Here is a 57,671-nt window from a genome sequence, read left to right as displayed (position 1 = left end):
CACGGTTAAAATGGATATCTGTGCCGAGCTACCATTTTGAGGTTGTGAAAGACGCCGAAAAACAGCCCAATGCTGGCAAGGGTCATTCACTTTACGCATATTTCCCCAAGGAAGTGGAATACCGTTACCACGATAGACAGCTTTAAGTTTTCCTTCGCCATAAGCATCAAAATAGTGCCAGTGCGGATAGGGTGATACCACGGTCATACGGCGCATCGCAACGGAAGGTGAAACGCCGGCTTTTTGATGCACACTGATCTCATACCCATTGCGATCCAATAATTGTCGAAACGGGACTTTCGGGCACAGTAACGCGCCAGCAAAAAAGCTCGATTCAAAGTCTCGCCACGCTTGCAGAATGTCTTGTGAGTTCAGTTCAGAAGAAGGCGAAGTATCCACCATTTCATCCCAGCCTTGAGTGTGACCAATAGATAACACGCTCTTCAGGCCGTCTTTGTTGTGCAGCACATTGTGGCCAATGTAGACCGCAAGATCGTATTTCAGCCGTGTGGGGTAGTCGCGCAAAATTTCGTTGAGATAAATACGACCTGGTGGTTCAAAAAAAGAGGTCACTAACTGTTTGGCACTCATGCCGAGTTCATCGGTGACATCATGCGGAGTGCGTTTTACCCAGCGAATGTCCAACCCAAGGCTCTTTGCAATATCCATTAAATCGGTGACCGACAAGTTGAGACGTTTCAACCCAACTTCTTCTGCGGCACGCTCGAGATCTGGGAAGTGGTTTTGTAAGCTTTCTTGGTGGGCTCGGATCAAAAGATGAGCAAACTGACGACCAGTGATCCCTGTTTGCGAGAGCATCTCAGGAATCGCGATCTGTAGAATATCGTTAGAAAAGAGGAAGCTCGGTTCGAGAGCCATACCGCTGATGCCGCCTCGGTTACCTTTCTCTGGCGTGATATCCACCTGCTCAGGTTCATCATCCAAAAACCAAATAGGATCTTTCTGAAAAACTTCAGCGATCACTTCTAACATCTCTACACTCGGTACGCGTTTACCGCGTTCAATCATAGAAAGATAAGAAACAGAGGGCGCGTATTCTGGGCTTACACGAATGCAGCGAGCTGAAAGATCCTCCATCGTTAAGTGATTCCTTTTCCGAAGGTTTCTGACTTTTGTTCCCAAAAAATGGGATTGGCGAACTAAACTTTTAGACACACTCATTTTGTAAAATTCACATTGTAAAATTTTTGTTGTGAAATTGTAGTCAACAATCCGCTAGTCTACCAAGTAAGCGAAGTCACAAATCCGGTGAAAAAAACGCCAGTGTCTTTGTGGAATACAATAATTTGATCTGGACGAGGGAACGACGATGAATATGCTGACGTTTGATAAAACAGAAATCCAACACCAAAATAAACCCTTTATCGCAGAAGCTGTCTTCGCCGTTGAAACAGTCGCGGCCAATCAGCAACGTGAAAAGCAAACGAAAGCCAAGCAACTGTTGGATCGTCTTTTCCCTTTGGAAAATGGCACTCATCAAGACGTTACGGCTTACGTGATTGATTACAACCATCTGTTGGCTTACTTCCAAGATGGACGTCACAGTGGGTTGAAATACCCTAAACAATTTGTGGCGTTTAATGGCAGCAAAGAGAACCCAAGCCATCTTTTATTTCGAGATGGACAAGGTAGCCATGTTGAAATGACACTAGGTTGTCAACGCGGTACTGGGTGTATTGAATTGCGCGAAATTGCCGATATTCAACTAGAAACCTGCACCGTACTGAACCATACCAATGAGCAAATGCAGCCTTGTACTACGATTCGCCATTGGGTAAGCCTAATTAAAGGGGATGGGCAAGGTCGCCCACAAGCCTTGACGGAAGAGAAAGAATATACCTCACGTAATGGAGAAGAATATTTCTTGGGCAATTGCTTCTCACATTAACTCATCAGCCAAATACAAAAAAGCCAAAAATACCTGTGGTGTTTTTGGCTTTTTGCGATTGATACGTACCTGTGAGAAACCATGTTTTAGTTTATGCCGATGACATGTGCTGCAGTTGTTCAGTATTAAATCGGCATTACACGATTACGTCCGAGATTTTTCGCCTCATACAATAATCCATCAGCACGACCAATCATGGCTTCTAAGGATTCACCTTGGATATTTTCTACCACACCAAATGATGCGGTAATGCTACCCACTGATTGTCCACTGCGTCTGTCTTTTACATTCAGTTTTTCAATTGAGCGTCGGACGGACTCGGCAAACTGTCTAGCGATACGGAGTGATTTATTCGGGGCAATGATAGCGAATTCTTCTCCTCCGTAGCGGTAGGCCGTCACACCATCACGACATAGGCTTTGTAGGCGTTTAGCAATAGCGCGGATGATCTGGTCACCAAACAGATGGCCGTAAGTATCATTAAGAGCTTTAAAATGATCAATATCGAGCATAATCAAGCTAACGGGGTTGCCAGCATGACTCAACGTAAACATATCGTCATCAAATGCGCGGCGGTTATAGAGGCCTGAAAGGCTGTCAAACAGCGCATCTTTCTGTACCTTGGCCAGTTGCTCTTTTAGGCGAGATATCTCAAGCGTCGCAGCGTTCAATTGGTTATTAAGAAAGTTGGTCGAGTGGCGAATGTCTTTCGAGTCATTGACCAAACGACGGATCACTGTCATCACCTCTTCAATCGAGAGGTTGTCCTGTTCGACTCGCTCTAAATCTTTAAAACTTTTATCAATCACATTAGCAAAGGAGCTTGTATCACTCAGGGTATCACTCATAGAGCTGCCGATTTCACCCAATAGTACTTCAACATTTGCACGTAATTGGTTGATATTCGTTTCTGCTTTGCTGGCAATGAACTGTTGATATAAATGCTCCCCAGAGGCTGGGGGACAAAGGCCAAAATTTTCTAGTACCGTATCCATTTCCGCATTGAGTTGCGGAATTGCGTGATCAACGTAGGTATACCAGAGTGCATAATTCACTGGTGTGGCGGCTACATGATGTTTCATCATCAGTGGAACGGCTTTTTTTAAGTTAGCCGTGGATTTCTTGAAATCTTCAGTTGTCATCAGTTCATTCAAATACACTAGATATTTTCATAACCTTAAGATTAGCGGATTTGGAATGGAAACGCTGCAAAATTGTTTGTTTCCATAGGTAAGAAAAATAGGTATGCCTCAAGAAATATCGACTTTGATAAGCCAAATAGGTAATTACTTGACTATCATAAAGTTAAGTGAATATTGAGCCTGTGTGCTGAGTATTGAAAGGGAGCATTGATATGGACTCAGTAGAAAGAATGGTGAGGGAGTGGGGCAGCCAAAAGCCAGAGTTAAATACGTTGCCAATGTCGATCATTGATCGCTTACTGCGCATCACTAAACGCATAGAACTGGCAATGGCAGAGTTTTACCAGCAGATAGGGTTAACCCAAGGTGAGTTTGAGGTACTTATGGTATTGCGCCGAGCAGGTTCACCTTATTGCTTAACACCCAGCGATTTGCAGATTATTACGCTGCTCAGTTCTGGTGCGATGACTCATCGCTTGAGCAAATTGGAGACAAAAGGATTGGTAACTCGGAGTATGAGCAAATATGACCGGCGTAGTGTTGAAGTCACATTCACTGAGAAAGGGCTAAATTGCACTGAGTCACTATTACCAGAATTTGTTGCTTTACATGAGCGTGTACTGAGGCATTTTTCCGAAGAAGAGCAAGATACCCTAACCAATCAGTTACAGCAGTGGTTAGGTCATTATGAACAGCTATGGCTTATTCCTGAGCTATTCAACGACAATCGGCAGCGCTAAGGCTGCCGATTGTCTCTCGATAATTACTTTTAGTGGTGCTGCAAACGTTGACCTTCAAGCATTTTAGCGCCACGTAGCATGGCTTCAACTAGCTCTGTTGCGTTGAACTTTTCTAACGCTTCGTGTGCACCAACTTGATGTGCGCGATCAACACAGATTTCACTCGACAGTGAGGTATGCAAAATGCAGTAAGCGTGGTTTAACTGCGGGTCATTTTGTACTTCAAAAGCGAGTTCATACCCATCTAGCCCAGGCATTTCAATATCACTGACAAGAATATCGATGGCTTGCTGTTTACGAGCCATTTCTCGCATCAAGACAAGAGCATCATTACCATTTATACAGATGTGATAGGGAATATTAATGCTGTCTAGAGCATCCGAAAGCTGCTTACGAGCGATCGAAGAGTCATCCACTAACAAAATCTGTAATGGTTTTAAGCGTTCGCGCTCAATATCGGTCAGCATAGGTACTTTTGACGATTCGTACTGCGGATAAATCTTCGAAAGCAGCAATTCCACATCGAGCAGTTGTACAATTTTGTCTTGATAACGAGTGATCCCTGTAACGAAGACATCATGTCCTGCGGTCGAGGGAGAAGACTCAATATGCTTCCAATCACATTCAATGATCTTTTCGATACTTCTGACCATGAAAGCCACCACAGTACGCAAACAATCGGTGACGATCAGATAGCATTTCTGATACTCGCTAGGCTGAATAGGACGAAAACCAATCGCCGCCGCCATGTCGATCACGGGCACTGTCAAATTACGTATTGTGACAGTTCCTATCACATGGTGATGTGAATAGGGGATCTGTGTCATTGGCTGATAGGTGACAATTTCCCTGACTTTAAGTGTGCCGATAGCGAAAAGCTGCTGCTGGGCACTGAGTGTGAACATCAACATTCCTTGTGATTGATTCGCTTTACTGACGACTTTAGCCATAGTTCATTCTTTATCTGGTCGGACTAATACTTATACTAACCTAAAATACCGTATCAGCAACGGAATGGCCTGAATTTAACCAATATTCGATAGATCCACTTTGATCTTAGGCATGCGTTTACATTTATTGCTGATCGAGTACACTACGCGGCTCGATAAAACAGGGGGAAAACATGGCTCGTACCGCGGCAGCTTTGCACATTCTGGTCAAACACAAAGAACAAGCAGACGATATTCTGGCTCAGCTAAAGAAAGGGGCGAAGTTTCACGTTTTAGCCAAAAAATACTCGACTTGTCCGTCTGGTAAAAAAGGCGGTGACTTAGGTGAATTTCGCCAAGGCCAAATGGTTCCAGCCTTTGATAAAGCCTGCTTCCAAGGTGAAGTGTTAACGCCTCAACTGGTCAAAACCAAATTTGGTTGGCACGTTGTTAAGGTACTTTACAGAACATAGAGCGCATGCGCAGCTAAGATCATGGCAGACACGAATTGAGCTGCGATTGGCGTCTTATAAAAACATCGATTTCACGTATGTAACCTACTTAATTCTTATTGGTCGAGTCAAGCACAGCTTCAGTGGGTGATTACCGATGAGATTAAATATGTTGAAAACCCAGTTTCACGTTTTAATTTGAGTGAATACCGAGCGATTGCATCAATAAGCCTACAAGTTCTTCTACCGTACTGTGGTAGAAAAAGACTACCCACTAAACCGTTTTCAGAATATCCGTCACATTGCTGATGATACTTATACTGATCACGTAACGATCAACAACGACACTTTACATGTCATGGGCTGGCTTGATGTGGCGGCCGAACCAGTCATCGTCAGTGTTCCTGATATGGATGAAGGACGATACTGGATTCTGCATACCATGGACATGGGGCACTACACCAATGCAATGATTGGCTCACGTACTCAAGCTACCAAAGGAAGCCGGTTGAGCGTAAATTTCCGGATGTGAACAATACTTCATGGCTTGAACGAGTTAACTTTATGCTGTGCGACGGCAGCATGGCTGACGCCGATAAAATGTGGGTCGAGCAATACAAACCCATTGGTATTGAAGCCTGTAAATATGATTTCACTGAGAAGCAGCTTGAACTCGCTAAAATAGGTGAAAAAGCAGGAATGGAGCATATGCTTCAATTAGCGCCCAAAATTGTCGATTCACGCAAACTGTTGGGTACGCGTGAAAGCTTAGGTACTGGTGCTCGTGATGAGTTTGCCGAAGGCACATTGATTGGTCCGTGGGGATTACCACCTGTCGAAGCGAGCTACCGCCAAGCGGTTGCGGATTCTGACGGAGATATCCTCGATGGCTCTAAGCATGATTATGTGATGCGTTTTAAAGCCCCTAACACCAGTGAATTTTGGTCTGTGACGATGTATGCCAATGATACGCGCTTGATGGAAAAAAATGCCATGAATCGCCATAGTCGTGGTGACCGTACGCTAAAACCTGATGCCGATGGTTATTACACGATTTACATGAGTTCTGATACGAAAGGTAGAGAAAACGATAGTAATTTCCTTCCTATCCCGAACAAGCCGTTCTACAACGTCCTGCGTTTGTATGGGCCAGATGCTGATATTCAGAGCGGTAAATATCAAATGCCTGCCACAGTTAAAGTGAAGTGATTGCAATAAATTCGAGTGCTCACTTGTCCATGAGTGGGCACTCTCATGCAAAATTAATTTTTGAACGAGAATCATAATTTATATTTAATAGTGTTCCATATAATATGTAACGAGCGATTAATTACATAAAACTTTCAGCAAGCTTGAAGAAAATTAGCAACAACTTATTTATCTTGTTGATTTATGATGCATAAGGGTTTTGTTGCTTATTTTGTGGTTTTTTTTAAGCAACGTAATTTATATGTCAAAAAAATATATAAATTTGCTATTGATATTCTTAATATTGAGAAAGGTTCTTAACCGACTGAATTATACCGAATAAATCTCCATTTCTGACGGCTTCAACATTTGTCTTAATTTCTGAACATTGACTTCGCTTTTCTTAACGTTAGTTTTAATCATGCTAGCCTTGATTTGTTAGGAGGGGTGAAATGAAAGAAGGAAATAAACTAAACGTTAGAATGCTTTCTGATGTTTGTATGCAGTCCAGATTGTTGAAGGAAGCGCTAGAGGCAAAACTGCCTGTTGCGCTAGAAATCACGCCATTTTCTGAACTGTGGCTTGAAGAAAATAAACCTGAAAGCCGAAATATAGAGATGTTGATGATTGATTACTCTCGAATCTCGGATGATGCTTTGACCGATTACAGTTCATTTAAGCACATATGCTGTCCTGATGCGAAAGAAGTAATTATCAATTGCCCGCAAGATATAGAGCATAAGCTGCTCTTTAAATGGAATAATCTTTCAGGTGTTTTTTATATTGACGATGATATTGATACCCTTATCAAAGGTATGAGTAAAATCTTACAAGATGAGATGTGGCTTGCTCGCAAGTTAGCGCAAGAATATATTCTTCATTATCGGTCTGGTAACTCAGTCGTTACCTCTCAAATGTATGCAAAACTAACAAAAAGAGAGCAGCAGATTATTAAGTTGCTCGGTAGTGGGTCATCGAATATTGAAATTGCCGATAAACTGTTTGTCAGTGAAAATACGGTAAAAACACATTTGCATAATGTATTTAAGAAAATTAATGCCAAAAATCGCTTGCAGGCACTCATTTGGGCAAAAAACAATATAGGCATTGAAGAAGTCAATTCCTAAGCAGATTTACCCAATTTCAGCTTTCCATGTGAAGCCGGAGAATCCTAATTGAACAAGGTCGAACAATGCGACCTTGTTTGCTTTTCTTTCGGGTAAAATGGTGGTTGAGAGATAGCGAGTTACTCTACAACGATGGCTGTGCCGCTAATCGATACCATCAACATTCCATTCGTTTTGCCAAAGGTTTCGTAATCTAAATCGACACCGACTACCGCGTTTGCCCCGAGTGCTGCAGCCTGTTGTTGCAATTCCTCTAGCGCCATCGCGCGAGCTTTTTCTAATTCACGTTCATACGTCCCAGAGCGGCCCCCCACAATATCGCGGATCCCTGCAAATAGATCTTTAAAAATGTTGGCCCCGAGGATGGCTTCGCCCGCAATCACTCCGCAGTAACGGACAATGCGTTTACCTTCAACGTTTGGCGTGGTTGTGACAATCATGTTCTTTCCTTTATTCAGCAAGATGCTTGTTGGATTATCAGGCAGCAAAGAAGTTCCCAATTAGGAGTGGAGTCTATCCATCAGGAATATTGATCTTGGAGATTAATAACTTGAATTGCTGAGTATGATTAAGCCAGATATAACGCGCATCTTATTGTTCATGTAGTGAGAATCATGGCGTTAGACGCATTTATGGATGCAATTGCAGACCGAGGTTGGTATGTGTGGGACGATTTTTTGAACCCACAAGAAGTGCAAGCACTACGAGAGTGTGTTCCTGAACATTGGAAACGGGCGCGCATTGGAAGAAACGAGGAGATACAACGCGCAACGGATATTCGCAGTGACAAAATCCAGTGGTTAGATCTTTCGATGGGGCAACCTATCCAAGACTATTTAGAACGGATGGAGCAGATCCGACGTGAAGTGAATCGCCATTTCTTTTTGGGGCTTTTTGAGTACGAAGCACACTTCGCGAAATATGAGGCGGGTGACTTCTATCTTAAGCATCTCGATTCTTTCCGAGGCAACGAAAACCGCAAATTGACCACAGTGTTTTACCTCAATGAACAGTGGACTCCGGCCGATGGCGGTGAGCTGAAAATCTACGATTTGCAGGACAACTGGATTGACACGTTAGCTCCAGTGGCGGGGCGTTTGGTGGTATTTCTTTCTGAGCGTTTTCCGCATGAGGTACTGGAAGCACATGCAGACCGTGTGAGTATCGCGGGTTGGTTTCGTACCAATGGGGTGAGTGGTAATAAACTGGATATTGCCAATTAATCCATCCACAAACGGCTTGAAGCGGCAACACCAAGTCATCCGATAAAACACAAGGCAGCTCGTCACAGCCGTGCTACCTTGTGTCGTTCAACGTGGGTTATTTGAAATGAATAACAGAGAAATGGGGCTGTTCACTTAAGGCTTCCATTGAACTTAACTGCCCAGTTTCGAGCAACCACGTCTCTTCTTCACCACGAAGTTCAATGCATTCCTGCTTTTGGCTATTACGCTGGGTATCGGATGCGACACCGTAGTACACCTCACCATTTTTCATTATTAATTTGACTGGCAGATGGAACAAACAGGCCAGTTCAATGTAATCGTATTGACTGCAGCTAACCATGTTTTTACTCGCTTTTATTTAAGTACTTATTTTGTAGTATATACATTCTCTTAACATCTTGGTAACGACCGTTGATGAAAAACTCTTCGACCAAGTGGCCTTCTTCAACAAATCCGCACTCTTCATACAGATGTACCGCTTTGGGGTTTTCTACCGCGACATGCAAATAGATTTTGTGCAGATTGAGGATAGTAAAGGAGTAATCCAGCGCACGATTGATTAACGTGCGAGCAAAACCTTTGCCTTGATACTCGGGTGCAATGATGATCTGAAATTCAGCGCTGCGGTGAATGTAGTTGATTTCAATCAGCTCCACTAAGCCAATCAGGTTTTTATTGCCATCCTCGACCACAAAGCGCCGTTCAGCGTTGTCGTGAATGTGTTTGTTGTAGAGCTCTTCAAGTTCATCAAAGGACTCGTAGGGCTCTTCAAACCAATACGACATGATGTTGCGGTTGTTATTGAGATTATGGATGAAGCGTAAGTCGCCTCGTTCTAATGCTCTGAGCGTTAACTGACTATTCATGTAATTACCTAACGATGTTTGAGGCTCTCAACGTTTAGACCATAGAGGAAGAGAGGGTTTATTCACAAGAGGTATAACATCAATTTATTGCAAAATTAGAAGGTTGAGCGAATTTGGCAAACTTGAGGCAGACAAAATAAAAAAGCCCTCTCACTGTGAGAGGGCTTAAGTTGCAAGCAAAGGTGAAGTGGTTATGCGGGAAGCTCAACGCCTTTTTCTTTGTGCAGACGGCGGCAAGCACGGCCATCACTGTGGAATAGATGGCAGCGATGCGCTGGAATGCCAATGGTGAGCGTATCGCCGGTTTCGACATCGAGTGTGTCTGGCTGGCGGTAGATCACGTCAGAATCTGAACCCTTCAGGTTCATATAGACTTGGGTTTCGTTCCCCAGCTTCTCAACGATCATCACTTTGCCTTCAATTTTGGCATCGCCATGCTCTGCTTCAACCAAATGTTCAGGGCGAATGCCGAGTGACATACGTTCGCCACGCGTCACGGTGGTACCGTCAACAGGGATCCAGAATGTGGTGCCATTGGAAAGCTGAACTTGTACGCGATCGTTCTCAACCGCTTCAATGAAAACGCTCATAAAGTTCATCTTAGGTGAGCCAATAAACCCTGCAACAAAGCGGTTTTGTGGGTAGTGGTACAGCTCCAGCGGCTTGCCAACTTGCGAGACAAAGCCCGCATCCAACACCACAATTTTGTCCGCCATGGTCATGGCTTCCACTTGGTCATGGGTAACGTAAATCATGGTGCAGCCCAGTTTACGTTGCAGTTTGGTGATTTCTGAGCGCATTTGTACGCGCAGCGCAGCATCAAGGTTGGATAGCGGTTCATCCAGCAGGAATACGTTGGGCTGTGAAACCAGAGTACGGCCAATGGCAACACGCTGGCGTTGACCGCCAGACAGCGCTTTGGGTTGACGATCGAGCAGGTGGCTCAGTTGCAGAATTTCCGCCGCATGGTCAACGCGTTTTTTGATCTCGCTTTTATCGGCTTTGGAGAGCTTAAGGCCAAACGACATGTTGTCGTACAAATTGAGGTGCGGGTAAAGTGCGTAAGACTGGAAAACCATACCAACCCCGCGTTTGGAAGGTTCCACATCATTCATGCGCTGCTCACCGATGTACAGATCGCCAGACGTAATGTCTTCCAAACCTGCGATACAGCGCAGCAGAGTCGATTTGCCACAACCAGAAGGACCGACAAATACCACGAATTCGCCTTCTTGAATCTCTAGGTCGACGTTCTTGGAAATCAGCACATCGCCATAAGCTTTACATACATTTTTTAACGTGACACTCGCCATCTAGCTCGTCCTCGATCAAGATTTTTAATCATTATCGCGGCTCATTATATGAATTGTTGTGCACGCAATAACAGTAGGAATTGGATAAGGTGAACCACATCATGTGGTTTCATTGGCTGCGCCGCCTTATTGAGTAAGAAAAGAAAGGGTGAATGCTCCGGCTATGAAGCCATTCACCCGTCTGCCGCGAAAAGTAAGTTGTTTCCCCCTACACCAAATCATGTCTCTCCCGTAATGCTTACACCACAAACATGACTTTATATCGACAACTTACTTGGCGGTGGAACCAGCCACAAACCATGGTCTGGAAAGGCTCTTACCATCCTCTTTGGGATGAGGCTAGTTTCTGTGAAAGGAGCAAGTGATGCATCCTCCTCATCCGTTTTTTTGTAGGGGGAGTAGGTGAGGAGGAGGTGGAGGAGGGGCATTAAGGCGTAGTTAGATCCAGTTCAAATTATTGAGGGCGGATAAGTTGAGTAGGATCACATCAAACCTGCTTTTTGTGATTTGGCTCGCTCACATCAACCGATGGAGATCACGAAAATACGCCATAATATCGAGGGCGTAGGGATTAGGAGGATGAGTCGAGCGCGTTTTTTTCTGATCATAAATGGCGAAATACGGCAAAACCTCCTGGTGAGCCCTACAACACAAAAATAAAAGGATATGAACATGAAAAATGCCCTAAGCACAGTCGCGCTGAGCACTCTGGTGGCTCTTGGTTCGTTTGGTGCCCATGCTGCTATTGAAGAAGGACAACTCACCATTTGGATCAATGGTGATAAAGGCTACAACGGTCTGGCGGAAGTTGGTAAAAAGTTTGAAGCGGACACCGGGATCAAAGTAACGGTGGCTCACCCTGATGCGCTGCAAGACAAGTTCCCGCAAACCGCGGCAACGGGTGATGGTCCTGATATCGTGTTCTGGGCTCATGACCGTTTTGGTGGTTATGCTGAAGCCGGTTTGCTGGTGGATATTAAGCCTTCAGCCAAGGTTCAAGAAGGTATTGTCGATTTCGCTTGGGATGCAGTGAAATACAACGGCAAGCTGATTGGTTACCCAATTGCGGTGGAATCTCTATCGCTGATTTACAACAAAGATTTAGTACCTAACCCACCAAAAAGCTGGGAAGAAGTGGCTGAGCTGGATGCCAAACTGAAGAAAGAAGGCAAATCCGCCATCATGTGGAACCTGAAAGAACCTTACTTCACATGGCCTCTCATGGCGGCTGATGGCGGTTATGCATTCAAATATGGTGTTGATGGCTATGATGTGAAAGATGCCGGCATCAACAACAAAGGCGTAAAAGAAGCGATGAACTTCGTGAAAGGCCTAGTGGATAAAGGCGTGATCTCTCCAGATATGGACTACTCAGTGTCTGAATCTGCTTTCAACCAAGGCAACACGGCGATGACCATCAATGGCCCATGGTCATGGGGCAACATCGAGAAATCTGGCATCAACTACGGTGTGACCACACTGCCTAAGTTTAACGGCCAAGCGTCAAAACCTTTCGTTGGCGTTCTGACTGCTGGTATCAGCACGGCTTCTCCAAACAAAGATCTGGCGGTGGAATTCATCGAAAACTATCTGCTGACCAACGATGGTCTGCGCATGGTGAACAATGACAAGCCACTGGGTGCGGTTGCGTTGAACTCTTTCCAACGTGAACTGGATTCGGATGCACGCATCGCGGCCACGATGGATAACGCGATGAACGGCGAAATCATGCCAAATATTCCACAGATGAATGCGTTCTGGAGCTCAGCGAAAAACGCCATCATCAATATCGTCGATGGTCGCCAGACTGTTGATGCCGCGCTAGCGGATGCTGAAAAACAGATGACGAAATAACCCATCGTCACACCTTGGAGGGGGGCTTTTCCCCCTCCGCATTTCTTGGTAACAACACGCTAGCAGGTTATTTATGCAGTCAGTTCAAGGTACACAGGCTATGTCCGATCCAACTGCGGTACGTCCAGCCGACAAACGTGCTTTTCTCAAATGGGCAGTACTTGGCGCGGTAGGTATCGTGAATGGCTACGCAACCATTCTTATGTATTCTCGTGGTGAGGTAGCGTTTGCATTGTTAACGCTGATCCTGACCACTTTGGCGCTGTATGTTTTCGGTAGCCGTAAAACGTACGCGCATCGTTATATTTATCCCGGCATTGCAGGGATGATCCTGTTTATTCTGTTCCCTCTTGCTTACACCGTTGGCCTTGCTTTCACAAACTACAGCGCGAAAAACCAGCTCACTCTTGAGCGCACACAATCGGTGTTGATGGATCAAACCTTCCAAAGTGGTGAGAGCTACGCCTTCCAACTTTATAACACTGAGCAAGGCTACCGTTTGGTGATTGAAAATGGTGCAGAGCGTTTAGCTACCCCACCTTTCTCTCTCAGCGGCAATGTACCCACGGATCTTAACCTTGAAGTGATTGGTGGCATTGAAGGGGAGGTTGAGCCGATTAAAACCATCATCGGTTATCGAACAGCGTTGAGTGGTATTGACCTGCATTTCCCTGATGGTGAAGACATCCGCATGAGTGGTCTGCGCAAATTTGCCGCAGTAAAGCCGCTCTATACCTTGCAAGCTGATGGCGAAACACTCACCAATAATCAATCTGGCCAATTGCTGCGCCCTAATATGGAGATCGGTTTTTATCAGCCCATCAATGAAAGTGGTGAGTTCATTGGCGAGCGAATTTCTCCGGGATTTGTGGTGTCAATTGGTACCCACAACTTTGAGCGGGTTTGGAAAGATGAAGGCATCAAAGAGCCGTTTATCAACATCTTTATCTGGACGGTGATTTTCTCGGTTCTGACGGTGATTTTCACCCTCATTATTGGTCTTGTTTTGGCAAGTGTGGTGCAGTGGGAAGCGCTGAAAGGGCGTGCAGTTTATCGCGTGCTGCTGATCTTACCTTACGCGGTGCCTGCCTTTATCTCGATTTTGATTTTCCGTGGTCTGTTCAACCAGAGCTTCGGTGAAATCAACATGGTACTGAATGGCTTGTTTGGCCTCAGCCCTGCTTGGTTCTCTGATCCACTGTTGGCGAAAACCATGGTGCTCATCGTCAACACGTGGCTGGGTTTCCCTTACATGATGATTTTGTGTATGGGCTTGCTGAAAGCGATTCCTGATGATCTGTACGAAGCATCGGCGATTGATGGTGCGAACTTTGTTAACAACTTCACCAAAATCACCCTGCCGATGATGATCAAACCGCTGACGCCGTTACTGATTGCCAGCTTTGCCTTTAACTTCAACAACTTCGTGATGATTCAGCTGTTGACTCAAGGTGGGCCAAACCGTATCGGCACTTCTGAACCTGCGGGTTATACCGATCTTTTGGTGAGTTATACCTACCGCATCGCGTTTGAAGGTACGGGTGGTCAAGACTTTGGTTTAGCGAGTGCGATTGCGACGCTGATCTTCTTGCTGGTGGGCGCGTTAGCGCTGCTCAACCTGCGCTTTACTAAGCTGAGCCAACAATAAGGAGCATTCATATGGCGATGGTACAAGGTAAATCACTGAAGTATCGCGTGTGGGCAACCCACGCGGCACTCTGGGTGTTCTTAGCGTTGATTATTTTCCCACTACTGATGATTGTCGCGATCTCGTTTCGTGAAGGTAACTTCGCAACTGGCAGCTTGATTCCGGATCGTCCTTCATTGGAGCACTGGAAGCTAGCATTGGGTATTGCAGTGCAAAATGCCGATGGCTCGGTGACCCCACCTCCGTTCCCAGTCATGACTTGGTTGTGGAACTCAGTAAAAGTGGCGGGTATTACTTCAGTATTGATTGTGGCACTGTCGACGACGTCGGCTTACGCTTTTGCTCGTATGCGTTTTAAAGGCAAAGAAACCATCTTAAAAGCGATGATGATTTTTCAAATGTTCCCCGCGGTACTGGCCTTGGTCGCATTGTATGCCCTGTTTGATAAGCTTGGGCAGTACATTCCCTTCTTAGGCTTAAACACGCATGGTGGGTTGATTTTCTCTTACCTAGGTGGGATTGCGCTGCACGTTTGGACTATCAAAGGTTACTTTGAAACGATTGACCGTTCATTGGAAGAGGCGGCTGCGCTGGATGGCGCGACGCCATGGCAAGCCTTCAGATTGGTGCTATTACCACTATCTGTACCAATTCTTGCAGTAGTATTCATTCTGTCATTTATTGGTGTGGTGGGCGAAGTTCCGGTGGCGTCACTGCTACTTTCTGATGTAAACTCATACACGCTTGCGGTTGGTATGCAGCAGTATCTTTACCCTCAGAACTATCTGTGGGGTGATTTTGCGGCCGCTGCGGTGCTTTCAGCACTCCCAATCACGATCGTATTTTTACTTGCACAGCGTTGGCTTGTCGGAGGACTTACCGCTGGCGGTGTGAAAGGATAATAACGATAAGGGCGACGTAAAGTCGCCCATTTTGTCTCTTCTTAACATTAATTGGTTTGGCCGCCGACAAGTTAAGAAGCTTCAATTCTGGCGTTACGCATAGCTGGCTGTTAGCTCAATTCCTTACTAGTTCACGACTAACAGTTTTTGTAACCAAAACCTGAGCTTAGCTCGGGTTTTTTTATGACAAAACTGACGAAAGCCCGTTGTGCGAAAACGGGTGCCAGTATAATCACAACTCTGTTTCTCAACAATGAAACAAATGGAGTATGCGAGTTAGATCGTGTATTGGGTGGTAATCGTGCGAAGAAATGCAGAAAACTTAGAATTCGCGGCTAGAAGGGGCGCAATTTAAGTATTGCAGCAATAAGTACAGACTCTCTTCATGCATGGCGACACGGCGGAAAAGGTCGGCAAAGGTCTCATCTCCACCAAAGCAGGCTTGGATGTAGTGATTGATTGCCTCTGGCTGATAACCTTGGACGTAAAGTGTTCTTACCCACTGATATTCAACCGACTTAGGGTTGGTTAAGGTCGTTTCGGTCAGGGTAATTTTTTCGAGGGTTAGCGGCATAATATGCAATCAGTGTGTTGGGTGTTCGGAACATGACGATGCATTAAAGCAATAAAGCATGACAGTTCAATGACACCGACTTACCGCATCCCCTGATTGGAATTGAGAAAGGAATCATTTATCGAATTAATCAAACTGGCTATCTCGTTTAAATGCCCCGATTGCTGTGGTTCTAGCCTTGGTGTTTTAGGTCGAAGATAGTTAAACAAGAATCGATAGATCTCTTGCCATTGATGGATCCGCTTTAGGCTCAGTCGCGCACAGTAAGTCGGAGGAAGCCATTGCTGGTAACCTTGCCACAACACATGATTCCAATTGGGATGTGCTGGCATTACGTTTTTTAACTCCTCTTGACTAACATTCGAGTGTGGGGTGAGTAGTCCAAGCCCTATTTGCCAATCACCCCATTCATTGGTTTGATTGAACTGCATCCATTTCTCATCCCACCAACTCATGCTTTTGGTTTTGTTGGTATCAAAGTGGTGAACTTCGGCTAAATGGCAATACAAGAGTGTCGTTTTGGCGGCTTTTACTGCATCGGAGAACGCAGTAATGGCGGCGCCACGTAGGAAGCTCTCATGCTCCAAAATCAGTGTTTTTGGTGGTTGTTCACCAAACCATAGGCGTAAATTCTGCATATGAGCGTGAGCTGCATATACTGGGCGAAACAGCAATCCTTCTTTTAAGTGTTGATGGAGTGGTGAGCTATAACCGAGTTGATCAAATTGGCTACGCGCAAGAATTTTGGCATAGGTTTTTTCTGCACTCACGAAAACATCAAACTCATCAGTGCTTGCTGCTTCTTGGTTGGGCATTTGATAGCGCGCTTTTTCAGCTAATGAAGTTGGCAGCTCAGCAGCATCAAAGAGTGCATTGTCGCTGATGAAATAGGCATAGCCAGTTGTAGAGTCGCAACTGGACAGGCTCCATACATGAGCAGCAAGTGAATGGGTATCTTGATGGCGAGAACCTGAGCGAGAACATTGAATGTGCGAGCGGATCTGTAATGCTGAAGGGCGGCAATATTGCTCTTGTTGTCGGCTAAATGCTCTTAAAACGTCAGCGAGAAACTCGATTCGTTGGGCAAAGACTTTGTTACTCAAGCCACAATCGTTCTGCAATTCACTCGGCAATATGCCTTCAAGTAAGGCATTCAGAAGTGGTTGAAGAACGAGTGAGCAGTGTGCAGCATTAAGCAAAGTCATGCTTTTGCCGCATTGTTTACACTTGATTCTTTGGCTACCCGCTTGAGTGAGGCCATGCCTTTTCCACTGGGGAGCTGAGCAACCACAACTATCCAGTAATGGTGAAGATAAATGTTGAGCGTGGATTTGCTCCGCTAAGCACAGAATGGGCTCATTGAGCAGGACGGGAGGGTAAGCGCCACAAAGTGGGCAATACCAAGCGTCATACCCTAAGCGATTCGATCGGGAATACAAGGAGAGATCCGCGACGCCACAATTGGGACACCCGAAGGACTTACATCCGTTATATTCCCGCCGAAAGTTCACTCTTCTTCTAATCCCTTATTTGGCTACGCTGGTATCAATTTGGCGACCAAGCGCTGGAACAGAAACCTGTTTCTCTTGCTTGAATTGGTCGATGAGCACTTGAGTTACCGACTCGCCTTGAGAAAGTAAGGCGCCTTTTGCAAATACATGATAGCCATCGCCGCCACTGGCAGCGTAAGAGTAGGTCGCGACCTTGTAGAGACGATCCGCCTTTACGGGCTGGTCATTAATCTTAAGTGTTAACAGGCGTTCACCTTGCGGTTTTTGGCTGTTGTAAGTGGCTTCAATACCGGAAAATTGAGCTAAACCATAAGGTAATGTGTAGCTGTATTCCAGTAGTTCTTTGACTTGTACCCCATTCAGCTCAACCACTGCAAGTTTGTCGGTGAAAGGGAACAGATCCATCACATTTTCCATCGTGACAGGACCTTGGTTTAAATCAACTCGAATGCTACCTGAGCTAATCATGCCAATATCCGCATTCCCTTGCTTACGCATCATATCTGCCACTAAGTTACCTACGTTAGACTCACGGTAATAGCGACGATAAGCCGTACTATCAATGGTCGCCAGTGTCTGTTTAAGCTCTGGATAACGAGCTCTTGCTTCGCTAATGAGATTGCTGGTTTTGCTATCACGGGCCAATTTATCGGCTTCAACGGGGATCAGTTTTCCTTCCAACAGCTTTGCGGTCTGTTTGTCGGTATCAACTGAAAACTTGGTATAGCCTAAATATTTTCCCTGACCGAAGGTTAAACCAATCACAGTGCCGGTTTTCGGGTGAACAACAGGTTTCCATAAGCCGTGATCTGAGTGTCCACCGAAAATGACATCGACACCTTTTAGCTTACCAGCCATCTCATAGTCTTCGTCAAAGCCACGCTGTACTTCAGGATCGGCTTCTTTATCGGTCTGCATCGGTGCGGTTTTATTTTGATGAGTGAGTACTACGACCAGATCTACCTCATCACGGATCTTATCAACCCAGTATTGCGTTGTTTTGATTGGGTCATCAATGGTTAATCCTTTGCGGTTTCCTTTCCACATGGTGTTATAAAAGGCATCAATCCCCATCACGCCAATGACGCCCACTTTCACGCCATCACGTTCGATGATGGTGTATGGTTGTGAGAATGGCGCATTGTTCTGTTCAAATTTGATGTTGGCATTCAGCACTGGATAGGCGGCGCGTGGCATGTTCTGCTTGAGTGTTTCCCAACCATATTCGAACTCATGATTACCGAGAGTAATCGCGTCATAACCCATGGCGCTGTAAAGATCAAAAGAGAGCTTTCCTTGTGTCTTTTTGGCGAGTGAGCCAGTAAAAATATCTCCCGCATCAAATAAGAAGCTGATCTCTTCATTAGATCGAGTCTCTTTAATCAATGTTGCGAGGTAAGGAATACCACCGATACGGCTGATATCTGGGTTCCAGAAAGCATCAACGGGTTCATACACACTTTCGATATCGTTGGTATGAAGCAAGGTGACGGTTTTTATTTCGGCAAATGAGAAAGTGGAATAGCTCAAACAGGCTATGGAAAAGGGGAGTAATGCGGCAGCAAAGTTGAAATTTTTCATAATCGTATCCCTATGATGGGTGAATGGGTTTTTCCTGAGTACCCCAAGTTTTGTGGTATTGGGATTGTCCTTAAGAGCGGGTGCGAATATAAAAAATTAGCGATGTAGGTCGAATGAAGTGCATCACACAATTAATGAAAAACTCATTAGCAGGAATGCGGAGTTCCCAAATGTGTGTTTGATGCTTAACGTCCGATGTGGACCGATGGCTCTGCACAAGAGAAGCCATCAGCCATATTCAATCAATGGTATTTTGAGGGAGCACAGGAAAGATCAGTTCTTCAAATATTTCACATGCGCTTCCATCTCTTCGCCGATTTCGGTGCGCATATTCATTAAACGGATCGCGGAAGCGCGTAATTCCTGATCTTCCTTCGTTTGCGGGAGCCACTCTGGCACAGGTGATGGCTTGCCTGCTTCATCGACCGCTACCATGATCACAATGCAGTGAGTCGTGAGGTGATTTTTTAGGCATTTGGGGTCGCTGGCTTGCACATCAATCGCAATGTGCATGGAAGTTTTGCCGGTATAAATCACTTTGGCATTCACTTCGACCAAGTTGCCCACATGAATGGGAGCTACAAAGCGGATGCCACCGGCGTAAGCCGTGATGCAATATTTACCACTCCACGCGGCGGCACAAGCGTAGGCTGCAAGGTCAATCCATTTCATTACTGCGCCACCGTGCACTTTACCGCCAAAATTGACATCCCCTGGCTCAGCCAGAAAACGTAATGTGATCTCTCGTTTGCCACTGCTCATCGGCTTATCCTTAATTCGGTTTTTCGTTTTGAGCGTTTTGCTCAAATAAGTGTAGAACCAATAACAACAAATCTTTTACATGCAGGCAATAATTTGTGCATTTTGTGTATGAAAAAAGGCGCTTTAGCGCCTTTGAATCGTGTTCACTGTTTATCGCCTAACCCGTTACACAACTTGAATAGTCACTTCATTCTCTTTCGCAAATGCTTCGATCTCTTTCGGCGGTGTCTGGTCAGTAATGATCAAATCGACATCGGCAAGCGTACCGAGTTTGACCATCGCATTGCGGCCAAATTTACTGTGGTCGACAGCGAGAAACACACTGCGGCTATTTTCGATAATGGCGCGTTTTACGCGCACTTCATGATAATCGAAATCGAGCAGTGAACCGTCATAGTCGATACCACTGATGCCTAGAATGCCGAAATCCAAACGGAACTGGGAGATAAAATCCAGTGTCGCTTCACCCGTCACACCACCATCTTTGTTACGCACTTCGCCACCGGCGAGAATGATATTGAAATCGGGTTTGCTCATCAGCAAAGTGGCGACATTCAAGTTGTTGGTCACTACTCGTAGTTGGTGGTGATTGGTCATCAAAGCACGCGCAATCGCTTCTGGTGTCGTTCCGATATCAATAAACAGCGTGGCACCATCGGGAATATGTTGCACTAAAGCGGCGGCTACTTTCTCTTTTTCATCTTGGTAAGAGACTTGTCGCGTGTGGTAGGAAGAGTTTTCTGAACTTGTTGCAATCGTTGCGCCACCATGGTTGCGGCGTAGCTTATTGGCATCAGCCAATTCGTTGAGATCACGGCGAATGGTCTGTGGGCTGACATCAAATCGCTCAACCAATTCTTCCGTACTGACAAACCCTTGGGCTTGTACCAATTCAATGATTTCTTGATGGCGCTTTACTGCTTTCACCGGAATATCCTTATTGCGTAGACTGGACTCAGTTTACGGTCTTGCGGCTTGATTTCAAATCTTGGTTTGCGTTTTCTTACGTTTACTGTTCGTTTTTAATCATTTTTCACAAAAACGAAAAATGTAGCGAATGGAACTAGGCTGAGTGTGTTACCTAATCGATGGATTGTAAGCGCAGCAGCGGTTACGGCCACTGCGTTTGGCTTGATAGAGTGCTTGGTCTGAGCGGCGATAAATATCAGTAATATCGTGATCGCTAATGCGCATGGTTGATACCCCAGCACATAGGTATACATGCTCTTGTTGTTCAAAGAAAGCGTGCTGAGAGAAGTGGTGACGGATGGCTTCCGCTAAATTGAATGCGTCTGCAAGTGGTGTGTTTTCGAGCACAATAATGAACTCTTCCCCCCCGACTCGCCCACACAGCGCATGTTCAGAAGCCAAGCGATAAAAGAGTTTGGCAAGGAAGCATAAAACTTCATCACCTTTATCGTGACCAAAATGGTCATTGATTAGCTTGAAGTTATCGATATCAATTGAAATACAACTCAAAGGTTGATTTGAATGTTTTGCGCGAGAGAAGGCGGAGCGAAAATCGCTCCACAATTTTCGGCGATTCGACAACTGTGTAAGTGAGTCGGTATTCGCCAATTCATAAAGTTGCTCACGGAGTTCCGCAATATCGGTAATATCAGTAGAAACTCCAATTAAACCAATGACATCACCAGTATTTCGCTGCAATATGGGATGTTTTACCGCGCGATAAACACGAACCAATCCATCGGATTTGGCGATCGCACGCTCTTCTTGAGTAACAGAAGAACGCGTTTCAAAAACATGTTGATCTGAAGCCAAAATGTCACTGAGTTGATCGTCTCGAAAAAAATCGTGATCGGTTTTACCCAATAAGGTTTGCTCATTGGTTTCAAATAAGGCATGAGTGAGGGAATTGGCATAGAGATATTCGCCACGACGATTTTTGACGAAAACATACACCCCCAGTTCGTTCAACACGAGTTCGTGTAGGGAGAACTGTTGGTGATCAAAAATATCTTCGATACTGTTGAGTTCAATCATAGGCTCACCTCTGCTTGCCTTCACTTCCGATTATCTATCGGTTGCTTCGGGCTTGGGGAACCTAGCCAATCTTTATTTTTATAGTGTTTTACAACGTGCTTTGTTCTTTAAAGATAGCGCGCTGAGCGCCTTTTTGCGCGCTGAAATGTTGGCTTTTATACCTGTGTCACTTTTTCGACACTGTCGTCATTATGACGATGAATTTTCAGTTGTGAGAGTGCCACGCCGCTGATGACTAACAGACCACCAATTAAATGATAAGGGTGAACCGTTTCGCCCAATAATGTGGCGGCCAATGAAACAGAGAACACGGGTAGCAGGTTCATAAACATGGCGGTGGAGTCTGCACCAATTGCATCAATTGCTTTCACCCACATCCACGGTGCGAGCAGCGAGGCTGCGATCCCAGCATAGGCGATCAGAGGAAGTGATCCTTCGGTTGGCAATAAGTGATCACTGGTTAGCCAGAGTGGAGTGAGCATAAATACCGCGCAAACGCCTTGTAGGTAGATCAACGTCCAGTTGCTAAAAGGCATTTTCCAGCGCTTCAGAAGTACGCAGTACAGGGCATACACTAGCGCGGCCATAACCATTAAAGCATCACCTTCGGTTACACTTTGGTGTAGGAAAAACAGTGGATTACCTTCGCCTAGCATGTAGGCAAGACCGCTTAAAGAAAGTACGCCGCCGATGACGCTGAGCGCTGAAATCGGTTTATTGAGCAAAGGTAAGCTAATGAACACGCTCATCAAAGGTACAAATGAAGTAATCAGCGACATATTGGTCGCTGTTGTTGTCAACCCTGCGTAGTAGCCAAGGGATTGGTTAAGTACCATGCCCAGTAAAGCCAAAAACGCGAGCTTGCTCAAATAGCGCTTAACGGTAGGCCATTGTCGGATGGCGCTAGGCAGGCAGAAAGGTGAGAGGATCAACATAGCAACAAACCAACGGTAGAAGCTCATTGCACTGGGTTCAATCGTTGAAGCGGCGAGTTTGTTGACAATCGAGTTGCCACCCCAAATCAGCACAGTAAAAAATGGCAGAAGATAGATCATGTGCGCCTCGTCGCAATTTGTTCCTTGGGTTATAGTGTGGCAGGTCTTTATAATTACAACTATCTCCAAAAAGACATTGCGAGCGATAGGAAGACAAGATTGAAAAAACGCACCCGACACCTACATCCCTCATTATCAATCGAGCATCCCCCATCCGATGTGTTTATGAATTTTGAGGCGTTTCTTTCCAATACAGAAACTCGTGAGCACAGCCACGCTTGGGGGCAGGTGCAACTGATTTCTGGTGGGATCTTAGAAATGGAAGCGGAAGATACGCGTTTTTTGGCTCCGCCCCATTTGGCGATTTGGGTTCCTGCGGGCATTCGCCATCGAAGCTACAACCGTAAGCCAATTGAGTATTGCTCACTGAATATTGCTTCACAACTGACCACCGCATTCCCTGCTAAAACCAGTTTAATTAAGGTGACATCGATTGTTTCGGCGATCATTGATGATTTCAGAGAGCGTAACATTAATGTCGCGCAAAGCAGTGAAGATAAACGATTGGTGCAAGTGTTGCTGGATCAACTGGCGACTCGCGAAACTCAGCATCACTTTCTTCCTTCCACCAATCACAAGTATTTAGCTCCGATTTTGGCTTCTGTAGAAGAGAATCCAACCGATAACACCACATTGCAGCAATGGGCGGAAAGGGTGCATACCACAGAACGAACCTTAGCGCGCCATTGTCAGGCAGAATTGGGTATGAGCTTTACCGAATGGCGGCTGCGGGTGCGCTATCTCTATTCCATGGAATTGCTGCGCCAAGGGCATGCCGTGAAAGAGGTGGCATTAACGTTGGGCTATAACCAAGCCAGCCCATTTATCACCATGTTCAAAAAATACTCCGGGTTGACCCCGGAGCAGTATAAAAGTCGATTATTAGCTTAGTCGGCTTGGTTCATTGGCGAGTACATAATCGAGCGCGCCAGTGATGGCGGCGACTTGTGCATCATTGCAGTTTTGCGTCGTGACTTTTGGGCTATCTGGGTAGACTTCTGTGGTCGTACCGTAAGTGCAGTGGGTCATGCCTCCACACAAACCCAGCGCTTTCATCGGGTAGAGGATGACGCCATCTGCGACTACGGGTGAGCCAATGATTTCGTTTTTTTCATCAGCAGGGGCAATATGAGTCACGCGGCGTACCGAATCAATTACCGCTTGTTGGAAAGCAAGCTGCGGATTTTCTGTGTCACCTACCGTGTAAAAACCATCAGGGATTGAGCTTTCAACATAGGCTTTGCCATCACGCGCTGCCAGAGCAGGCCGAAACTCAGATTCATCCGTATCGGTCGTTTCATGCAGATCAATGTGCAGCAAAATGGGCTCATGCTGAGCAACCATCGCCATCAGTAAGGCGGCTTCTTCTGCGGGACTATCCTTAACAAAAGAGCGGTTAGGATCGATAGCATTTGGGTTCCAGCGGTTGATAGTTTCGTAGCCCCAAGGACTTACGCAGGGCGCCGCCAGCAGATTGAAGTGAGCTAAATAAGGTTCTGCGGCTGTCGCTAAAAATTGCAGCGCACCGTGCACACCACTGGTTTCGTAACCATGTACACCACCTGTGATCAATACTGTTGGTTTGCTGGTATCCCAATTGCGGCTTTTCACCACATACAGTGGGTAGCGTGCGGGATCATAAGAGAGTGCGCCATAAGTGTTCACATCGAATCGGTCATTCAATACCTGAATTTTCGGCACCACTTCTTGTTGATATTCACGCTGAATATAGCACTGTTCCAGCCACGCTTGGCGCTCAGCGGCTTGCCAAGGTTGCCCTGGTGTACCAATCGGGTAGGTGTAAGACGCAGACATAATCATTCTCGGTTAATACGGAAGAAGAAAAAGAGTAAAGGCTATGGTCTACAGGAGCAATAGGAATGTCATTCTGTGTGATCGGGATACATTATCTATTCTGAGTTCGATATCCCGATTGAAAAAGACCTCCAACGGGAGGTCTTGATGCATGAAATATGAGTAGATGACAGAAGATTATTCTGCCGCACACAGGAGGTTGGTTTAATAATCCAAACGCTGAATGTGCGTGATGCCTACCTTTCCTTCCAAGTCCTTAAACATGTGAACCATGGCTGGGTAAGGTTGAGATCCGGGGTAGACCATCTCGGCATTACAGAAGAAAGCGTAATTGCAGCCTGCGACTACTTGTGTCGCTACTGCAACAGGTCTATAGCTCACCCCCACAAAGCCTTCGATACCGCTTGCAAATGCCGCTTTATCTTCGTTGGAGAGTTCATGGAACAGTCCCCAGCCACCTAACATTGTATTAGCCATTTTGATTTTCCTTATTGTTTGCTCTAGATATGAGCAATATGAGTTTAGTTGAGTATTTGAAAAATGCAGTTTTTAATACGGCAGAGCTTCACATTGGAGTGCCACGTTGTTTGAGTCGGTTTCCACAAGGTTTAGCTGAATAGGGGAAAAGATAACTAAAATGATTGCGCAGTGGCTCAGCTATCATTTTTAACAAAGTCAGTTTATTGGATAAATGCGAAAATAAATATAGATGATTGAATTTTCAAGAAGAGAAAATATATGACGAGTTAGTGAAGCTTAAAATTCCCTAATTCCACGCCTGTATCAGATAATATTTTCCCTGATTGCTGTATTTCACAGAAATTAAAATAGATTGGGTAATGATTGGAGTTAATTCTTGGTAATATATGACGTTGTAAAATATCACTATTTAATTGATGAATTTGAGCTGACCAGTGGAGATTATTTTTCAGGAGATGAAATTCGATTTTTATCATGGGTTAAATTTTCTTGTTGGTGAGATTTCTCACGTAATAGTTGATACCAGTGTCGCTGGCGAGATGTTCTTCGAGACATATTTTACTCGTGGTGATGAATTTAAAAGAAGTAAAGGGGGGAGAGTAGTCAAGGTATTGCTGAGTGGTTAAAGCGTGGCGCATGGGCACCACGCAGAAATAGCTTACAGCGTAACTACGTTAGACGCTTGTGGGCCTTTCTTACCTTGTTCAACAGTGAAGCTAACACGTTGACCTTCAGTCAAAGTTTTGAAACCTTCTGACTGGATAGAATTAAAGTGAACAAACACATCGTTGCCACCGTTGTCTTGAGTAAGAAAACCGAAACCTTTAGTTTCGTTGAACCATTTTACAGAACCAGTCATTTTATTAGACATAGAGACCTCTAGATATAATTTTTACAGTAATTTATTAGGGCTTGAAACAAAAGCTATTATATGGAGTATTAAGGAGAAGCTATCACAGAGGTTGAACGAAGAGTATCGAAAAAAGACTGAGGTAAAACTTGAACTAAATTTCATTAATAGCTCGTTTGTCTGAGCTGTGTGTGAGTATACATGGAAAAAGAGTTATGACTAGGATTATTTTTTAAATAAGCTAATTATTTTATTTTCTCCGTAAAATTGAGAGGCTTGTTCATGTAAAACCTTGCGTGTAACCATTGATCCGTATCGGCATTCCACTATCCTGAACGATTACGGTGGAATACTTCTCACCATTGAATTTTCCCGCTGCACTAAAGCTACTATCGCGCTGATGATAGCGAATGCTTGATTGGATCTGCTAAATAAACAATGCCGCGAAGTAAACCGCGGCATTGTGCAGAGTGATAGACAGAAACGAAAGGATTTAACGCTGAACTGGATGAAGTGCCATAATCGCGGAACCAAACAGTAAAATGGCGAGGAGTGCCATTGCCCAATTACCCATACTGTAAGCCAGTCCAGCGGTGGCAGACCACATAGCAACACCGATATGCATCATGGTTATTACCCATGAGAGTAGCCGCCCGCGATGTTGGGACGACAAACCTGAGAGATAACCTTGCAGTGCGGGTGAGCCTATACCTCCAGCGAGTGCCCAAAATAGCAGTAGCAACATCAGTAAAATAAGCTGCGGTGCAGGAGAGAGATAAAACCCGACACTGCTCACCAGACAAACGACTAAAGCCAGTCGCATGATTTGTCTTCCGCCCTCAAAACGATGTGCAAAGCGAGGGAGCAAGACATTGCCCAATACGCTGACGAATCCCAGTACGGCATAAAGGCTACCGACTGACCAGATCGGCATGCCTTGCGTGTCGTGCAAATGTTGTCCTATTAAGTTGAATAAGCCAATTCCGCCACCTAACCCCAAACACATTGCCAATAAACCGCCTAAAGCCCCAGGGATCTTCCAGATTTTAGCGGGTTCAATCTCATCGTGATGGGGGACTTTCGGTTTTTCATCATCTTGAACGCGAATGATGATCAACCCTAACGCAACGCCCCAAGAAGCCAAACCTAAAGCAATGAACGCCGCACGCCAAGAGAGGCACTCAGCAAACAAGGCACCAAGGGCAGGACTAGAGATCATGCCCAAAGTGAGCCCTGATTGTACGGAAGCAATGCACTTCATCATGTCTGAATTTGAACGATCGGCGGCCATTGCGAAAGCAATCGGTAGCATCCCAGCACTGGCTAATCCCGTGAGGATCCGCGTGATGATGCCCCATTCAAAAGTTTCGACCAATCCGGTCGCAATCGAAGCCGCGCCAAAAATGATCGAGGCAGGCAACATAATGGCTAAGCGCCCAAAGCGATCTGACCAACCACCCAGTAGCGGGGCGATCAACGCTAACGCGACACTGTAAGCCGTGATGAATAAAGTCACTCGTTCCGGCGGTACTCCTAAATCATGGCCAATCGGTGCCAGAATCGTGCCTAACATCAGTTCATCCGCGCCGACTAAGAAGGCAATCAGAAATAACATAACTTTTAAAAACATTTCTTTACCCTCATTAGGCTTGCGTTGTTGTGGAAGAAGTTAGCACTTGAATATCAATGGTTTTATCCAGCCAGCCGTGTATGAAATCCTCTTCGTGAGAGACCACAATCAGCGTTCCTGAATAACGGACTAACGCCTGTTTTAAGGCGCTTTTCACTGTGTTATCCAGATGTGTAGTGGGTTCATCTAAAATCAACATATGTGTGGGTTGCAGAGTGAGTTGGCATAGTTTTACCTTGGTCTGCTCGCCACCACTTAATGAGCTGATGGGTTGGAGCACCATTTTCCCAGATAGGCCAAACTGCGCGAGATGCTGACGGATCGTTTTATCATCGGAGTGATGAGCGACCGATTTCACTAGCTGTACTGGCGTGGCATCAGGATCTGACCATTTAAGCTCTTGTTCGAAGTAGCCGATTTTTAAGCCATTGGCTTGCTCGATGTTGCCACTGAGCGGCTGTATTTGCCCAATCAGTGTTTTCAGCAAAGTGGATTTACCAATACCGTTAAATCCACGCACTGCTATTTTTTCCCCTCTGCGAATCGCGAATGAGAGGCTTGGGAGTAACGGGCGTGAGTAGCCAATGTGCAGCTCAGAAGTCAGCAGCATTTCTTGGGCGCGACACGGTGCACTTTTAAAAGAAAAAGCCACGGATTTTTGTTTTTCAGGAGCCGCTAAGCGTTCAATGCGCGCTAACTGTTTTTTGCGGCCATTGGCAATGCTGGCATTTACGCCCGCGCCATTTTTGGCAATAAACTTTTCCAGCTTTTCAATCTGCTTACTCTGCGCCTGATATTGTTTGGTATAAGCCTCTTGATCGCGGCTTTTCTGCGTTAGGGCTTTATCGATATTGCCTTTGTATTTGTAGAACTGCTGATGATCAATGTCGCAGGTCGTGGTCGCAATACGATTGAGAAAAGCACGGTCGTGAGAGATCACCATGAATGCCCCTTGGAATGCGTTCAAATAGTCCGCCAGCCAATCAATGTGTACGGCATCGAGATAGTTGGTGGGTTCATCCAGTAGCAACACATCGGGCGATTGCAACAGCAAAGCCGCCAAAATCACCTTGTGCCTTTGGCCTCCACTGAGGTGTTTAAGTTGCGTGTGTAACCCCAATTGGACAATTCCCAAACCTTGCGCGACATGTTCAATCTGCGTATCCAATGTGTAGAAAGCATGGCTTTCTAACTTGGTTTGGATATCAGCTGCCCGCTGCAAAGCATGCGAATTAACGCATTGTTCAGGGTCGGCGTAGATAGACATCATCTCCGCCTCAAGCTCATACAGTGCTTTGAAGGTTAATTGAAGATGTTCACGAATCGTGAGTTGCTCATTCATTTGGGCGTGTTGATCCAGATAGCCGATCTGGACATGGCGTTGCCATTCCATCTGCCCGCGATCGGGCAGCAGTTCCGCTTGCAGCAATTTGAACAGGGTGCTTTTTCCCACCCCGTTATGGCCAATCACGCCGATGTGTTCGCCCGCGTGCAAAGTAAAGTGGGCATTATGATAGAGAACCTTGTCACCCACTTGATGAGAGAGGTTTTGGATTGTCAGTAAACTCATTGCATTACATCCATAAAAAAACGAGGGCGGTTGATTGACCGGCCCTCGTTTCAAGAAGTTGAAACTTCAAGTCTGACCTTAATGCGCGTCAGAAATGAAAAAGCCGACGATGAAGCATCATCGTCGGCCAGTCTTCTGCAATCCTTCAGCTACAAAGTTACGCCTCTTGCTAAAAGCAAAAGGTGAGTCTTATCGCTGATGAAGATTTAAAAGATTAAGCTCCGAGCAACACTTCATCGTGTTAATGCGCGGAGTTCAGCCTTCTAACAAAATTCTTGAAAAGGATGTAAAGCATTGCAGAAAATTTCCTAAATTATTGCTGGGCGTGAATTTACTCTTTCCTCGAATGGGGGTCAACCAAAGGCACTTTTTACTTGTTTCGTTGAAGTCATCACAGCATTTCCCTTGCTAGGGTGATTGGTGTTACATTTTGTCACGATTTCAACCATGAATAAGAGAGAAGATGTATGGCAGGCGCAAGCTTATTGACCCTACTCGATGATATTGCGACGGTACTGGATGATGTGGCTGTGATGTCGAAAATGGCCGCAAAAAAGACGGCGGGTGTGCTGGGGGATGATTTAGCGCTCAATGCGCAGCAAGTCTCTGGCGTGGCAGCAGAACGCGAAATTCCAGTGGTGTGGGCGGTCGCCAAAGGTTCGTTTCGCAATAAGCTGATTTTGGTTCCGGCAGCACTCATCATCAGTTCCATCTCTCCTTGGTTGATCATGCCTTTGTTGCTACTCGGTGGTCTGTTTCTCTGTTTTGAAGGCGCAGAGAAGATCCTCGAAAAATGGCTGCATCCAGTACCCAAGCAGGATGCCGAACAACGCGCTGCCGCTATGATGACTGAGGGTTTAGAAACCGAAAGCTTGGCGACAGAAAGTGTGGCTGAGTACGAAAAGCGTAAAATTGGTGGTGCGATCCGCACCGATTTTATTCTGTCGGCAGAAATCATTGTGATCGCTCTTGGTACCGTGCAGGGGCAATCCATGCTCACACAAATTCTGGTGGTCAGCTTGATTGCCGTCATCATGACGATCGGCGTGTACGGCCTAGTGGCAGGCATAGTGAAGTTGGATGATTTGGGTTTCTATCTGCAACGCCAATCCAAAGGCCAAGGACTCAAAGCCAGCTTGGGGGAAGTGTTAGTGCGCTTTGCGCCCAAGTTGATGAAAGGGCTGACTGTAGTCGGAACCGCGGCGATGTTTTTAGTCGGCGGCGGGATCGTGGTGCATAACGTGCCTACGGTGCATCATGCCCTTGAACCTATGCTTAATGCTGTCCATGCATGGCCAGTGGTGGGGGCGCTTATGCCAACCCTCATTAATGGTGTGATTGGGGTGGCGGCTGGCAGCCTCTTAGTGGCTGTGATGGAAGTGTGGCACAAACTTCGCGGTTAATTCTCTCGGCTAGCTGTCGCTCCAAGTCGTTTGGTGAATCTCCTGCTTATTGGCAGCGACAGCGGTGTTGGCTACAACATGAAGTAGGGTATCCGTAAAATTCTCGTTGTTATTTTCGGGAAGGCAAATAAACTAGCGGCTTTTGTTTTTCGGCGGTCGATATTATGCAGTGTGAGTTCTTTATTCAAAAACGGTGTACCTCTTGCCACCAGTGTGCGCAGCCGTATTCACAGCAAGTTGAGAATAAAGATCAGCAGTTGCGTGAGTTGATTGTGCCAGCCACGGATGTGCAGTGGTTACCCCCTGTCACCAGTGCTGACACCGCGTTTCGCAATAAAGCCAAAATGGTGGTGCTCGGTGCGGCTCACGCGCCGATTTTAGGCATTGAAGATGCGCAAGGTCAGCCTTTGTCGCTAGTGACTTGCCCGCTTTATCCGCAGCCGATGCAAGAGCTGCTCGCTTATCTGGAAAACTGGATCCGCATCGCGGGTATTCCGCCGTATAACAAGTTGAAGAAAAAAGGTGAACTGAAGTTTATTTTGCTCACCCGCAGTGAAAACAGCGGTCAATATATGTTGCGTTTTGTAGCGCGCAGCCATGCGGTACTTGAGCGAATTGAACGCAATTTGCCGACATTGATCGCGGCTTTCCCGACGATCGAAGTGGTTTCCGTTAATATCCAGCCGGTGCATATGGCGCGTCTAGAAGGCGAAGAGGAAATTTTCCTCACCGAAACGCAAAGCCTGCTTGAACAGTTCAACGATGTGCCTATGGTGATCCGCCCGAAAAGCTTTTTCCAAACCAACCCCAAAGTGGCTGAGCAGCTATACGCGACCGCACGTGCTTGGGTGCGCGAGATTGCGCCAACGCAAATGTGGGATCTGTTTTGTGGCGTTGGTGGCTTTGCGCTACATTGCGCCGCGCCAAACACTGCTGTGACGGGTATTGAAATTGAACCAGAAGCGATTGCCAGTGCGCAACGTTCGGCGCAAATGATGGGGATTGATAATCTCAGCTTTGCAGCGCTCGATTCTGCCAAGTTTTCACAAAGCCAGATGAGTGCTCCGGAGTTAGTATTGGTCAACCCTCCGCGTCGTGGCTTGGGTAGTGAGCTGACCGCGCAGTTAGAAGCGCTTGCGCCAAAACACATTCTTTATTCCAGCTGTAACCCGCAGACCATGGTCAAAGACATCGCGGAACTTGCCAGTTACCAAATGATTCGCGTGCAGTGGTTTGATATGTTCCCCCATACGGATCACGCCGAAGTGCTGACCTTGTTGGTCAGAAAAGAGCACTAGAAATGAAAAAGGAGAGGTTCACCTCTCCTTTTGTGCATCTGAACTGAATTTACTTCACTGTCCATTCGATGTTTTCACCGGCGCGGATTGGCACCACGATATCGCTGCCAAACGGCATGCTTTCCGCGACTGGCCAAGCTTGCTTGGTGAGCGTGACGGTCTCTTGGTTGCGAGGCAGGCCGTAGAAATCAGGGCCATTAAAGCTGGCAAAGGCTTCCAGATTTTCAAGCTTGCCTTCTTTTTCAAACACTTCGGCATACAGCTCAAGAGCAGCATGGGCGGTGTAAGAACCTGCGCAGCCACAAGCGGCTTCTTTGCGGCCTTTGGCGTGCGGGGCAGAGTCCGTGCCGAGGAAGAATTTCTTGCTGCCTGACGTTGCCGCTGCCACTAACGCGTGTTGGTGGGTGGCACGTTTTAGAATCGGTAAGCAGTAGAAATGTGGGCGAATACCACCAACCAGCATGTGGTTGCGGTTAAACAGCAAATGGTGAGCAGTAATGGTCGCCGCAACGTTATCGCTTGCTTTCTGAACAAAGGTCACAGCATCGGCGGTGGTGATGTGCTCAAGCACAATTTTCAGTTGCGGGAAGTCATTTACGATCGGCGCAAGCACGGTGTCTAGGAAGGTCTTTTCACGGTCAAAAATGTCGACTTCGTGCGTGGTCACTTCACCGTGTACCAGAAGCAACATACCGACTTCCTGCATTGCTTGCAAAACAGGGTAAATTTTTTTGGCTGAAGTTACGCCTGAATCAGAGTTAGTAGTCGCACCGGCTGGGTAAAGCTTAGCTGCAACGACTTTGCCTGATGCTTTGGCTTTGCGAATTTCCTCAGGTGAAGTGTTATCGGTGAGGTAAAGCGCCATCAAAGGTTCAAAGTGTGCTTGTGGCTGAGCGGCCATAATTCGTTCACGATAGGCTAAGGCCATCTCGGTGGTGGTTACAGGGGGAACAGTATTCGGCATGATCAGTGCGCGGCCGTTATAACGGCTGATGTCGCGTACAGTATCGGCCAGTACATCGCCATCGCGAAGGTGAACGTGCCAGTCGTCTGGGCGTGTAATCGTCAGTGTTGTCATTGAGTGCTCCCACCATGAATGCATGAAATGATTGGAGCCTAAAGCGTCGCGCAAACGCTTCCGCTTAGGCGACAGGATGATAGTGGAAAGTGTAATCCATTTCATCCTTTATTTAATTTCAGGTGGTTAGAGGCTCATTTATTCCGGAGGGAAACAATCTCCTGTTGTAACAACTTGTTAGTCTGAGGTGACGATTTGTTCTATGATGTTGCGCAAATGACAACAGCCAAAGGAAGCACCATGTCGACGGGACACTTATCTCAAATCAATGTCTTTCCGGTCAAATCATTAGGAGGGTTGGCGCTTTCGTCCGCTTGGGTGGAAAAGCAAGGCTTAACCTTTGATCGCCGTTTTATGTTGGCACTGTCTGACGGAAGCATGGTGACGGCGCGTAAATTTCCACAAATGGTGCTGATCAAAACCGCGCTGCGTCATGATGGTGTGCTGTTTTTCGCACAAGGTCATGCATCTCTCACCATCCGTTATGCAGATTTCAAGTTGCAACCAGTACCCGCGCAAGTTTGGGCGGATAATTTCACCGCGTACACCACCACCGATGAAGCAGACGATTGGTTTAGTACGGTATTGGGGATTCGTGTTGAGCTCTTATACAGCGGCGAGCAATCCAATCGTGTGCGTGAAAAAGTGGGGCATAATGTCAGCTTTGCGGATGGCTATCCGATGTTGGTGATCAGCCAAGCATCGTTGGATGAACTCAACCGCCGCAGCCCTGAGTTTCATTCGATGGATCAATTTCGTACCAATTTAGTCGTTTCTGGGACAGAGCCCTTTGCCGAAGACAGTTGGAAGCGTATCCGGATTGGTGAGGTGGAGTTTGAAGCCGTCAAACCCTGCGAACGCTGCATTTTAACCACGGTTGAAGTGAAGAAAGGGGCGTTTAGGCCAACCAAAGAGCCGCTGCGTACTCTCTCACAATTTCGTGCTAATGAGCGCGGTGGCGTGTTCTTCGGGCAAAACTTGGTTGCCAAGAATGAAGGGATGATCCGCGCGGGTGATCCGATTGAAGTGTTGGAATACAAAGAGAAAGAAGTTTACCCAGATCAAGGTATTAGCCACTTCACACTGACTTGCGTTGAGCGCGAAGAAATTGCCCGCGATTTTGTGACCTTCTGGCTAGAGCCTGCCCAAGGCATCGCACCTCAGTATCTGCCAGGGCAACATCTGCCGATTGAAATGGTGATTGATGGTGAGCCTGTGCAGCGTTACTACACGCTTTCCTCTAGTCCATCGCGTCCGGGACGTTTGGCGATTTCGGTAAAACGCATTGATGGGGGACGAGCCTCTAACTGGTTACAAGAGAGTTTGCAGATTGGCACGACCTTGACCGCGCAGCATCCGGCGGGTCATTTCCATCTGGATACCACAGCGCCACAGCCTTTACTGCTGCTTTCTGCGGGCAGTGGTGTTACGCCAATGTTGTCTATGCTGCGTTATCTGGCTGACCATAACCAAGTGGATGATGTGGTGTTTTATCATCAATGCCGAAGTGAGCAAGATATTCCTTGCCGAGCGGAGCTGGATGCGTTGGCAAAACAACATGCTGGGTTAACGCTCATCTATGCGTTAACCCAACCTTCGGCTGAGTGGCAAGGTGAGCATGGTCGTTTAGCCTTGTCGCACATTAAGCGCATTCCGGATCTTCCTGCTCGCCAAGTGTTTGTGTGTGGCCCAGATGGGTTTATGCAAAAAGCGAAAAACTTGCTACAGAAACAAGGTGTGGCTGAGTCGGCTTACCATCAAGAAGCGTTTGGTGCTCAACGAACTGCGCCGCGTGAGAATAAGTCAGTAACAATGCGCTTTAATGGCATTCAGGTGGAAGGTAATAACCAGAAAACCTTGCTGGAACAAGCGGAAGCCGCTGGAGTGAAAATTGCCAATAGTTGCCGTGCTGGCATTTGTGGTGCGTGTAAAGTGGCCGTGAAATCTGGCCTTGTTCAGCAACCGAACGTCCCTGCTTTAGCGGTTCATGAACGCGCGATGGGAATAGCTTTAGCGTGCTGCGCGATGCCGGACACCGATGTGGATGTAGAGTTTTAGTCACCCTTGTTCGAACACATAAAAAACCTCCCGATGGGAGGGAGGTTTTTTGTGTTTTGGCTAGGATTACACTTTGAACTTATTCAAGATCGCATCTTGTTCACGGATGTTTTCCGTTTGCACTTGCATTGCGATATTGGCTTCATCGGCTGAACTTGCTACTTGGTCAGACAGATCTTTAATTTTCACCGTGTTGTTGTTGATCTCTTCGGCAACTAAACTCTGCTCTTCTGCGGCAGAAGCGATTTGAATGTTCATATCACTGATTTGTTGAATCGCGTGACGAATTTTCTCTAGCGCTTCATTTGCACCCTGCGCTTGAGTCACGGCATTGGTGGCGGTTTCTTTGCTATGACCCATTGCCACAGCAACCGCGCTAGCGCCGGATTGCAGTTTCTCAATCATGCTGCGAATTTCCGTGGTGGACTGCTGGGTGCGCTGCGCCAAGGTACGAACTTCATCGGCTACCACCGCAAATCCACGTCCTGATTCACCCGCACGAGCCGCTTCGATAGCTGCGTTGAGCGCAAGTAGGTTGGTTTGGTCTGCGATGTCGTTGATCACTTTCAATACGGTTTCGATGTTGGCGGTGGCACTTTCTAGCACTTTCACATCGGATACCGCTGCATCAATGGTCGCCGAAAGGGTATCAATCGCTTTGGTGGTTTTGGTGACAACCTCAGTACCGGAAGCGGCCGCTTCATCTGCCACTTTGGCTGCTGATGCGGCACCTTGGGCATTGTTAGCCACATCCGCTGAGGTGGTTGCCATTTCATGCATCGCGGTAGCCAGTTGCTCCAATTCATGCAGTTGAGAGCGCATGGCTTCTGCCGATTGCTCAAGGCTCATAGAGGTACTTTCAGAGCCGCGAAGTATCTCTTCGCCAATCGCTTTTGACTGAATCAATTGTCTTTGCAGAGCTTCAGTGAAGGTATTGAAACCTTTAGCAAGTTTTGCAAACTCTTCGTCTGTGTTGGTGCTTAGACGTTGAGTTAAATCGCCCTCACCGGAAGCCACATTTTGAATTGCATCATTAAGCACTTCGAGTGGGCGCATCAAGACACGGATGACAAACAGTAAGACGAAGATACTGATGGCTAATGCAATGGCAGTAAAGACAAGTGTGCTGTGTCTCAGTTCTGTTAGGGCGGCGTAAGCGATTTCTTCATCAATGACTACACCAACGTACCATTTTTCCCCTTCGACATCCGAAAAGCTAACCGCGTAAGGTTTGCCATTGATGATCACTTGGTGGGTATCTGGATTGATTTTGCTTTCACCTAAAAAATCAGACATCGGCTTGCCGTTGTACTCTTTTTTAGGGTGGGCAATGGTGGTGCCATCTTCAGCGACGATAAACACATAACCCGCATCGAACAATTTAACTTCATTCACTAGATCTGCGAGCTCTGCCAAACTCACATCGTAGAAAATGGATCCAATAAACTGTCCGCTTTTGTCTTTCACTGGAGTGGCAATGGAAACTAGAATTTCACCTGAAGCGGAGTCCGCATAAGGTGCGGTAATAACCAGTTTGCCAGCATTTTTCGCATCTTTGTACCAAGGACGCGCACGAGGATCCCAAGTTGGCCCTGGGTTCCAGCTTGGGTCATTGTTGATATTCGAACCATCTTTCTCCAAACCGAAACCAACCAACAAAAAAGTGTTTTTGATAATGGGTTGGGAAATGACATCTCGGATACTGGTTGGGTCTAGATTATTTTCAACGAGGCTAGTGGCATAGGCGGCAATTTGTTTACGTCCATCAATCACGGAAGCGGTAGTCTTACTTACGCCATCCACAATCTCATCCACACTGGCAGAAACCATGCTGCGAATTTCATCGCGCACCTTGAAGTATTGACTTCCAGACAGCAATGCAACAGTGGCAAGCAGAAGTACAGACGAGGCAGCAACAATTTTATGGCTGAATTTCATCATGATTCCTTTCTATAACTATAGGGTTATTATTATTAATAACTTTATAGTTATTTTTCTGAACTTCAGCCAGTTAGCGATCACACATTTATGTGGAGTTTGTGATAACAGTTTGATTTGTATTAGTATATTTTCTGTGAAATCAGATGCTTATATTGCATGTCCCAAAATGAGCATACAAAGCTGTTGGAACTGTTCTCCATTGCCAGAAAAGAGCTGATCAATAATGCTCTGTGTCTGAGCACCAGATTGCGAACGTTTTAAAGCTTCGCGCACCAGTAAAACAACATGTTGTTCTTTATTCACATTGGCGTGCGCTTCTGGCAGCCAGCCTTGTAGCGTTTGGCTTAGTGGCGAAATTTTGAGTTTAGGATCGCAGGTTGCGATATCTAGCATCAGCAATTGGGTTAAATGGCCAAAAGCGGGGTGGTCTCGCTCACAGCCTTGAAGGCGATTAAGCAGCGCGCTGGCCAGTTCAGACAGTTTGATAAAGCCTGCATTGTGCGGGAAGCGCACATTCAAGCGCAGTGAAAAATCGACGCGAGTGATCTGCGTATCGGGAAAAAATGTGAGGCCACACAAGCAGTCGAAAGGAATCCAAAGCGTTTGTCCGCGTTCCACGGCATACTCGTGTTTCCCGAGTTTACAGAGCAGTAAACCTTGTTCAACGCGGATCAGACTGTGTTTTAGCGTACGTTTACGTGCCGTGACCTCAAGGTAGGTGTAATGGCGCGTTTCAGACTGAATAGCGTAGTTCATAAGATGCCTCGGGAATTTTAAGGGCGCTAAGATTAACGCTTATCGCATAAAAAGCCAATTCCCGTTATTTTGGAACACATAACTCTGGTCTGACCTTAGACATCCTTGCTGATAGCATGGCTAAGTATGCGTAGAATGGGCCAGCTTTTTATCTGATGTACAAACCTATGACTTCAACAACTGATCCTTATATTGATATTCGTCCTTACAATGATGACGAGATACCCGCAGCGCTCTCTCGTCTGATCAATGACCAAGAGTTTATTTCGGCAATTTTACAACATCGTTTCAAACACCATGCCTCATGGCTACGTGCGTTGATGGCACCACTGGTTAAAGCTTACCTGAAACGTAAATGGGCGAAGTTGGATAGCGTAGAAGCGATTCAGCTTGAGGTGAAAAAATACCTAGACCAAACGCTCGAGCAAACCACCCAAGGTGTGACGTACAGTGGTTTGGATAAGTTGGCGAAAGATAAAGCCTATTTGTTCATCTGCAATCATCGCGATATCGCGATGGATCCTGCATTGGTTAACTATGGGTTACATATGGCAGGTCACCGTACCATGCGCATTGCGATCGGCGATAACCTGCTGAAAAAGCCCTGTGCCACAGAACTGATGCGTTTGAATAAGAGCTTTATTGTTAAGCGTTCGGCGAAAGGCCCACGTGAGATGATGAAAGCACTCGGCACACTCTCGGCTTACATTAAACATTCACTGGATACAGGGCATTCCATTTGGATTGCTCAGAAAGAAGGGCGTGCAAAAGACGGTAACGACCAAACCGATCCAGCGATCTTGAAAATGTTCCACGTTGAAGGGCGTCGGCAGAAAATTGAATTTGCTGATTATGTTCACTCACTCAACTTAGTGCCGGTATCGATCTCGTATGAAAATGATCCTTGTGACATTGCTAAAGCGTTAGAGTTGTACGAGAAAGCCACCCAAGGTCGCTATGAAAAAGGTGAATTCGAAGATATCGAAAGCATCATACAAGGCATTGTGGGTGATAAAGGTCGTGTTCATGTCGCGTTTGGTGATGTGATTACACAACCTTTCGATACACCGGAAGCCTTAGCGCAAGAGATCGACAGACAGATCCACCAAAACTATGTGTTGTACCCGATCAACCGCTTAGCGGCAGGGCAAGACGATTCCAACATCAGCCAAGAGGTTTGCGCAATATTAAAAGCGAAATTGTCGCAGTTGCCTGAAGCCGCACATTCTTACTTGCTGGATGCCTACGCGAATCCGGTTCGTAACCATCATAAATATTAATGCGAAGATGTTTGTCTTCATCATTGAAAAGAGGAGCTGCGGCTCCTCTTCCTTTATCATGCGAAAATGGCTAGGAGAACTTTAGCGTGCGACAGCACCACCGAGAGTGAGCTTGGTCGGCCATTGGCTGATTTGGTTTCCACCCAGATAAATATTACCTTTAACGGTCATTGAGTCAGGAAACTGAGTGATTTTTGAACCACCAATGTAGAGATTGCCTTCAATCACCACACCATCGGGTAGTTCTGCCAATGGTGTTCGGATCACGCTTAAATCGCCTTTTACGGTTAAACGCGGAGGTAAATTGGTTAGCGGAGTATCGGTGAAATTCAGATAGCCGCCGACCGTGACACCCGCAGGCCACGACTGAATTTTTGTACCGAGCAAATTGGCATAGCCTTTGATTTTCACACCTCGAGGAATCTTCTCCAACTGGCTGTTGGAGGCATCAAGGCTGCCATCAATCGTGGTGCCTTTGGGCAAAGACTTCATCGAAGTTTTTGCGATGTTCAAATTGCCTTTGATGTGAAAATTTTCAGGTAACGAAGTGTATGGCTTGCCCCGCAAATCGAGGTTTCCGTAGTTATCCAGATGATTAAGCACCATGTATTGATCCAACGTCATGGCTTGCGAATAACCCGTAATCAGCGAGAGAGAAAGTGCAATAAGACGAAACATCATGGATTAGCGTTTATCCTGTATGGCGATTTTTGCCAGTATAAAGGGTATCGGCGGTGCTGGCGTAGGCTTTAGTGCACTTCCGATTTGGAACAGGAATCGGATAGAAAGTGAATAAAGAAAAGCGGGCTAAAGCCCGCTCAGTGTCATTGCTCAATAACTAGCGTGCTAGTGCACGTGTTTTCAGTTCGAAAATCAATTTTTCAGCGCTAACTTCAAATTTAAAGCGGGCATGCAACTCAGTGGCATTCTCTTCCGCAGGAGCAACTTCATACTCCACATCAGCACACACTTGTTTAGCTAGCGTGATGTACTCAGCCAGCTTGCTATCTAGATGGGCTTTATCAGAACCAAAAATAGAGACTTCAGCCACATCATCACCCTCACGGATGATAAAGCCGATCTCACCTGCACAACCACAAGCTTCACATACTTCATTTTCGACACAAGTTTGGTTACTCATACCCTAATCCTCTTACGACTTCATCTACTTACTAATTATGGGGCCATTTTAGTCTTCTCTCCGTGCTTATGCCACAAAAATGGTCTACTGCTTTCTCAGTAGAATAAAGCTTTAAATGCAATGAAATGCTTATGAGGTGCGAGATTGTGTGGTTGAGTAGAGGAGGGACTTCTGTGATCTTCTCCGGTAATTTGGCGTTCCAAGTGTCGGAAAATTGTCAGAATTTCGACCGGTTCATTGTCAGGCTCAATGGTTTGTTGGATTATTCGTTAACCAAAATATGATTTATTGTGGTTATCGAGCCACCTTTGGCTTTTGCAAGTGACCTTGTTCAAAAAATGTAACAAAGACTTATGCAAAAGCGAGAAGTTACGGGTTGGCTGTCTAGTATTGAATTAGAGAATCAAAGAGTGGAATGGAGCCCCTCCTTCTTTGTGCCACTTATCATTTCAATAAAAACTCTCGTGCTGCTTTTTGTAAGCAGGCAATGAATTGACGTTAGAAAAGAGCCTTAACATGCCTAAGCGTAGTAAAGAAGATACTGAAGTGACGATTCAGACGATTATGGATGCGGTGGTCGACCAACTGCTTCGACTGGGTTATGACAAAATGTCTTACACCACTCTCAGTCAGCAGACGGGTGTATCTCGAACTGGGATCAGCCATCATTTCCCGAAAAAGACCGATTTTGCCTCTGCTTTAGATGGCCGGATCTTTAAGATGTTCATGGAGCATCTCGATTTTGACGATGACATTGATGCATTTCGATCGAGTTGGTTGCAAGCGATGGAAAAATCGGAGTTTGTGGCAATTTTACGCCTGTTGTTTCACCACATTGTTGCGACAGAGCGTGCCCATGATTTTGCCCACAAAGGTGTGACTCGTCTTTATAAAATGACGGAAGAGAAGTTCGGACAAGAGAGTCAAAAAGAAGTCGAATGGTTACTGGGACGCTCATTAGTCAGTATGGTGAACTAAAGGGTTCTCCCGATTTTCCGTATACGAAGGTGATATCCCCATTTTCGTGGGGATTATGAGAGCCATCTTTGGCTCTCACCTGAGGTTAGCCTCGGAAATTGATTACCGATGAATCTCTCACTCACTATCTACCTGCAACGCCAAGTTGTTTAGGTACTGTCGTACCTTTATTAAATATCCTCATCAAGTCCCAATCTCTTGCCTAATACATCGAGCGCAAGACGATTTAACTCTTATTTACAGCAGATATTCACAGCAGATTTTTTAGTCAGCCTGCCTAGCGAATTCTGGTATTCAGTGCTCTTTATTCGTGCCAACATACGCCGCGCAAACCATAATAAATATGGTCATGGTTGAGGGGGAAGATATGGATCAGCAAGCTAAGCAAGAACGTTTACAGGGGCGTCTTGAGCCTGAAATTAAACAATTTCGCCAAGAACGTAAAACGTTGCTGATCGCAACCGTTGATGCGCAAGGCCACCCGAATGCCAGTTATGCGCCTTTTGTACAAAATCAGGAAGGGTATTTTGTGCTGATTTCCCAACTGGCACTCCATGCCCGCAATTTAGAAGCCAATCCACACGTGTCGATCATGATGGTTGAAGATGAATCCGAAGCTCAACAGCTTTTTGCTCGTAAGCGTTTGACTTTTCATGCGTTAGCAAATGTTGTTGAACGTGATAGCGAGCTATGGTGCCAAGTGATTGCTCAAATGGAGGCACGTTTTGGGGAAATCATAAATGGGCTAAGCCAATTGCAAGATTTTATCCTTTTCCGCTTCAAGCCAGAGCAAGGTTTGTTTGTAAAAGGTTTTGGTCAGGCGTACCGAGTTTCTGGTGATGATTTGGTGGATGTTATTCATCTGCAAAAGGGGCATCGAAAATGACCGAAAGAAGACTGAACTCGTGCTCTGTAGTGGCTCTAAGTCTAAAGTGTTATTCTTGTAAGTTATTGAAAAATAGCATTATTTAAATTTTAATGTAAAACGTTTGCTATTCTATTCAGTCATCTTTACTTATGCACATTTTGATGACATTCACAATATAATGAATTCATCTGCAAGGTTTTTAATCAAAGTGGCAGCACGGCATCATTCGTGATCACCTAATTTATAATTAACAGAAAAAAATCATAAATCACCTACAACTTTTCTGGGCATCTTCTAAGCTGAAAGTAACAACAAAAAAGTCACACCAAATGACCAATATGTAATCTTTCTCCTAGAAGGAACTTCCATGAAAATTAATACGACTATGAAGCTTGTTTTCGCGACCATAGCCATTGGTATTGCGATCACTATGGTCACAGTGTTTCAGCTGGATAATCTTGAAAAACAAGCTGACCAGATGGCGAAGATACGTTATCTATCCTATCAAGCGGCGGATGAATTGCGCCAAAGCTCGGATGACCTTACCCGTTTAGGGCGCACCTATGTGGTTACTGGCGATGAGAAATACGAAAAAATGTATATGGATATTCTCGATATCCGCAACGGTAAAAAACCGCGCCCAGAAAACTATCACACCATTTATTGGGATCTTGTGTTGCAGTATGGCCAGAAACCTAAACCAGATGGTGACACCATCGCTTTACAACAGACGATGAAAGACCTTGGTTTTACGGATAGAGAGTTTGCTTTGCTCAAAGAAGCACAAAATAACTCAGATGCCTTAGTGAACATGGAAGTAAAAGCCATGAATGCCGTCAAAGGCTTGTACCCTGACGCGAGTGGTAACTATACCGTTAAAGGTGAACCGGACAGAGAAATGGCGATTCAATTGCTACACAGTGATGATTATCACCGTGAAAAAGCAAAAATCATGGCGCCGATTGACAAGTTTTTCCAAGAGTTGGAAAGCCGTACGAGTCAACAATTTAATGATGCCGCACAAAAAGTTCAAAACGTAGTGCTAGTGGGTAATATCTCACTGGTTGCGGTAGTTATCATTGCTATCTTGGGTTATGTGATCGTAAATCGTAAGATTGTTACGCCAATCGATGCAATGGCTGAGATTCTACAACGTGCAGATAAAAATTCTGATTTAACTCTGCGTGTAGAGGAAAGTGGTAACGATGAGCTGTCTATTATCGGTCGCACGATCAATAAAGTGTTAGGAAGTTATGGCACCACGATCAGTAAGATCAATCAGGTAAATCACACCATATCTTCGATTTCTGAAACCATTCGTGGCATTACCGATCAAAACGTGAAAATGGCTAACCAACAAAATCAAGAGTTGGATATGGCAGCTACTGCGATGGAGGAGATGACATCGGCGTTATCGAGCGTATCGCAAAGTACCAATATGGCTGAAGAATATGCAGGTAGCGCGGAGAAAGAGGCCAACACCAGCAAACAAGTGTTTGAAAAAACCATTCGCGAGTTTGCGGATTTGGATGGTGAATTCCAAAAAACCTCAGAAATTATTCAACAGTTGGCTACCGAATCCAACAACGTGGGTAATGTGTTAGATGTGATTAAAGCGATTGCAGAACAAACGAACTTGTTGGCGTTGAACGCAGCGATAGAAGCCGCGCGAGCGGGTGAACAAGGTCGTGGTTTCGCAGTGGTAGCCGATGAAGTTCGTTCTTTAGCACAGCGTACTCAAGAATCGACAGGTGAAATCGAGAATATGATTTCAATGCTGCAAGAAAAAGCGGAGATGTCGACCAAAACGATTCGTGTGAGTGCAGACAAGATGCAATCAACCCGTAATAACATGGGGGTTGCGAATGAAGCGCTAAGTACGATTCAAGGGTCTGCAAAAGAGATCCATAAACTGAACACCTCAATTGCGGCTGCAACCGAGCAGCAACTGTCGGTGAGTGATGAGATTTCAAGTAATCTCAGTACGATTAAAACGTTGTCAAGTGAGATGAATACCACGATTAACCAGCTTGGGCCGATTGTGCTTAACCTGCAACATAACGTGGATGATCTCAGTGGTGCTATTGCGCACATCCGCGCCTAAGTCTCTGGTGAACAGTAAAAATGCCTTCGCTTGCGGAGGCATTTTTTTGCCAGTAAGCAAAATTGATGCAAATCAATATAAACTCCGATTGTAAATGTTGGCATCTTGTTGCATTTGGCGTGCTTATGGCTCACTGATGCTTGTGTTATATGAGTTGTGCGATTTTACACTTGCGAAACATCGTTTTTTGTCATTGAGCTTATCGTTTTTTCTCTTTTTATCTTGATGAGGCTTTCCCTTACTTTGATGGCAGCGCATCGATACAGAAATGCGCAGAGTAGTGAGGACACTCGCCATTGATTTAAAAAGGAAGCCAAATGAAGCCAATATTCATTTTATCTCTCTTGGTTGCTGCCAGTAGTCCAGCTCTAGCGGAACGGCTAGCCAAGGAGCCCATCAAGCCTATTGAACCTATATCAGGACTCGATAGCCAGAAGATTGAATTAGGCAAAATGCTCTGGTTCGATCCCCGTCTTTCTGCCTCCAATACTATTTCGTGTAACTCTTGCCATAACGTTGCTAAAGGAGGTGTGGACAATTTACCAAGCTCAATCGGACATAAATGGGCAATTGGTCCCATCAACTCACCAACCGTGTTTAACTCAGATCTGAACTTTGTTCAGTTTTGGAATGGTCGTGCGAAAGATCTGCAAGAACAAGCTGCAGGGCCGATTGAGAACCCGTTGGAAATGGCGTTTAGCCATGAGCTAGCGATTGAGACGTTGCAATCTATTCCTCAGTACCGTCAATGGTTTAAAGCCGCCTATGGCAAAGAAGAGTTCTCGATCAACGAAGTGACGGATGCCATCGCCACCTTTGAAAAAACCTTACGTACCCCAAATGCCCCTTTTGATTTGTGGTTAAAAGGGGATGATGCCGCGCTCACCACGGCTCAGCTACAAGGCTATCAACTCTTTAAAGAGAAAGGATGTACTGCTTGCCATAGTGGAGAACTGGCGGGTGGCCAGATGTACCAAAAAATGGGGTTAGTGAAGCCATTTGTGACTCAAAACCCAGACGAAGGCCGCAAAGCAGTGACGGGGAATGACATCGATAAATTCGTGTTTAAAGTGCCTACTCTACGTAATATCGAACTGACTTATCCCTATTTCCACGACGGATCTGTGTGGGATTTACAACAGGCGGTGGAAGTGATGGCGGATATTCAGTTGGGGCAAAAATTAACCCGTGAAGAATCCGGCAAAATCACCGAGTTTTTGAAGTCATTAACGGGGGAGCAGCCACAGGTTGTATTACCTAATCTTCCACCCTCAACGTTGGAAACTGTTCGTCCACAAATCTAGACGATATGCTGTTGACGTTTGAAGCTGCCTGCGGGCAGCTTTTTCTTTTGTGCATTGTCACAAAAATCACCGTATGCCATAACCAAAGTGAGTAAGAGCGCTTATAAGTCTGTGCGCAGAGCAGACTGGAGGCGAGTCATGATATTGGATGGTCATTTAGCGCAACAAATAGTGGATCGCACTATGGCGATCATCGGTTACAACATCAATGTGATGAATCAGGCTGGAGTAATTATCGGCAGTGGTGAGAAGAACCGAATTGGGCAAGTGCATGATGGTGCCATTTTAGCGCTCAAACATGGTGATGCGGTTGAACTGACGGCAGAAAGCTGTGTTGCGCTAAAAGGTGTAAAACCGGGCATCAACATGGTACTTCGGAACCAACAGCAAATCGTGGGTATTGTTGGGATCACAGGTGAACCAGATGATATTCGCGATTTCGCCAATTTGGTGAAAATGAGTGCAGAAATGATCATTGAACAAGCCGCTTTAGTGGAGCAGTTGCAATGGGATAGACGGCATCGTGAAGAGTTCATTTCGGCATGGATCCAAAATACTCTGTCGCCGGTAGAGCTTGGTGCGTGGGCGGCAAGGCTCTCCATTGATCTCACCAAGCCGCGTGTAGCGGTGGTGATCGCGTTTCAGCAACCTAAAAGTGGGCAAAGCCTGGATCAAATCCGCCAAGTGGTTGAACTGCTAGAACACCCAGAGCGAGATAACTTAGTTGCTGTGGTTTCAATGCAAGAAATTGTGGTGCTTAAACCCTGCCGAACGCCGGAGCATTGGACTAGCGAATACGAAAGCCTGCGCATTGACAAGCTAATGGCAAGGCTGAAAACCTATAACATAACGGGGTACGACATCGCATTGGGGCAGTTATTCCTTAACCCCAACTCGATACATCTTTCATATCAAAGTGCCAAACAAGTGTTGCGTATTGGTCAGTTTCGTCAGCCCGAAAAGCAGAAGTATTTGTATGAGGAACTGCGTTTGCCAGTATTACTCTCCCCCCTAAACGAAGGATGGCAAGGTGAACAATGGCGGCAAGTGATGAGAGAACTGCAAAAACAGGATAAATCTGGGCAGTTATTGAAAACCTTAGATGGACTATTTACCGCCAATGGCAACCTAAATCTCTGCGCTCAGCAACTGTACATTCACCGAAATACTCTGCGTTATCGGCTAGAAAAAATCACCGAAATCACCGGAATTGATACTGGCTCGTTGCTCGGGTTAGCTGAACTGTATATTGCGTGTCAGCTCACAAGTTATGACTAAAACTGTGCATTTGCATAGTTTTTAACATTTTGCTGATAATTGTATTTGTTGTTCTGCCTAAAGGAATCACGCTGGTCAACAAGGATAATAGCTCGACCTTACAATCCCCTCCGGTTTGAAGCTAGGCGCTATATTGCTCGTTCAAGTGGTGGGGTATTAGACGTTGAGGGAGCGTATTCCTCAACCTCAAAATAAAAAAGACATGGAGCTACTATGAGTCTGATATTCATCTTGTTAGCGGTAATTGCCTTTATTGTGCTCGCTACCACCAAATTTAAATTACATCCCTTTTTGGCATTACTGATCGCCGCTTTCCTTGGTGCATTTGCCTATGGCTTGCCTGCGGACACCATTGCTAAAACCATCACTACAGGTTTTGGTGGAATTCTTGGTTACATTGGTTTAGTGATTGTACTGGGTACGATCATTGGTGTGATTCTAGAAAAAAGTGGTGCGGCCATTACCATGGCGGATACCGTCATCAAGCTGCTGGGTGAACGCTTCCCAACGCTGACCATGAGCATCATCGGTTACATCGTTTCGATCCCTGTGTTCTGTGACTCAGGCTTCGTTATCCTCAACTCATTAAAAGAGTCACTGGCAAAACGTTTAGCGACATCCAGTGTGGCAATGAGCGTGGCCTTAGCCACAGGTCTGTACGCTACTCATACCTTTGTGCCACCGACACCGGGACCGATTGCTGCAGCAGGTAACCTAGGTTTGGAATCACAACTCGGTTTGGTGATTGCGATTGGCCTGTTTGTGGCGGCAGTGGCGGCGATCGCCGGTATGCTGTGGGCAAACCGTTTCCAAAAAGTTGAAGCGGATATCGTCGATGCTCAAGAAAGCTCGAAACAAGACTGGCAAGCGCTGAAAGCCTCTTACGGTACATTACCGACCGCAAGTCAGGCTTTCGCCCCCATTTTTGTGCCTATTCTGCTGATCTGCCTTGGTTCTATCGCGAAATTCCCAAGTTTCCCTGTGGGGCAAGGAATGGCGTTTGAAGTGCTCGGTTTCCTTGGGCAACCGCTGACTGCACTGCTGATTGGTCTTTTGCTCTCTGTTCGTTTGCTGAAATCAACCGACAAAGTGGCCGAGTTTGGTGAGCGTATCAGCCAAGGTATTACTTCTGCTGCCCCTATCCTGCTCATCACAGGTGCAGGTGGTGCTTTTGGTGCAGTATTGAAAGCGACTCCACTAGGGGATTACCTTGGCACGACACTCTCTGCATTGGGTGTGGGAATCTTCATGCCATTCATCGTGGCGGCAGCACTGAAGTCCGCACAAGGATCTTCTACGGTAGCGCTGGTTACTACCTCTGCGCTTGTTGCGCCACTTCTGGGTCAATTGGGTTTAGACAGTGAAATGGGACGTGCCCTTACCGTAATGGCAATTGGTGCGGGCGCCATGACAGTCTCTCACGCGAACGACAGCTTCTTCTGGGTGGTTTCACAGTTCAGCCGCATGAGTGTGGGCTTGGCCTACCGTGCGCAAACTATGGCGACCTTAGTACAAGGGGTGACTGCGATGGTTGTGGTTTATGTTCTAAGCTTAATATTGTTGTAAAAGATTGAGGAGCGTGTGATATGAAAGTGGTTATCGCCCCAGATTCCTTTAAAGAGAGCCTGACGGCTAAGCAGGTGTGTGATGCGATTCAGGCCGGGCTTGCACGAGTATGGAATGATGCAAAATTTGTCACCATTCCCGTAGCCGATGGCGGTGAAGGGACAGTGCAATCACTGGTGGATGCCACACAGGGACGCATTGTTGAAGTCAACGTCATTGGGCCACAAGGTAAGCGAGTGGAAGCCTTCTACGGAATGTTAGGTGATAATCAAACTGCGGTAATCGAAATGGCGGCTGCCAGCGGTTTACACCACGTTCCCATCGCCCAGCGTGACCCCAAACTCACTACCAGTTTTGGAACAGGTGAGTTAATTCGCCATGCATTAGATCAAGGTGTCACTAAGCTCATCATTGGTTTAGGTGGCAGTGCAACCAACGATGGCGGCGTGGGTATGCTCGCTGCGCTCGGCGCTCGTTTTACCAACGCAGACGGTGAGCCCATTCAGCTTACGGGCGGCGGTTTACGTGAATTGGCGAATATTGACCTCAGTGAGTTTGATGACCGCTTACAACACTGTGATTTACTGGTGGCGTGTGATGTGAATAACCCCTTGTGTGGTGACAAAGGCGCCTCTGCTGTGTTCGGTCCACAGAAAGGGGCGACACCGGATGATGTGCGTCTGCTCGATGGGGCTTTGCAACAGTTTGGTCTACTCACCGAAAAAGTGACAGGCAAAGCCGTGTTACAGAGTGCAGGTGCGGGTGCTGCGGGTGGTATGGGCGCGGCTTTGCTGGCGTACACCCACGCCACTTTGCGCCCAGGGATTGAGATTGTTCTGGAAACCGTAGGCCTTGTTCACCAAGTGTGTGATGCCGATTTAGTGATTACTGGAGAAGGGCGGATTGATAGCCAAACCGTACATGGCAAAACGCCAATGGGAGTGGCAAAAGTGGCGAAACGGTTTGATGTGCCCGTGGTTGCTCTTGCTGGCTGCACAGGTGATAACTATCAAGCGGTTTATCAGTGTGGAATTGACGCAGTGTTTGCCGCAGTGCCAAGGGCAATGTCGTTAGAAGAGGCACTCAAAGAATCCGATTTTAACCTTGCCGATCTGGCGGAAAATGTCGCCAGATTGTGGGTTCTCTCTAAATAAAACAGAAAGCTGGCGGAAGTCAGCTTTCTTTCTTTTCTGCCTTAAGCCATTCTTTTTTCAATTTCTCATTAGTGTTTTAAGCGTTAACCAAGGTGGTTGCGTAATATCTAAAGGGTAATCTCTGAAAGTAATGTTGAAAGGATCTCCCTCATGTCGAAATGGCTTCGAATACTCTTACTTTGTACTCTTTTGGCTGGGTGCGGTACCAAGTTTGTCTACCATCACCTTGATTGGTTTGTGATTGACTATGTAGAAGATTTCGTTGATCTCGATGAACAACAGAAATTGATGATCGAACAAGCGATGCCTGATCTGCTTGAATGGCATACACGAGAAGCGCTGCCCCGCTATGTTGAACAAATCGATGAGCTATTGGCCTTGCCTCTAAGCAATGTCACGGTTGAGCAGATTGCGCAGCATCAAGATCGTGCTCGTGCGCATTATCAACAGCTGGTTAATAAGCTGCTCCCAGATGTTACGGCTATTGCAGCGACATTCAAGCAAACACAAATTGACCAATTTATGGACGCGGTAGTGAAAAGGCATGAGAAGTTTGCGAAGAAGTATCGTGAGATGGATGAGCCAGCGTTGCGCCAATTTTATCAAGAGAAAGTGCAAGAGGATTTAGAAGAGTGGTTGGGGCCATTGACCCCTGAGCAAAAAATCGTGCTCAAGGAGTGGAGTTTGAATATCCAATCCACCATAAGTGATTGGGTGGTAGTGCAAGTGACGTTTCGTGAACAAATTCGCGCACTGTTTGAAAAGCGCCACCAACCTGAGCAATTTCAGGCTTATCTTGGGGAGTTATTACTCAATTCGGAGCAGTATTACAGCCCAATTTTAAAAGCTAAGCTGGCTTATAATCGTGGGTTAGCACAACGATATTTGGTTGAGATTTTGCGCATCAGCACGCCCAAACAACAACTGCATTTTCGGCAAGAGTTACAAGACTGGAAAGAAATAGGCATGGATCTGCTTGTGAAAAATTAAGCAAGGTGTGATTCCCCCTGTTGAAATACAAGATTCAAGCAGTTAGATTTTGAGTCATAAAACAAAACCATAGGAAAATAAAATGAAAAGGACGTCGTTGTTGGCTGCTCTGGCTTTAGTTCTGCCCTTGGCTGCGAACGCAGCACCGTCATATAGCCACTACACCTATGTCGCGGGTGGAATGCAGTTTGCGGATATTGATAGCGATGATTTAACTCAATATGTTGGTGCACCTTATTCCAATATGGATACTGCTCAGTTATATGGGGTTTATTTTAACGCCAGCTTCTCTACCTCTCGCATTCCCGTCTTTTTTAAAGCAGAGCTCAGCGGTATGTATTCCGGTGAGCTAGAAATTGAAAATAGCTTCGGGGGGATCGGGCTTTATCAATATTTTGGTAATCACTCCATTTATGGAGCCTTGGGTTATAACAAAGTTGAAGTTTCACGCGAGACAGATCAATTCGTTCGTGAATTCAATGAAGGTGGCGCGAGTGGTGAAGTCGGTGTGAACTTGCAGGTATTACCTTTCTATAAATTAGTGCCTAGAGCGCGTTTCACTCGTTTAGCGGGTGAAATTATGGATGACTACCAACTGAGTAACCAGATTATGTTTGGCCCAGTCTTGGCGGTTGAGCTGAACATCGGGCACAACAAGTTTCAAGATACTTCGCAAACCAGTTACCAAGCGGGGATCCGTTTCTCGTTCTAGAACGAGCATAACCGTATTGATTGGTTAAATAAGAAAAGCACCCTTGGGTGCTTTTCTCGTTATCAGTGCAAGCAAGGTTTGAATTACAAACCGCCTTGTTCTTGTGCTTCTTTCACCATTTGTTGGCGCTGAGCTTCCATGTCAGATGCAACGTCACTGTCCTGATGTGTTGACTGTTCCAAAGCCTGTGGAACCAAAACATAGTACTTGTTGATTGTCATCATCGATTCTCTTAAAAGCGAAATGTGCAGAAAAAAATAGAGGATGTCGGCAAAACCGACATCCCCCCTGAACGGCGAAATTATAGGCTGATACGAAAGAAGTAGCTAGCCCTAATTTCATCCTTATCAGTATGACGCTTTCCTACTAGGTGTGATTACACGTCGTAAGTGGTAGACGCAGTATTACCGCCAGTACCTGTCCAGTTAGTGTGGAAGAACTCACCACGCGGACGATCGATACGCTCATAAGTGTGCGCACCAAAGTAATCACGCTGTGCTTGCAGCAGGTTCGCTGGCAGGCGAGCTGTAGTGTAACCATCAAGGAAGGTCAGTGCTGAAGTCGTACATGGCATTGGAATGCCCACTTCCAGCGATTTTGCTGCCACTTTACGCCATGCAGCCAGACAGTTGTCCAGAATGCCTTTGAAGTACGCATCTGAGCCTAAGAATGCCAGCTCAGGGTTCTTTTCAAACGCATCACGGATGTTGCCGAGGAACGCAGAACGGATGATACAGCCACCGCGCCACATCAGAGCCACGTTACCGTAGTTCAGGTTCCAACCATTCTCGTTTGATGCTTCACGCATCAGCATAAAGCCTTGTGCGTAAGAGATGATTTTTGAAGCTAGCAGAGCTTGACGCAGTGCATCAACCCAAACTTGTTTGTCACCTTCCACTTGCGTTTCAGTCTTGCCAAACAGTTTTTCTGCTTCAACACGTTGATCCTTCAGCGCAGACAGGCAGCGAGAGAACACAGATTCCGTGATCAGAGTCAGTGGGATACCCATGTCCAGTGCGTTGATGCCCGTCCATTTACCTGTGCCTTTTTGGCCTGCAGTATCGAGGATCTTCTCAACCAGTGCTTCACCATCTTCATCTTTGTAGCCAAGGATGTCAGCGGTGATCTCAACCAAGTAGCTGTCTAGCTCAGTTTTGTTCCAGTCAGCAAACACGGCTTGCATTTCATCGGCCGACATTCCTAGGCCATCTTTCATGAACTGGTAAGCTTCAGTGATCAGCTGCATGTCACCGTATTCGATACCGTTGTGAACCATTTTCACGAAGTGACCGGCACCATCGTTACCAACCCAGTCACAGCAAGGCTCGCCAGCGTCAGTTTTTGCCGAAATGCCTTGGAAAATCGGTTTTACCGCTTCCCATGCTTCAGGAGCGCCACCCGGCATGATGGAAGGTCCGAAACGGGCGCCTTCTTCACCACCAGAAACACCCGTACCGATGAAGTGAATGCCTTTTTCACGCAGCGCTTTTACACGGCGGTTAGTATCAGGGAAGTTCGTGTTACCACCATCAATGATGATGTCGCCTTTGTCGAGCAGTGGAACCAGTTGCTCGATGAAGTCATCAACCACTTGACCTGCACGAACCATCAGCATCACTTTACGTGGTGTCGCCAGTTTATCGACCAGCTCTTGCAGCGTATAAGCGCCAACAATGTTAGTGCCTTTGGCTGGGCCTTCTAGGAACTCGTCCACTTTAGCCGCGGTACGGTTGTGTGCCACCACTTTGAAGCCGTGGTCGTTCATGTTGAGGATCAGGTTTTGGCCCATGACTGCAAGGCCGATTACACCGATATCACCTTTCATTTATTGCTCTCCTTCACGCAATCTTTGCTGCGGCGTCTGAATCTAAGTACCACTCGGTCACTCCTAAAGTGGAGTGAATTTTGGCTGCCGGATAAGGCAGTTGCTCGGCTGGAGTGGTGTGAATTTGTTCTACGATCTCGGCTTTACCAGCGCCAAGAACGAGATAACTGATGCGTTTTGCGGCTTGCAGCACTTTCGCGGTTTTTGAAACGCGTCGCTGTCCGGATTCTGGATGGCTAGCGACCACCGAAAGATTGGCGTCTGCATAGTCAGTTTGCCCTGGGAACAGGGATGCGGTATGACCATCCGCACCTACACCCAGTAGGATCCAATCAAACACTGGCGTGCCGTTTGCGGTTGGGATCACATGTGCCATCGCTTGAGCGAAACGTTCCGCTTCAGCTTGTGGCTCGTTTTCACCCAGAATGCGGTGAATGTTCTGCGCTGGCATGTTGATTTTGCTAAACAGCAGTGCATTAGCTTCACCGTAATTGCTTTCAGCGTTATCCGGTGTCACACAGCGCTCATCACCCCACCAGAAATGCAGGTTTTGCCACTGAATGTCGTTCGCGTAAGGCTGGCTTGCCAAAAGCTTAAACAGCATTTTGGGTGTGCTGCCGCCAGACAGAGAAATATGTACAGGCTGACCTTGCTGGCTGTACGCCAACATATCGTCGGCAAGGCTTTTCACCACGGCATCCGCAGTTGGGAAAATTTTATGGTTGATCATAATTCGCAGTAATCCGTGTTAGTGAGGTTTTTACAAGGGAAGCGCCACTCACGGCCGTCACGGCGCAGCAAGTCATCCGACTCTTTCGGGCCCCAAGTGCCACAGGCGTAGCCATACAGCGATTGCGGATCTTGTTTGAAATCGAGGATCGGTTGCACAAACTTCCAACAGGCTTCTACCGCATCAGTGCGGGCAAACAGCGTCGCGTCACCATTGAGTGCATCCAGCAGCAGACGCTCATAAGCGGTCAGCATTTTGATCTGCTCCAGTGAGGCGTAGTGGAAATTCATCGACACTTCTTTGGCTTTGAAACCTGCGCCCGGCTCTTTCAAACCGAAGCTCATTAGAATGCCTTCATCAGGCTGAATACGGATGATCAGCTTGTTCTCTGGCGCATTTTGCCCAAAGACAGGATGCGGTGTGCGTTTGAAGTGAATGACCACTTCGGTGACACGCGTTGGTAAACGTTTACCGCTGCGCACATAGAATGGCACACCATTCCACCGCCAGTTATTGATGAACATCTTCAGCGCAACGTAAGTTTCGGTGCGTGAATCAGCGGCCACGCCCGGCTCATTACGGTAGCTGGGTAAAAACTGCCCACGCACTTCCGATTCGGTGTATTGACCGAGCACCAGATTATTGCGCAGATCAGATTCAGAAAGTGGTTGTAGGCTTTGCAGTACCTTGTTCACTTCGTTACGAATGGAATCCGCGTTGATCGCCGCAGGCGGCTCCATGCCCACCATCGCCAGCACTTGCAGCAGGTGGTTTTGGAACATATCGCGTACCGCGCCAGAACCATCGTAATAACCGCCGCGCTCTTCCACACCTAGGAATTCTGCGCCTGTGATTTCTACGTAATCAATAAAGTTACGATTCCACAATGGCTCAAACATGCCGTTGGCAAAGCGGAACACCAGCAGGTTTTGCACGGTTTCTTTACCAAGGTAGTGGTCGATACGGTAGATCTGATGCTCTTTGAAGTGGCGGTGGATTTCTACATCCAGCTCTTGTGCAGATTGCAGATCGTAACCAAAAGGTTTTTCGATGATCAGACGCTTCCAGCCTTGGCTCTCATCGTTAAGGCCATGTGCCGCAAGGCAAGTTGGGATCACGCCATACAGGCTTGGCGGCGTCGCGAGATAGAACAACGTATTACGCTGCTCAAACTGATAGTTGTTAGCCAGTGTATCAAGGCGATTCGCTAAGTGCTGATAATCAGCCACTTCGGCGGTGTTCAGCGCTTGATAATGCACATGCTGCATAAAGGCTTCGAGAGCGGCTGGTTCGGTTTTTTCCAGCTCTTGCAGAGAGCGCTTGAGCTTCTCGCGGTAGGATTCATCACTGTACTCAGTACGGCTCACACCCAAAATCGCAAACGATTTTGGCAGCTGTTGACTGGCATAGAGGTGATACAACGCAGGAATAAGCTTACGGTACGTCAAATCTCCCGAAGCACCGAAAATTACGATGCTGCTGTTTTCAGGTATTACCATCATCTTTCCTTTAGAAACGAGGTACTCCCTTGATTTTTCGGTGAAACATTATCCATATTCACTGGAAAATCTTTGGGTATTGTTAGCATGCGCCAACCCTAGCAGCGCAATACACAAATCAAAAACCGATCTTGCCTATAGGTTTAATAGGAAAAATCAATCAACGGGGAGGAACTGCATATCGGCGAAACTCATCCCCAGCTCGGGGGCGTATTGTCTACGACTCTTTGACATACATCAACTATTGATAACGCAATCGATTGAATTGTGACAGATGAAAATGTTAACCATCAGTTTTTAAAGAAAAATTCAAAATAAGTTGAATGACTAGCTCTAAATGACTTGAAGTGACGTTCGGTGAGAAGGAAATAACAATCGCATTGTGATAGGCCGGCCTTTGATGGGATCTCAAGATGACACTCATCATCCCCGTGACATTCGCCTTGGTGTCAACCATGATTGTAAATAGCAACCCGAGGGGGAGACTGCTACACTGGCCGACAATGCGTTTGGAAGGACTGTTGAAATGAATTTAGCCGTAGATACTCACACTCACACTTACGCCAGTGGCCATGCTTATAGCACACTGATTGAAAATGCGCGTGCGGCGAAACAGAATGGCTTAACGCTGTTTTGTACCACTGACCACGCCGAATCTATGCCTGGTGCGCCGCATTACTGGTTTTTCTCCAACCAGCGTATTCTGCCCCGTTTTCTTGAAGGTGTTGGCGTGATTCGTGGTGTGGAGGCCAACATCCTCAATACGCAAGGCGAAATCGATTTACACCCAAGCGTAGATCACAACTTGGATTGGGTGATTGGTAGCTTTCATGAGCCAGTGTTTCATCCCTCTTCAAGAGAAGAACATACCCAAGCGCTGATTAAAGTGATTGAAGGTGGTCGAGTCGATGCATTAGGTCATCTCGGAAACCCGCATTTTGATTTCGATTTTGAGCAAGTGATCGCCTGTGCCAAAGCACACAATGTGGCGATTGAAATCAACAACAGCACCTTAAAAGGGCATAGCCGAGTGGGCAGTGTTGATCGTTGTTACGAGATTGCCCGCGTTGCGAAAGCGCTCGATGCTTACGTCACCACAGGCAGTGATGCACATTTTTGCTTGGATATAGGTGGATTGTCATTGGCGAGCCATTTGATTGATGAAGTTGGCATTAATCCGCAACGCGTTATCACTCATACCGTGCGTCAGTTCCTCGATTTTCTTGCGTTACGTGGCCGCCAGCCGATTGAAGAATTTGTGGGTTTATTTTAGCGTCAACTTTGGTCCGCACCCACATCGGTTCACGTTGACTTTCTTCCTAATTCGATGACAACGCACCTAATCGTTTGGTCATAATGCAGTCTGGAACTCCTATTTCCGGCTGCATTTTGCAACAAAACTCAACTCACTGTCGCCGTGAGAATGACGTACAATTCGGCTATCTTCAAAAGTGAGTAGAAAAATGAAAAGAACACTGATTCTAACGGCGGTATTGCTCGCCACTCCGGTTTTTGCCGCTGGGCAAGATCTTAAATCAATCATGCAAGAGATGAAGCTTGCCTTTAAACAGGCGGCAGAAGCGCCGACCGTTGAAGCGATGCAAGAGCCTCTTTCCACGCTAGAAAGTTTAGTTGAGCAAGCCAAACGTAAATCCTATCCCGCTGAAAAAGAAGCCACTTATCAAGAAGGTTTCAACAAACTAGACGTCACATTGGGGCAAGTTGAAGCGCATTTGCAAGCTGGGGAGCTGGAAGCCGCTAAAGCGAGCCTAAAAACTGTCGATGAACTGCGCATTGAATACCATGACAAACGTAATCCAAGCATCTGGAAACGTCTGTTTGGCTAATCGAATGGGTTAATCGGAACACCTAATCAGTCCAACTGCTGCGCTTAAGAAAGGGCAGCAGTCATCTTTTTATTACTGTTCTTCCTATAACAAATCTTCCTTATTCCTATCTCGTCATCTCAAAGTTGCCTAAGCCATTGCTAACGTTGTACTTGTGAATCCTGCGCCAATACCAGTTTATTGTTCCACGTATCTTACTTATCTCTCATAGGACAACAGACGTAGTGCACTTACGGTCAGGTAATGACTTTGAGTAAAAATAGAGAGTTGTCCGGTGGATGAGGTTCAAAAACAATCAACTTTCAGATGAATGTTGTTCTTTTCCTTCTACACTAAAAGTGGTGTGGGTTATGAGTTTTATTTCATGGTGTTGATACTTCAGGAAATTCAATGGAGGCCCTGCATTATGCCTCTGCCTTGTAGATACGATTAAACACGAAGAGTGATTGCCATAGATGAGCAAAGAAAACTTAGGCAAGTTTGATGTGATCACCAGATGGATTCCGCTGCTGGTTGGGCTTTTACTCACTTTTTCTGCCGCTGGAGTGTTGCATTACCAGAATCAAATTGAAGCCCGAGAACACATTCATTATCTTGCTAACCAAGCGGAATCACTGATTAAGGAAAGGTTCAGCCGTTTCGAATATGGCTTACATGGGGCGAGGGGGGCTGTGCTTGCCGCAGGGGTTGATAAGATCACTCGTAAGCAATTTGAGGACTACATCAATAGCCG

53 protein-coding genes and 1 pseudogene (2 of these 54 cut by a window edge) are annotated in these 57,671 nt (G+C 46.3%); 26 read left to right on the top strand and 28 right to left on the bottom strand.

All coding sequences use genetic code 11. The annotated features are described in order from the left end of the window. Positions 1-1,098 carry the 5' portion of a DUF3612 domain-containing protein gene (locus VOA_RS09530; protein ID WP_000389860.1) on the bottom strand. Its footprint begins 336 nt before the window's first position, so 1,098 of the gene's 1,434 nt are visible here — the first part of the coding sequence; its start codon is at positions 1,096-1,098; its stop codon lies off the left edge, out of view. A gap of 232 nt (positions 1,099-1,330) precedes the next feature. Here VOA_RS09530 and VOA_RS09535 point away from each other — a divergent pair, with 232 nt between their 5' ends. Further along, positions 1,331-1,909 (top strand): malate synthase, encoded by a 579-nt coding sequence (locus VOA_RS09535; RefSeq protein WP_001056773.1) that lies wholly within the window; start codon positions 1,331-1,333, stop codon positions 1,907-1,909. A 125-nt stretch (positions 1,910-2,034) separates the two neighbouring features. Here VOA_RS09535 and vdcA read toward each other — a convergent pair whose 3' ends face one another. After that, positions 2,035-3,051 carry a diguanylate cyclase VdcA gene (vdcA, locus tag VOA_RS09540; protein ID WP_009355914.1) on the bottom strand — a complete coding sequence of 339 codons (1,017 nt, stop codon included), beginning with the start codon at positions 3,049-3,051 and terminating at the stop codon, positions 2,035-2,037. A gap of 212 nt (positions 3,052-3,263) precedes the next feature. On the opposite strand from vdcA, the gene VOA_RS09545 reads away from it, so the two are divergent. Beyond that, on the top strand, positions 3,264-3,791 hold the full coding sequence (locus tag VOA_RS09545) for a MarR family winged helix-turn-helix transcriptional regulator (RefSeq protein ID WP_000378658.1): 528 nt from the start codon (positions 3,264-3,266) through the stop codon (positions 3,789-3,791). A 29-nt stretch (positions 3,792-3,820) separates the two neighbouring features. On the opposite strand, the gene VOA_RS0117780 is transcribed toward VOA_RS09545, so the two are convergent. After that, positions 3,821-4,741, bottom strand: coding sequence for a chemotaxis protein (locus VOA_RS0117780; protein WP_001151682.1), 921 nt, complete (start codon positions 4,739-4,741; stop codon positions 3,821-3,823). A gap of 173 nt (positions 4,742-4,914) precedes the next feature. Here VOA_RS0117780 and ppiC point away from each other — a divergent pair, with 173 nt between their 5' ends. The 3 genes and pseudogenes from ppiC (at position 4,915) to vpsT (ending at position 7,487) form a co-directional block, all read left to right on the top strand. Next, positions 4,915-5,193: a peptidylprolyl isomerase PpiC gene (gene ppiC / locus VOA_RS09550; RefSeq protein WP_000124506.1), complete on the top strand. Its 279-nt coding sequence runs from the start codon at positions 4,915-4,917 to the stop codon at positions 5,191-5,193. A 208-nt stretch (positions 5,194-5,401) separates the two neighbouring features. Continuing rightward, positions 5,402-6,381 (top strand): annotated as a pseudogene (locus VOA_RS0117775) (DUF1214 domain-containing protein); the annotation flags it as partial. 431 nt (positions 6,382-6,812) lie between these two features. Further along, positions 6,813-7,487 carry a LuxR family transcriptional regulator VpsT gene (gene vpsT / locus VOA_RS09555; protein ID WP_000657992.1) on the top strand — a complete coding sequence of 225 codons (675 nt, stop codon included), beginning with the start codon at positions 6,813-6,815 and terminating at the stop codon, positions 7,485-7,487. A gap of 119 nt (positions 7,488-7,606) precedes the next feature. On the opposite strand, the gene VOA_RS09560 is transcribed toward vpsT, so the two are convergent. Next, positions 7,607-7,927 carry a heavy metal-binding domain-containing protein gene (locus tag VOA_RS09560; protein ID WP_000637496.1) on the bottom strand — a complete coding sequence of 107 codons (321 nt, stop codon included), beginning with the start codon at positions 7,925-7,927 and terminating at the stop codon, positions 7,607-7,609. A gap of 174 nt (positions 7,928-8,101) precedes the next feature. Here VOA_RS09560 and VOA_RS09565 point away from each other — a divergent pair, with 174 nt between their 5' ends. Continuing rightward, positions 8,102-8,710, top strand: a complete 609-nt coding sequence (locus tag VOA_RS09565) for a 2OG-Fe(II) oxygenase (protein WP_001162297.1) — start codon at positions 8,102-8,104, stop codon at positions 8,708-8,710. Positions 8,711-8,807: 97 nt separating this feature from the next. On the opposite strand, the gene VOA_RS0117770 is transcribed toward VOA_RS09565, so the two are convergent. The 3 genes from VOA_RS0117770 to malK all read right to left on the bottom strand — a co-directional run bounded on the left by VOA_RS0117770 (position 8,808) and on the right by malK (position 10,892). After that, entirely contained in the window at positions 8,808-9,053 is a 246-nt protein-coding gene (locus VOA_RS0117770) for a Rho-binding antiterminator (RefSeq protein WP_000253070.1), read from the bottom strand. A 4-nt stretch (positions 9,054-9,057) separates the two neighbouring features. Continuing rightward, a complete protein-coding gene (gene speG / locus VOA_RS09570; protein ID WP_001088096.1) occupies positions 9,058-9,579 on the bottom strand; it encodes a spermidine N1-acetyltransferase in 522 nt (173 codons plus the stop codon). A gap of 191 nt (positions 9,580-9,770) precedes the next feature. Beyond that, complete coding sequence (gene malK / locus VOA_RS09575) at positions 9,771-10,892, bottom strand: maltose/maltodextrin ABC transporter ATP-binding protein MalK (protein WP_000179237.1); 1,122 nt, start codon at positions 10,890-10,892, stop codon at positions 9,771-9,773. Positions 10,893-11,564: 672 nt separating this feature from the next. Here malK and malE point away from each other — a divergent pair. The 3 genes from malE (at position 11,565) to malG (ending at position 15,296) form a co-directional block, all read left to right on the top strand. After that, on the top strand, positions 11,565-12,746 hold the full coding sequence (gene malE, locus VOA_RS09580; RefSeq protein ID WP_000786215.1) for a maltose/maltodextrin ABC transporter substrate-binding protein MalE: 1,182 nt from the start codon (positions 11,565-11,567) through the stop codon (positions 12,744-12,746). A gap of 73 nt (positions 12,747-12,819) precedes the next feature. Beyond that, entirely contained in the window at positions 12,820-14,394 is a 1,575-nt protein-coding gene (gene malF / locus VOA_RS09585; protein WP_032468230.1) for a maltose ABC transporter permease MalF, read from the top strand. An 11-nt stretch (positions 14,395-14,405) separates the two neighbouring features. After that, positions 14,406-15,296 carry a maltose ABC transporter permease MalG gene (gene malG, locus VOA_RS09590; protein ID WP_001252027.1) on the top strand — a complete coding sequence of 297 codons (891 nt, stop codon included), beginning with the start codon at positions 14,406-14,408 and terminating at the stop codon, positions 15,294-15,296. 322 nt (positions 15,297-15,618) lie between these two features. On the opposite strand, the gene VOA_RS09595 is transcribed toward malG, so the two are convergent. The 7 genes from VOA_RS09595 to VOA_RS09625 all read right to left on the bottom strand — a co-directional run bounded on the left by VOA_RS09595 (position 15,619) and on the right by VOA_RS09625 (position 22,783). Beyond that, positions 15,619-15,870, bottom strand: a complete 252-nt coding sequence (locus VOA_RS09595) for a hypothetical protein (RefSeq protein WP_001131592.1) — start codon at positions 15,868-15,870, stop codon at positions 15,619-15,621. Between the two features lie 80 nt (positions 15,871-15,950). Beyond that, complete coding sequence (locus VOA_RS09600) at positions 15,951-17,381, bottom strand: hypothetical protein (protein ID WP_009355909.1); 1,431 nt, start codon at positions 17,379-17,381, stop codon at positions 15,951-15,953. Positions 17,382-17,396: 15 nt separating this feature from the next. Then, positions 17,397-18,962, bottom strand: coding sequence for a bifunctional metallophosphatase/5'-nucleotidase (locus tag VOA_RS09605; protein WP_000787874.1), 1,566 nt, complete (start codon positions 18,960-18,962; stop codon positions 17,397-17,399). Positions 18,963-19,235: 273 nt separating this feature from the next. Further along, a complete protein-coding gene (locus tag VOA_RS09610) occupies positions 19,236-19,724 on the bottom strand; it encodes an acyl-CoA thioesterase (protein ID WP_000094380.1) in 489 nt (162 codons plus the stop codon). Positions 19,725-19,889: 165 nt separating this feature from the next. Then, positions 19,890-20,651, bottom strand: coding sequence for a DeoR/GlpR family transcriptional regulator (locus tag VOA_RS09615; RefSeq protein WP_000648855.1), 762 nt, complete (start codon positions 20,649-20,651; stop codon positions 19,890-19,892). A gap of 150 nt (positions 20,652-20,801) precedes the next feature. Next, complete coding sequence (locus VOA_RS09620) at positions 20,802-21,728, bottom strand: diguanylate cyclase (RefSeq protein WP_000571604.1); 927 nt, start codon at positions 21,726-21,728, stop codon at positions 20,802-20,804. 155 nt (positions 21,729-21,883) lie between these two features. Next, positions 21,884-22,783, bottom strand: coding sequence for a DMT family transporter (locus VOA_RS09625; RefSeq protein ID WP_000639725.1), 900 nt, complete (start codon positions 22,781-22,783; stop codon positions 21,884-21,886). 99 nt (positions 22,784-22,882) lie between these two features. Between VOA_RS09625 and VOA_RS09630 the strand changes: the two genes are divergently transcribed. Beyond that, positions 22,883-23,674: an AraC family transcriptional regulator gene (locus VOA_RS09630; protein WP_000747480.1), complete on the top strand. Its 792-nt coding sequence runs from the start codon at positions 22,883-22,885 to the stop codon at positions 23,672-23,674. Here the strand turns inward: VOA_RS09630 and VOA_RS09635 are convergent. From VOA_RS09635 to VOA_RS09655, 5 genes are all read right to left on the bottom strand, one after another. Further along, on the bottom strand, positions 23,666-24,598 hold the full coding sequence (locus VOA_RS09635; protein ID WP_001276811.1) for a M14 family metallopeptidase: 933 nt from the start codon (positions 24,596-24,598) through the stop codon (positions 23,666-23,668). The two genes, VOA_RS09630 and VOA_RS09635, sit on opposite strands and share 9 nt — an antisense overlap. Before the next feature lie 204 nt (positions 24,599-24,802). After that, on the bottom strand, positions 24,803-25,075 hold the full coding sequence (locus VOA_RS09640; protein ID WP_000024173.1) for a hypothetical protein: 273 nt from the start codon (positions 25,073-25,075) through the stop codon (positions 24,803-24,805). Between the two features lie 661 nt (positions 25,076-25,736). Continuing rightward, positions 25,737-25,949, bottom strand: a complete 213-nt coding sequence (cspE, locus tag VOA_RS09645; protein ID WP_000066499.1) for a transcription antiterminator/RNA stability regulator CspE — start codon at positions 25,947-25,949, stop codon at positions 25,737-25,739. 472 nt (positions 25,950-26,421) lie between these two features. Beyond that, a complete protein-coding gene (locus VOA_RS09650; RefSeq protein WP_000479221.1) occupies positions 26,422-27,558 on the bottom strand; it encodes an MFS transporter in 1,137 nt (378 codons plus the stop codon). A 13-nt stretch (positions 27,559-27,571) separates the two neighbouring features. Continuing rightward, entirely contained in the window at positions 27,572-29,128 is a 1,557-nt protein-coding gene (locus VOA_RS09655) for an ABC-F family ATP-binding cassette domain-containing protein (RefSeq protein ID WP_000055375.1), read from the bottom strand. Between the two features lie 467 nt (positions 29,129-29,595). Between VOA_RS09655 and VOA_RS09660 the strand changes: the two genes are divergently transcribed. Together VOA_RS09660 and rlmC are read left to right on the top strand one after the other, a co-directional pair. Beyond that, entirely contained in the window at positions 29,596-30,531 is a 936-nt protein-coding gene (locus VOA_RS09660) for a DUF808 domain-containing protein (RefSeq protein ID WP_000896554.1), read from the top strand. Between the two features lie 164 nt (positions 30,532-30,695). After that, complete coding sequence (rlmC, locus tag VOA_RS09665) at positions 30,696-31,829, top strand: 23S rRNA (uracil(747)-C(5))-methyltransferase RlmC (protein WP_001149829.1); 1,134 nt, start codon at positions 30,696-30,698, stop codon at positions 31,827-31,829. Positions 31,830-31,878: 49 nt separating this feature from the next. Here rlmC and pyrC read toward each other — a convergent pair whose 3' ends face one another. Continuing rightward, positions 31,879-32,907 carry a dihydroorotase gene (pyrC, locus tag VOA_RS09670; RefSeq protein WP_000210001.1) on the bottom strand — a complete coding sequence of 343 codons (1,029 nt, stop codon included), beginning with the start codon at positions 32,905-32,907 and terminating at the stop codon, positions 31,879-31,881. A gap of 240 nt (positions 32,908-33,147) precedes the next feature. Between pyrC and VOA_RS09675 the strand changes: the two genes are divergently transcribed. Next, positions 33,148-34,965, top strand: a complete 1,818-nt coding sequence (locus VOA_RS09675) for a hybrid-cluster NAD(P)-dependent oxidoreductase (protein WP_000103054.1) — start codon at positions 33,148-33,150, stop codon at positions 34,963-34,965. A gap of 66 nt (positions 34,966-35,031) precedes the next feature. Here VOA_RS09675 and VOA_RS09680 read toward each other — a convergent pair whose 3' ends face one another. Both VOA_RS09680 and VOA_RS09685 read right to left on the bottom strand, forming a co-directional pair. Beyond that, a complete protein-coding gene (locus tag VOA_RS09680) occupies positions 35,032-36,903 on the bottom strand; it encodes a methyl-accepting chemotaxis protein (RefSeq protein WP_000672474.1) in 1,872 nt (623 codons plus the stop codon). 150 nt (positions 36,904-37,053) lie between these two features. Then, complete coding sequence (locus VOA_RS09685) at positions 37,054-37,662, bottom strand: hypothetical protein (protein WP_001104929.1); 609 nt, start codon at positions 37,660-37,662, stop codon at positions 37,054-37,056. A gap of 167 nt (positions 37,663-37,829) precedes the next feature. On the opposite strand from VOA_RS09685, the gene VOA_RS09690 reads away from it, so the two are divergent. Then, entirely contained in the window at positions 37,830-38,942 is a 1,113-nt protein-coding gene (locus tag VOA_RS09690) for a 1-acyl-sn-glycerol-3-phosphate acyltransferase (RefSeq protein WP_000204889.1), read from the top strand. Between the two features lie 81 nt (positions 38,943-39,023). Here the strand turns inward: VOA_RS09690 and VOA_RS09695 are convergent, their stop codons facing one another. Both VOA_RS09695 and VOA_RS09700 read right to left on the bottom strand, forming a co-directional pair. Continuing rightward, positions 39,024-39,623 carry a hypothetical protein gene (locus tag VOA_RS09695; protein WP_000971570.1) on the bottom strand — a complete coding sequence of 200 codons (600 nt, stop codon included), beginning with the start codon at positions 39,621-39,623 and terminating at the stop codon, positions 39,024-39,026. Between the two features lie 157 nt (positions 39,624-39,780). Then, entirely contained in the window at positions 39,781-40,083 is a 303-nt protein-coding gene (locus VOA_RS09700; RefSeq protein WP_000070923.1) for a YfcZ/YiiS family protein, read from the bottom strand. Between the two features lie 516 nt (positions 40,084-40,599). Between VOA_RS09700 and VOA_RS09705 the strand changes: the two genes are divergently transcribed. From VOA_RS09705 to VOA_RS09740, 9 genes are all read left to right on the top strand, one after another. Then, on the top strand, positions 40,600-41,061 hold the full coding sequence (locus tag VOA_RS09705) for a TetR family transcriptional regulator (protein ID WP_001126280.1): 462 nt from the start codon (positions 40,600-40,602) through the stop codon (positions 41,059-41,061). A gap of 367 nt (positions 41,062-41,428) precedes the next feature. Further along, on the top strand, positions 41,429-41,947 hold the full coding sequence (hutZ, locus tag VOA_RS09710) for a heme utilization protein HutZ (protein ID WP_000372644.1): 519 nt from the start codon (positions 41,429-41,431) through the stop codon (positions 41,945-41,947). 349 nt (positions 41,948-42,296) lie between these two features. Then, entirely contained in the window at positions 42,297-44,033 is a 1,737-nt protein-coding gene (locus VOA_RS09715; RefSeq protein WP_000700937.1) for a methyl-accepting chemotaxis protein, read from the top strand. A gap of 317 nt (positions 44,034-44,350) precedes the next feature. Further along, positions 44,351-45,337 (top strand): cytochrome-c peroxidase, encoded by a 987-nt coding sequence (locus tag VOA_RS0117760; RefSeq protein ID WP_000802453.1) that lies wholly within the window; start codon positions 44,351-44,353, stop codon positions 45,335-45,337. 138 nt (positions 45,338-45,475) lie between these two features. Further along, a complete protein-coding gene (locus VOA_RS09720; RefSeq protein ID WP_000599551.1) occupies positions 45,476-46,615 on the top strand; it encodes a PucR family transcriptional regulator in 1,140 nt (379 codons plus the stop codon). A gap of 213 nt (positions 46,616-46,828) precedes the next feature. After that, the gene (locus VOA_RS09725) at positions 46,829-48,181 is read left to right on the top strand and encodes a GntP family permease (protein ID WP_000052399.1); all 1,353 of its coding nucleotides are present in this window, start codon (positions 46,829-46,831) and stop codon (positions 48,179-48,181) included. Between the two features lie 20 nt (positions 48,182-48,201). Next, positions 48,202-49,335 (top strand): glycerate kinase, encoded by a 1,134-nt coding sequence (locus VOA_RS09730; RefSeq protein ID WP_000869533.1) that lies wholly within the window; start codon positions 48,202-48,204, stop codon positions 49,333-49,335. A gap of 150 nt (positions 49,336-49,485) precedes the next feature. Next, the gene (locus VOA_RS09735; protein ID WP_000049502.1) at positions 49,486-50,325 is read left to right on the top strand and encodes a DUF6279 family lipoprotein; all 840 of its coding nucleotides are present in this window, start codon (positions 49,486-49,488) and stop codon (positions 50,323-50,325) included. An 82-nt stretch (positions 50,326-50,407) separates the two neighbouring features. Next, positions 50,408-51,037: a hypothetical protein gene (locus VOA_RS09740; protein ID WP_000831850.1), complete on the top strand. Its 630-nt coding sequence runs from the start codon at positions 50,408-50,410 to the stop codon at positions 51,035-51,037. Positions 51,038-51,120: 83 nt separating this feature from the next. On the opposite strand, the gene VOA_RS09745 is transcribed toward VOA_RS09740, so the two are convergent. From VOA_RS09745 to zwf, 4 genes are all read right to left on the bottom strand, one after another. Next, positions 51,121-51,261, bottom strand: coding sequence for a hypothetical protein (locus tag VOA_RS09745; protein WP_000988288.1), 141 nt, complete (start codon positions 51,259-51,261; stop codon positions 51,121-51,123). Positions 51,262-51,413: 152 nt separating this feature from the next. Beyond that, positions 51,414-52,862, bottom strand: a complete 1,449-nt coding sequence (gnd, locus tag VOA_RS09750; RefSeq protein ID WP_000675468.1) for a decarboxylating NADP(+)-dependent phosphogluconate dehydrogenase — start codon at positions 52,860-52,862, stop codon at positions 51,414-51,416. A gap of 13 nt (positions 52,863-52,875) precedes the next feature. Beyond that, the gene (pgl, locus tag VOA_RS09755; protein ID WP_000607062.1) at positions 52,876-53,592 is read right to left on the bottom strand and encodes a 6-phosphogluconolactonase; all 717 of its coding nucleotides are present in this window, start codon (positions 53,590-53,592) and stop codon (positions 52,876-52,878) included. Next, the gene (zwf, locus tag VOA_RS09760; protein ID WP_000236502.1) at positions 53,589-55,091 is read right to left on the bottom strand and encodes a glucose-6-phosphate dehydrogenase; all 1,503 of its coding nucleotides are present in this window, start codon (positions 55,089-55,091) and stop codon (positions 53,589-53,591) included. Before zwf ends, pgl begins: the two co-directional genes overlap by 4 nt. A 526-nt stretch (positions 55,092-55,617) precedes the next feature. Here zwf and VOA_RS09765 point away from each other — a divergent pair. The 3 genes from VOA_RS09765 to VOA_RS09775 all read left to right on the top strand — a co-directional run. Further along, on the top strand, positions 55,618-56,364 hold the full coding sequence (locus tag VOA_RS09765) for a phosphatase (protein WP_001046753.1): 747 nt from the start codon (positions 55,618-55,620) through the stop codon (positions 56,362-56,364). Between the two features lie 190 nt (positions 56,365-56,554). Continuing rightward, entirely contained in the window at positions 56,555-56,938 is a 384-nt protein-coding gene (locus VOA_RS09770) for a cytochrome b562 (protein ID WP_000831620.1), read from the top strand. A 455-nt stretch (positions 56,939-57,393) separates the two neighbouring features. Next, positions 57,394-57,671, top strand: partial view of a CHASE domain-containing protein gene (locus tag VOA_RS09775; protein ID WP_000032312.1) — the beginning only. It continues 4,483 nt past the right edge of the window; 278 of the gene's 4,761 nt are visible here — the first part of the coding sequence; it begins with the start codon at positions 57,394-57,396; the stop codon falls past the right edge of the window.

The organism is Vibrio sp. RC586, from assembly GCF_000176715.1.
In the GTDB taxonomy this organism is placed as follows: Bacteria; Pseudomonadota; Gammaproteobacteria; order Enterobacterales; family Vibrionaceae; genus Vibrio.
This window is presented reverse-complemented; position numbering and strand designations above follow the sequence as displayed.

Bases quoted from the DNA above. Each gene is read 5' to 3' on its own strand.
- VOA_RS09535 (WP_001056773.1), top strand. From the start codon at position 1,331: ATGAATATGCTGACGTTTGATAAAACAGAAATCCAACACCAAAATAAA.
- vdcA (WP_009355914.1), bottom strand. From the start codon at position 3,051: ATGACAACTGAAGATTTCAAGAAATCCACGGCTAACTTAAAAAAAGCC.
- VOA_RS09545 (WP_000378658.1), top strand. From the start codon at position 3,264: ATGGACTCAGTAGAAAGAATGGTGAGGGAGTGGGGCAGCCAAAAGCCA.
- VOA_RS0117780 (WP_001151682.1), bottom strand. From the start codon at position 4,741: ATGGCTAAAGTCGTCAGTAAAGCGAATCAATCACAAGGAATGTTGATG.
- ppiC (WP_000124506.1), top strand. From the start codon at position 4,915: ATGGCTCGTACCGCGGCAGCTTTGCACATTCTGGTCAAACACAAAGAA.
- vpsT (WP_000657992.1), top strand. From the start codon at position 6,813: ATGAAAGAAGGAAATAAACTAAACGTTAGAATGCTTTCTGATGTTTGT.
- VOA_RS09560 (WP_000637496.1), bottom strand. From the start codon at position 7,927: ATGATTGTCACAACCACGCCAAACGTTGAAGGTAAACGCATTGTCCGT.
- VOA_RS09565 (WP_001162297.1), top strand. From the start codon at position 8,102: ATGGCGTTAGACGCATTTATGGATGCAATTGCAGACCGAGGTTGGTAT.
- VOA_RS0117770 (WP_000253070.1), bottom strand. From the start codon at position 9,053: ATGGTTAGCTGCAGTCAATACGATTACATTGAACTGGCCTGTTTGTTC.
- speG (WP_001088096.1), bottom strand. From the start codon at position 9,579: ATGAATAGTCAGTTAACGCTCAGAGCATTAGAACGAGGCGACTTACGC.
- malK (WP_000179237.1), bottom strand. From the start codon at position 10,892: ATGGCGAGTGTCACGTTAAAAAATGTATGTAAAGCTTATGGCGATGTG.
- malE (WP_000786215.1), top strand. From the start codon at position 11,565: ATGAAAAATGCCCTAAGCACAGTCGCGCTGAGCACTCTGGTGGCTCTT.
- malF (WP_032468230.1), top strand. From the start codon at position 12,820: ATGCAGTCAGTTCAAGGTACACAGGCTATGTCCGATCCAACTGCGGTA.
- malG (WP_001252027.1), top strand. From the start codon at position 14,406: ATGGCGATGGTACAAGGTAAATCACTGAAGTATCGCGTGTGGGCAACC.
- VOA_RS09595 (WP_001131592.1), bottom strand. From the start codon at position 15,870: ATGCCGCTAACCCTCGAAAAAATTACCCTGACCGAAACGACCTTAACC.
- VOA_RS09605 (WP_000787874.1), bottom strand. From the start codon at position 18,962: ATGAAAAATTTCAACTTTGCTGCCGCATTACTCCCCTTTTCCATAGCC.
- VOA_RS09610 (WP_000094380.1), bottom strand. From the start codon at position 19,724: ATGAGCAGTGGCAAACGAGAGATCACATTACGTTTTCTGGCTGAGCCA.
- VOA_RS09620 (WP_000571604.1), bottom strand. From the start codon at position 21,728: ATGATTGAACTCAACAGTATCGAAGATATTTTTGATCACCAACAGTTC.
- VOA_RS09625 (WP_000639725.1), bottom strand. From the start codon at position 22,783: ATGATCTATCTTCTGCCATTTTTTACTGTGCTGATTTGGGGTGGCAAC.
- VOA_RS09635 (WP_001276811.1), bottom strand. From the start codon at position 24,598: ATGTCTGCGTCTTACACCTACCCGATTGGTACACCAGGGCAACCTTGG.
- VOA_RS09640 (WP_000024173.1), bottom strand. From the start codon at position 25,075: ATGGCTAATACAATGTTAGGTGGCTGGGGACTGTTCCATGAACTCTCC.
- cspE (WP_000066499.1), bottom strand. From the start codon at position 25,949: ATGTCTAATAAAATGACTGGTTCTGTAAAATGGTTCAACGAAACTAAA.
- VOA_RS09650 (WP_000479221.1), bottom strand. From the start codon at position 27,558: ATGTTTTTAAAAGTTATGTTATTTCTGATTGCCTTCTTAGTCGGCGCG.
- VOA_RS09655 (WP_000055375.1), bottom strand. From the start codon at position 29,128: ATGAGTTTACTGACAATCCAAAACCTCTCTCATCAAGTGGGTGACAAG.
- VOA_RS09660 (WP_000896554.1), top strand. From the start codon at position 29,596: ATGGCAGGCGCAAGCTTATTGACCCTACTCGATGATATTGCGACGGTA.
- rlmC (WP_001149829.1), top strand. From the start codon at position 30,696: ATGCAGTGTGAGTTCTTTATTCAAAAACGGTGTACCTCTTGCCACCAG.
- pyrC (WP_000210001.1), bottom strand. From the start codon at position 32,907: ATGACAACACTGACGATTACACGCCCAGACGACTGGCACGTTCACCTT.
- VOA_RS09675 (WP_000103054.1), top strand. From the start codon at position 33,148: ATGTCGACGGGACACTTATCTCAAATCAATGTCTTTCCGGTCAAATCA.
- VOA_RS09680 (WP_000672474.1), bottom strand. From the start codon at position 36,903: ATGAAATTCAGCCATAAAATTGTTGCTGCCTCGTCTGTACTTCTGCTT.
- VOA_RS09685 (WP_001104929.1), bottom strand. From the start codon at position 37,662: ATGAACTACGCTATTCAGTCTGAAACGCGCCATTACACCTACCTTGAG.
- VOA_RS09690 (WP_000204889.1), top strand. From the start codon at position 37,830: ATGACTTCAACAACTGATCCTTATATTGATATTCGTCCTTACAATGAT.
- VOA_RS09695 (WP_000971570.1), bottom strand. From the start codon at position 39,623: ATGATGTTTCGTCTTATTGCACTTTCTCTCTCGCTGATTACGGGTTAT.
- VOA_RS09700 (WP_000070923.1), bottom strand. From the start codon at position 40,083: ATGAGTAACCAAACTTGTGTCGAAAATGAAGTATGTGAAGCTTGTGGT.
- VOA_RS09705 (WP_001126280.1), top strand. From the start codon at position 40,600: ATGCCTAAGCGTAGTAAAGAAGATACTGAAGTGACGATTCAGACGATT.
- hutZ (WP_000372644.1), top strand. From the start codon at position 41,429: ATGGATCAGCAAGCTAAGCAAGAACGTTTACAGGGGCGTCTTGAGCCT.
- VOA_RS09715 (WP_000700937.1), top strand. From the start codon at position 42,297: ATGAAAATTAATACGACTATGAAGCTTGTTTTCGCGACCATAGCCATT.
- VOA_RS0117760 (WP_000802453.1), top strand. From the start codon at position 44,351: ATGAAGCCAATATTCATTTTATCTCTCTTGGTTGCTGCCAGTAGTCCA.
- VOA_RS09720 (WP_000599551.1), top strand. From the start codon at position 45,476: ATGATATTGGATGGTCATTTAGCGCAACAAATAGTGGATCGCACTATG.
- VOA_RS09725 (WP_000052399.1), top strand. From the start codon at position 46,829: ATGAGTCTGATATTCATCTTGTTAGCGGTAATTGCCTTTATTGTGCTC.
- VOA_RS09730 (WP_000869533.1), top strand. From the start codon at position 48,202: ATGAAAGTGGTTATCGCCCCAGATTCCTTTAAAGAGAGCCTGACGGCT.
- VOA_RS09735 (WP_000049502.1), top strand. From the start codon at position 49,486: ATGTCGAAATGGCTTCGAATACTCTTACTTTGTACTCTTTTGGCTGGG.
- VOA_RS09740 (WP_000831850.1), top strand. From the start codon at position 50,408: ATGAAAAGGACGTCGTTGTTGGCTGCTCTGGCTTTAGTTCTGCCCTTG.
- VOA_RS09745 (WP_000988288.1), bottom strand. From the start codon at position 51,261: ATGATGACAATCAACAAGTACTATGTTTTGGTTCCACAGGCTTTGGAA.
- gnd (WP_000675468.1), bottom strand. From the start codon at position 52,862: ATGAAAGGTGATATCGGTGTAATCGGCCTTGCAGTCATGGGCCAAAAC.
- pgl (WP_000607062.1), bottom strand. From the start codon at position 53,592: ATGATCAACCATAAAATTTTCCCAACTGCGGATGCCGTGGTGAAAAGC.
- zwf (WP_000236502.1), bottom strand. From the start codon at position 55,091: ATGGTAATACCTGAAAACAGCAGCATCGTAATTTTCGGTGCTTCGGGA.
- VOA_RS09765 (WP_001046753.1), top strand. From the start codon at position 55,618: ATGAATTTAGCCGTAGATACTCACACTCACACTTACGCCAGTGGCCAT.
- VOA_RS09770 (WP_000831620.1), top strand. From the start codon at position 56,555: ATGAAAAGAACACTGATTCTAACGGCGGTATTGCTCGCCACTCCGGTT.